General features: G+C 57.9%; 55 protein-coding genes and 1 tRNA gene (1 of these 56 cut by a window edge). 32 read left to right on the top strand and 24 right to left on the bottom strand.

Annotation, left to right across the window (positions count from 1 at the left end; all coding sequences use genetic code 11):
- Positions 1-122 carry the end of a cytochrome b N-terminal domain-containing protein gene (locus tag EST62_RS01945; RefSeq protein WP_129050421.1) on the top strand. The gene continues 1,171 nt to the left of window position 1, outside the view, so only the last 122 of its 1,293 coding nucleotides appear in the window; its start codon lies off the left edge, out of view; it ends in the stop codon at positions 120-122.
- Positions 123-253: 131 nt separating this feature from the next.
- Here the strand turns inward: EST62_RS01945 and EST62_RS01940 are convergent, their stop codons facing one another.
- Positions 254-3,709: an alpha-amylase family glycosyl hydrolase gene (locus EST62_RS01940; protein WP_129050420.1), complete on the bottom strand. Its 3,456-nt coding sequence runs from the start codon at positions 3,707-3,709 to the stop codon at positions 254-256.
- A 296-nt stretch (positions 3,710-4,005) separates the two neighbouring features.
- Between EST62_RS01940 and rfbA the strand changes: the two genes are divergently transcribed.
- From rfbA to EST62_RS01895, 9 genes are all read left to right on the top strand, one after another.
- Positions 4,006-4,887 carry a glucose-1-phosphate thymidylyltransferase RfbA gene (gene rfbA / locus EST62_RS01935; RefSeq protein ID WP_129050419.1) on the top strand — a complete coding sequence of 294 codons (882 nt, stop codon included), beginning with the start codon at positions 4,006-4,008 and terminating at the stop codon, positions 4,885-4,887.
- Between the two features lie 46 nt (positions 4,888-4,933).
- Positions 4,934-5,491: a dTDP-4-dehydrorhamnose 3,5-epimerase gene (rfbC, locus tag EST62_RS01930; protein ID WP_129050418.1), complete on the top strand. Its 558-nt coding sequence runs from the start codon at positions 4,934-4,936 to the stop codon at positions 5,489-5,491.
- A 34-nt stretch (positions 5,492-5,525) separates the two neighbouring features.
- Positions 5,526-6,398: a dTDP-4-dehydrorhamnose reductase gene (rfbD, locus tag EST62_RS01925; protein WP_129050417.1), complete on the top strand. Its 873-nt coding sequence runs from the start codon at positions 5,526-5,528 to the stop codon at positions 6,396-6,398.
- A gap of 105 nt (positions 6,399-6,503) precedes the next feature.
- Positions 6,504-7,553, top strand: a complete 1,050-nt coding sequence (gene rfbB, locus EST62_RS01920; RefSeq protein WP_129050416.1) for a dTDP-glucose 4,6-dehydratase — start codon at positions 6,504-6,506, stop codon at positions 7,551-7,553.
- Positions 7,554-7,603: 50 nt separating this feature from the next.
- Positions 7,604-9,013, top strand: a complete 1,410-nt coding sequence (locus tag EST62_RS01915) for a mannose-1-phosphate guanylyltransferase/mannose-6-phosphate isomerase (RefSeq protein WP_129050415.1) — start codon at positions 7,604-7,606, stop codon at positions 9,011-9,013.
- A 216-nt stretch (positions 9,014-9,229) separates the two neighbouring features.
- On the top strand, positions 9,230-9,448 hold the full coding sequence (locus EST62_RS01910) for a hypothetical protein (protein WP_129050414.1): 219 nt from the start codon (positions 9,230-9,232) through the stop codon (positions 9,446-9,448).
- A 187-nt stretch (positions 9,449-9,635) separates the two neighbouring features.
- Positions 9,636-12,887: an isoleucine--tRNA ligase gene (ileS, locus tag EST62_RS01905; RefSeq protein WP_129050507.1), complete on the top strand. Its 3,252-nt coding sequence runs from the start codon at positions 9,636-9,638 to the stop codon at positions 12,885-12,887.
- 74 nt (positions 12,888-12,961) lie between these two features.
- The gene (locus EST62_RS01900) at positions 12,962-13,396 is read left to right on the top strand and encodes a TraR/DksA C4-type zinc finger protein (RefSeq protein WP_167599121.1); all 435 of its coding nucleotides are present in this window, start codon (positions 12,962-12,964) and stop codon (positions 13,394-13,396) included.
- A gap of 324 nt (positions 13,397-13,720) precedes the next feature.
- Complete coding sequence (locus EST62_RS01895; protein ID WP_129050412.1) at positions 13,721-14,890, top strand: nucleotide sugar dehydrogenase; 1,170 nt, start codon at positions 13,721-13,723, stop codon at positions 14,888-14,890.
- Between the two features lie 228 nt (positions 14,891-15,118).
- Here the strand turns inward: EST62_RS01895 and purF are convergent, their stop codons facing one another.
- A complete protein-coding gene (gene purF / locus EST62_RS01890) occupies positions 15,119-16,612 on the bottom strand; it encodes an amidophosphoribosyltransferase (protein ID WP_129050411.1) in 1,494 nt (497 codons plus the stop codon).
- A gap of 74 nt (positions 16,613-16,686) precedes the next feature.
- Positions 16,687-16,854 (bottom strand): hypothetical protein, encoded by a 168-nt coding sequence (locus tag EST62_RS13360; protein ID WP_167599120.1) that lies wholly within the window; start codon positions 16,852-16,854, stop codon positions 16,687-16,689.
- A gap of 15 nt (positions 16,855-16,869) precedes the next feature.
- On the opposite strand from EST62_RS13360, the gene EST62_RS01885 reads away from it, so the two are divergent.
- Entirely contained in the window at positions 16,870-17,397 is a 528-nt protein-coding gene (locus tag EST62_RS01885; protein ID WP_129050410.1) for a hypothetical protein, read from the top strand.
- A gap of 72 nt (positions 17,398-17,469) precedes the next feature.
- Here EST62_RS01885 and EST62_RS01880 read toward each other — a convergent pair.
- Positions 17,470-17,542, bottom strand: a tRNA-Ala gene (locus EST62_RS01880).
- Positions 17,543-17,642: 100 nt separating this feature from the next.
- On the opposite strand from EST62_RS01880, the gene EST62_RS01875 reads away from it, so the two are divergent.
- Positions 17,643-18,515 (top strand): ABC transporter permease, encoded by an 873-nt coding sequence (locus tag EST62_RS01875; RefSeq protein ID WP_167599119.1) that lies wholly within the window; start codon positions 17,643-17,645, stop codon positions 18,513-18,515.
- 41 nt (positions 18,516-18,556) lie between these two features.
- Here EST62_RS01875 and nfo read toward each other — a convergent pair whose 3' ends face one another.
- The 4 genes from nfo to purN form a co-directional block, all read right to left on the bottom strand.
- On the bottom strand, positions 18,557-19,402 hold the full coding sequence (gene nfo / locus EST62_RS01870) for a deoxyribonuclease IV (protein WP_129050409.1): 846 nt from the start codon (positions 19,400-19,402) through the stop codon (positions 18,557-18,559).
- A gap of 64 nt (positions 19,403-19,466) precedes the next feature.
- The gene (locus tag EST62_RS01865) at positions 19,467-20,453 is read right to left on the bottom strand and encodes a glycosyltransferase family 2 protein (RefSeq protein ID WP_129050408.1); all 987 of its coding nucleotides are present in this window, start codon (positions 20,451-20,453) and stop codon (positions 19,467-19,469) included.
- Positions 20,454-21,116 carry a radical SAM protein gene (locus EST62_RS01860; protein WP_129050407.1) on the bottom strand — a complete coding sequence of 221 codons (663 nt, stop codon included), beginning with the start codon at positions 21,114-21,116 and terminating at the stop codon, positions 20,454-20,456.
- Positions 21,113-21,712, bottom strand: a complete 600-nt coding sequence (purN, locus tag EST62_RS01855; protein ID WP_129050406.1) for a phosphoribosylglycinamide formyltransferase — start codon at positions 21,710-21,712, stop codon at positions 21,113-21,115. Before purN ends, EST62_RS01860 begins: the two co-directional genes overlap by 4 nt.
- 156 nt (positions 21,713-21,868) lie before the next feature.
- On the opposite strand from purN, the gene purH reads away from it, so the two are divergent.
- The 6 genes from purH to EST62_RS01835 all read left to right on the top strand — a co-directional run bounded on the left by purH (position 21,869) and on the right by EST62_RS01835 (position 24,675).
- Positions 21,869-23,440, top strand: a complete 1,572-nt coding sequence (gene purH, locus EST62_RS01850) for a bifunctional phosphoribosylaminoimidazolecarboxamide formyltransferase/IMP cyclohydrolase (RefSeq protein WP_129050405.1) — start codon at positions 21,869-21,871, stop codon at positions 23,438-23,440.
- Positions 23,441-23,605: 165 nt separating this feature from the next.
- Complete coding sequence (locus EST62_RS01845) at positions 23,606-23,917, top strand: nucleotidyltransferase family protein (protein WP_209019399.1); 312 nt, start codon at positions 23,606-23,608, stop codon at positions 23,915-23,917.
- Positions 23,907-24,131, top strand: coding sequence for a DUF86 domain-containing protein (locus tag EST62_RS01840; protein ID WP_129050403.1), 225 nt, complete (start codon positions 23,907-23,909; stop codon positions 24,129-24,131). Before EST62_RS01845 ends, EST62_RS01840 begins: the two co-directional genes overlap by 11 nt.
- A gap of 4 nt (positions 24,132-24,135) precedes the next feature.
- On the top strand, positions 24,136-24,297 hold the full coding sequence (locus EST62_RS13355; protein ID WP_167599118.1) for a hypothetical protein: 162 nt from the start codon (positions 24,136-24,138) through the stop codon (positions 24,295-24,297).
- A gap of 20 nt (positions 24,298-24,317) precedes the next feature.
- On the top strand, positions 24,318-24,476 hold the full coding sequence (locus EST62_RS13350) for a hypothetical protein (protein WP_167599117.1): 159 nt from the start codon (positions 24,318-24,320) through the stop codon (positions 24,474-24,476).
- Positions 24,477-24,489: 13 nt separating this feature from the next.
- Complete coding sequence (locus tag EST62_RS01835; protein ID WP_245153395.1) at positions 24,490-24,675, top strand: hypothetical protein; 186 nt, start codon at positions 24,490-24,492, stop codon at positions 24,673-24,675.
- A gap of 152 nt (positions 24,676-24,827) precedes the next feature.
- Here the strand turns inward: EST62_RS01835 and EST62_RS01830 are convergent, their stop codons facing one another.
- The 4 genes from EST62_RS01830 to EST62_RS01815 form a co-directional block, all read right to left on the bottom strand.
- Positions 24,828-25,127, bottom strand: a complete 300-nt coding sequence (locus tag EST62_RS01830; protein ID WP_129050402.1) for a hypothetical protein — start codon at positions 25,125-25,127, stop codon at positions 24,828-24,830.
- Positions 25,128-25,297: 170 nt separating this feature from the next.
- Positions 25,298-25,765 carry a hypothetical protein gene (locus EST62_RS01825; protein ID WP_167599116.1) on the bottom strand — a complete coding sequence of 156 codons (468 nt, stop codon included), beginning with the start codon at positions 25,763-25,765 and terminating at the stop codon, positions 25,298-25,300.
- A gap of 273 nt (positions 25,766-26,038) precedes the next feature.
- On the bottom strand, positions 26,039-26,266 hold the full coding sequence (locus EST62_RS13940; protein ID WP_129050400.1) for a type II toxin-antitoxin system HicA family toxin: 228 nt from the start codon (positions 26,264-26,266) through the stop codon (positions 26,039-26,041).
- A gap of 4 nt (positions 26,267-26,270) precedes the next feature.
- On the bottom strand, positions 26,271-26,480 hold the full coding sequence (locus EST62_RS01815) for a type II toxin-antitoxin system HicB family antitoxin (RefSeq protein ID WP_129050399.1): 210 nt from the start codon (positions 26,478-26,480) through the stop codon (positions 26,271-26,273).
- Between the two features lie 302 nt (positions 26,481-26,782).
- On the opposite strand from EST62_RS01815, the gene EST62_RS01810 reads away from it, so the two are divergent.
- The 3 genes from EST62_RS01810 (at position 26,783) to EST62_RS01800 (ending at position 30,516) form a co-directional block, all read left to right on the top strand.
- Complete coding sequence (locus EST62_RS01810) at positions 26,783-29,179, top strand: endonuclease MutS2 (RefSeq protein WP_129050398.1); 2,397 nt, start codon at positions 26,783-26,785, stop codon at positions 29,177-29,179.
- Between the two features lie 259 nt (positions 29,180-29,438).
- Complete coding sequence (gene pgsA / locus EST62_RS01805; RefSeq protein WP_129050397.1) at positions 29,439-30,035, top strand: CDP-diacylglycerol--glycerol-3-phosphate 3-phosphatidyltransferase; 597 nt, start codon at positions 29,439-29,441, stop codon at positions 30,033-30,035.
- 4 nt (positions 30,036-30,039) lie between these two features.
- On the top strand, positions 30,040-30,516 hold the full coding sequence (locus EST62_RS01800; protein WP_129050396.1) for a phosphatidylglycerophosphatase A: 477 nt from the start codon (positions 30,040-30,042) through the stop codon (positions 30,514-30,516).
- Between the two features lie 150 nt (positions 30,517-30,666).
- Here EST62_RS01800 and dxs read toward each other — a convergent pair whose 3' ends face one another.
- From dxs to EST62_RS01785, 3 genes are all read right to left on the bottom strand, one after another.
- Positions 30,667-32,601: a 1-deoxy-D-xylulose-5-phosphate synthase gene (gene dxs / locus EST62_RS01795; RefSeq protein ID WP_129050395.1), complete on the bottom strand. Its 1,935-nt coding sequence runs from the start codon at positions 32,599-32,601 to the stop codon at positions 30,667-30,669.
- Between the two features lie 317 nt (positions 32,602-32,918).
- Positions 32,919-33,344 carry a secondary thiamine-phosphate synthase enzyme YjbQ gene (locus tag EST62_RS01790; protein WP_129050394.1) on the bottom strand — a complete coding sequence of 142 codons (426 nt, stop codon included), beginning with the start codon at positions 33,342-33,344 and terminating at the stop codon, positions 32,919-32,921.
- Positions 33,345-33,391: 47 nt separating this feature from the next.
- Complete coding sequence (locus tag EST62_RS01785) at positions 33,392-34,843, bottom strand: alpha-amylase family glycosyl hydrolase (RefSeq protein WP_167599115.1); 1,452 nt, start codon at positions 34,841-34,843, stop codon at positions 33,392-33,394.
- A 243-nt stretch (positions 34,844-35,086) separates the two neighbouring features.
- Here EST62_RS01785 and EST62_RS01775 point away from each other — a divergent pair, with 243 nt between their 5' ends.
- The gene (locus EST62_RS01775) at positions 35,087-35,422 is read left to right on the top strand and encodes a 4a-hydroxytetrahydrobiopterin dehydratase (RefSeq protein WP_129050393.1); all 336 of its coding nucleotides are present in this window, start codon (positions 35,087-35,089) and stop codon (positions 35,420-35,422) included.
- Between the two features lie 32 nt (positions 35,423-35,454).
- Here EST62_RS01775 and EST62_RS01770 read toward each other — a convergent pair whose 3' ends face one another.
- The gene (locus EST62_RS01770; protein ID WP_129050392.1) at positions 35,455-35,673 is read right to left on the bottom strand and encodes a type II toxin-antitoxin system HicA family toxin; all 219 of its coding nucleotides are present in this window, start codon (positions 35,671-35,673) and stop codon (positions 35,455-35,457) included.
- Entirely contained in the window at positions 35,666-35,887 is a 222-nt protein-coding gene (locus EST62_RS01765) for a type II toxin-antitoxin system HicB family antitoxin (protein WP_129050391.1), read from the bottom strand. The genes EST62_RS01770 and EST62_RS01765 overlap by 8 nt, the downstream gene beginning before the upstream one ends.
- 217 nt (positions 35,888-36,104) lie before the next feature.
- On the opposite strand from EST62_RS01765, the gene EST62_RS01760 reads away from it, so the two are divergent.
- Together EST62_RS01760 and EST62_RS01755 are read left to right on the top strand one after the other, a co-directional pair.
- Positions 36,105-37,181, top strand: a complete 1,077-nt coding sequence (locus tag EST62_RS01760) for a tetratricopeptide repeat protein (RefSeq protein WP_129050390.1) — start codon at positions 36,105-36,107, stop codon at positions 37,179-37,181.
- 147 nt (positions 37,182-37,328) lie between these two features.
- A complete protein-coding gene (locus EST62_RS01755) occupies positions 37,329-39,575 on the top strand; it encodes an ATP-dependent helicase (RefSeq protein WP_129050389.1) in 2,247 nt (748 codons plus the stop codon).
- A gap of 64 nt (positions 39,576-39,639) precedes the next feature.
- Here the strand turns inward: EST62_RS01755 and EST62_RS01750 are convergent, their stop codons facing one another.
- On the bottom strand, positions 39,640-40,380 hold the full coding sequence (locus EST62_RS01750) for a PmeII family type II restriction endonuclease (protein ID WP_129050388.1): 741 nt from the start codon (positions 40,378-40,380) through the stop codon (positions 39,640-39,642).
- Positions 40,340-41,221 (bottom strand): site-specific DNA-methyltransferase, encoded by an 882-nt coding sequence (locus EST62_RS01745; RefSeq protein WP_129050387.1) that lies wholly within the window; start codon positions 41,219-41,221, stop codon positions 40,340-40,342. The genes EST62_RS01750 and EST62_RS01745 overlap by 41 nt, the downstream gene beginning before the upstream one ends.
- A 242-nt stretch (positions 41,222-41,463) precedes the next feature.
- Here EST62_RS01745 and EST62_RS01740 point away from each other — a divergent pair, with 242 nt between their 5' ends.
- The 7 genes from EST62_RS01740 (at position 41,464) to EST62_RS01710 (ending at position 49,506) form a co-directional block, all read left to right on the top strand.
- Positions 41,464-42,513 carry a glycosyltransferase family protein gene (locus EST62_RS01740; RefSeq protein WP_129050386.1) on the top strand — a complete coding sequence of 350 codons (1,050 nt, stop codon included), beginning with the start codon at positions 41,464-41,466 and terminating at the stop codon, positions 42,511-42,513.
- Complete coding sequence (locus EST62_RS01735) at positions 42,510-43,106, top strand: nitroreductase family protein (RefSeq protein ID WP_167599114.1); 597 nt, start codon at positions 42,510-42,512, stop codon at positions 43,104-43,106. Before EST62_RS01740 ends, EST62_RS01735 begins: the two co-directional genes overlap by 4 nt.
- 7 nt (positions 43,107-43,113) lie before the next feature.
- The gene (gene aat, locus EST62_RS01730) at positions 43,114-43,698 is read left to right on the top strand and encodes a leucyl/phenylalanyl-tRNA--protein transferase (RefSeq protein WP_129050385.1); all 585 of its coding nucleotides are present in this window, start codon (positions 43,114-43,116) and stop codon (positions 43,696-43,698) included.
- A gap of 209 nt (positions 43,699-43,907) precedes the next feature.
- A complete protein-coding gene (locus EST62_RS01725; RefSeq protein ID WP_245153393.1) occupies positions 43,908-44,324 on the top strand; it encodes a hypothetical protein in 417 nt (138 codons plus the stop codon).
- A 237-nt stretch (positions 44,325-44,561) separates the two neighbouring features.
- Positions 44,562-45,863 (top strand): ArsA family ATPase, encoded by a 1,302-nt coding sequence (locus EST62_RS01720; protein ID WP_129050384.1) that lies wholly within the window; start codon positions 44,562-44,564, stop codon positions 45,861-45,863.
- A 215-nt stretch (positions 45,864-46,078) separates the two neighbouring features.
- Positions 46,079-46,960: an enoyl-ACP reductase gene (locus EST62_RS01715; protein ID WP_129050383.1), complete on the top strand. Its 882-nt coding sequence runs from the start codon at positions 46,079-46,081 to the stop codon at positions 46,958-46,960.
- 320 nt (positions 46,961-47,280) lie between these two features.
- Positions 47,281-49,506 carry an NADP-dependent isocitrate dehydrogenase gene (locus tag EST62_RS01710; RefSeq protein ID WP_129050382.1) on the top strand — a complete coding sequence of 742 codons (2,226 nt, stop codon included), beginning with the start codon at positions 47,281-47,283 and terminating at the stop codon, positions 49,504-49,506.
- 57 nt (positions 49,507-49,563) lie between these two features.
- Here the strand turns inward: EST62_RS01710 and EST62_RS01705 are convergent, their stop codons facing one another.
- Both EST62_RS01705 and EST62_RS01700 read right to left on the bottom strand, forming a co-directional pair.
- Positions 49,564-50,217: a murein L,D-transpeptidase catalytic domain family protein gene (locus EST62_RS01705; RefSeq protein WP_371414667.1), complete on the bottom strand. Its 654-nt coding sequence runs from the start codon at positions 50,215-50,217 to the stop codon at positions 49,564-49,566.
- 88 nt (positions 50,218-50,305) lie between these two features.
- A complete protein-coding gene (locus tag EST62_RS01700) occupies positions 50,306-51,214 on the bottom strand; it encodes a pirin family protein (RefSeq protein ID WP_129050381.1) in 909 nt (302 codons plus the stop codon).
- Positions 51,215-51,432: 218 nt separating this feature from the next.
- Between EST62_RS01700 and EST62_RS01695 the strand changes: the two genes are divergently transcribed.
- A complete protein-coding gene (locus EST62_RS01695; RefSeq protein WP_129050380.1) occupies positions 51,433-52,251 on the top strand; it encodes a TIGR00282 family metallophosphoesterase in 819 nt (272 codons plus the stop codon).
- Between the two features lie 170 nt (positions 52,252-52,421).
- Here EST62_RS01695 and EST62_RS01690 read toward each other — a convergent pair whose 3' ends face one another.
- From EST62_RS01690 to queG, 3 genes are all read right to left on the bottom strand, one after another.
- Positions 52,422-53,072, bottom strand: a complete 651-nt coding sequence (locus EST62_RS01690; RefSeq protein WP_167599113.1) for a PEP-CTERM sorting domain-containing protein — start codon at positions 53,070-53,072, stop codon at positions 52,422-52,424.
- A gap of 892 nt (positions 53,073-53,964) precedes the next feature.
- Positions 53,965-54,450 carry a DUF456 domain-containing protein gene (locus EST62_RS01685; protein ID WP_167599112.1) on the bottom strand — a complete coding sequence of 162 codons (486 nt, stop codon included), beginning with the start codon at positions 54,448-54,450 and terminating at the stop codon, positions 53,965-53,967.
- A 203-nt stretch (positions 54,451-54,653) separates the two neighbouring features.
- Positions 54,654-55,586, bottom strand: a complete 933-nt coding sequence (gene queG, locus EST62_RS01680) for a tRNA epoxyqueuosine(34) reductase QueG (RefSeq protein ID WP_129050377.1) — start codon at positions 55,584-55,586, stop codon at positions 54,654-54,656.
- Positions 55,587-55,720: the final 134 nt, after the last annotated feature.

Here is a 55,720-nt window from a genome sequence, read left to right as displayed (position 1 = left end):
TCGACCGTCAGGCTTCGCAGGAGAAGAAAAGCCCGATCTTCACCGTGTTCGGTATTCTGGTGCTCGCCTTCCTCCTGGTCAACACCTACAGGGTTTATGCCGAGTACTCTGCTCTGCCGTAAGCAGCCTGTTTCAATAGTCCCAAGAAAAAGCCCGGAATTTCCGGGCTTTTTCTGTTTCTGGTGGGGGATGTTTTTATAGGACTTATAAGTCCTATAGGTCTTATACGACCTATAGGATAAAAAGACAAAGTTCAACGGCTCATTTTTAGCAGCGATCCGAGTTCGTAGCCGCTGACGAAGGCGGCCATTTCGAGCTTTTCGATGGCTTCGAGCCAGGTGTCGGGAGCGGCTTTTTCCTTGGCCTGAATCAGCTCCTGCACCATGATCCATGAGGCCAGTTGGCTGAGCTGGCGTTCGCGGAACCACTCCTTGCCGTGCAGGTGCTGCACCTGCATGAAGGCGCTGAAGTGGCGGTCGCCCGATTCGCGCAGGGCGCTGATCGACTGCATGAGCTGCTCATCCGGTGTTGCATCGCTGGCGGTCTCTGTCCGCCGGGCGAGCAGGCAGGAGAAGAGATCGACCGCTTCGGCGCCGTTGACCGGCCAGTTGGCGGCCTGTTCGGCGACGGTTTTTTCAAGCGCGCCGCCAAGCATCCACTGATCGATGAGTTGCTGCTGCAAGAGGCCGTTGTCGCGCACCATCGTCTGCATGAGGTCGAGGGCGACAAGGGTTTTGGTGAGCGAGCCGAAAGGATCACCGGTTGTTGCGTCGAGGCCGAGCGAGGCTTTGACGCGCTTGATGCCATCGGCTTCCTTGAGCTGCGAGCGGTAGTCCAGAGCGCAGCGGTAGCGCTCCGCAGCCTCTGCGCCGATGTCGTCGGGCGGCGTGAGCGGCTGCTCCATGATCTCCGCGAAGCGCTCCGCGACAGCTTCGAGCAGGGTTTCGCAGGCCTTGCCGAACGCCTCTGCGTGCTTTGCCGGTTTGACGGGTTTCGTCTTGCCGTCTTCGATGAATCCGCCGATTGCCGCAGTCACGATCTGGTGAATCGGTCGCAGGCTCATCGAGAGCGCTTCGATCTCGACCGACGCGACGCCCCGTCCGTTCAGCTCTTCGCACACCCGGTCGAACGGCTTGAGCTTCGAGGGCTGGACAATGCGGAACTCCATGAACAGATTGTACTGGTAGCCGCCGAGCGAGATGTACAGCCCGTCATTTCGCATCTGCTCGCAGGAGCGGATGAACTCCAGGCCGCTCTGGTGGTCGCGGAAGATGACGAAGCTGCCGTGCTCGCCGGGCAGCGAGAGCGCGTCGCCAAGCGAGGTATGCGTGAACGAGCCGTTGTCGAGCCGAGCGGCGGAGAGTCTGATCCACCCTTCAGAGGCTTCGTAGCGGTTGTTGTAGATAAAGAGGTTCTGCTTGTCGCCGTGCCGGTTGGTGTAGGCGAAGACGTTTTCGTTGACCTGGCCGTTTGGCGCGTAGAGGTCGAAGAGCTGGAAATGGGCGACTTCGGCGAAGAGCGAGCGCTGCTTCATGACCGGGAAGATTTCGCGGTAGTGGCGCTCGACCAGCTCGTGGTCGGGCTGTTCGTCGTAGTAGGCCTTGGCGTACTCCATGCCGTACTTTTCGGTGAAGCCCTCGACCTGCCCGTGGCCGATCATCGGCAGGCCCGGCATGGTGAGCATCATCATGCAGACGCCGAAGTACTTGTCGCCCCTGCCGAACTGCGCGATGGCCGTGTCTTCGTCGGGGTTGTTCATGAAGTTGACGTAGCGCTTCAGAATCTCCGCGTCGAATTCAAGCGTCTTTTTGATGAGCTGGCGGTAGCCCGCGTTGTCCTCCTTTTTGAGCATGTGCATGAAGGCGCTGTTGTAAACGCGGTGCATGCCGAGCGTGCGGACGAAGTAGCCTTCGAGCATCCAGAACGCTTCGGCCAGCAGCAGCGTGTCGGGCACTTCGCGCGCGACGCGGTCAACCACTTCGCGCCAGAACTCCTGCGGCATGGCGGCCTCGAAGTCGGCCATGCTCATCGACCATGCGCCGCGCGACGGAATGCCTGGTGCGTGGCCATGCAGCGGGAACCACAAGCGCTGGATGTGCATCTTGGCCAGCACCATCGCCGCGTCGAAGCGGATCACCGGGAACATGCGGGCCACGTGCAGAATCTGCTGGATCACCCCTTCGCGCACCTCCGGGTCGAGGAAGTTGAGCTGCGCCGTGTCGTTCCACGGCATGGTGGTGCCGTCGTTGCCGTGATAAATATAGCGCGTGTCGCCGGTCAGGTGATCGACCCGCTTGAAGGTGACGGCGGCGTCGGAGCGGTTCCAGTAGCCATCCTCGATGTGGATGCCGTAGCGGTCGCTGGCGCTCAGGTTCGGGCCGTTGTAGCTGTAGTTCGGATAGGGCGGCTGGTTGGTCGAGAGGAACCAGTCGGGCCGCTGGCGCACCAGCTCGGAGTCGATACCGGTGTGGTTCGGCACCATGTCGCTGGCCAGCCGGATGCCGCGCTGCATGGCGCGGTTGCGCAGATCGACGTAGCCGTCGTAGCCTCCCAGCTCCAGGGCGATGTCGTAACTTTCGAGCGCGTAAGCGGAGGCCTTGGCTTCCGGATTGCCCTGCAACTGCTTGATTTTGCGCGATGCGTAGCTGCGCTCCCAGAGGCCGATCAGCCACAGCGAGGTGAAGCCGCGCCCGGCGAGCAGGTCGAGCTCCTCGTCCGGAATCTCCTGCAATCGCGTGACGCGCCGCCCGTACTGGCGCGAGAGCTGGTCGAGCCAGACGTAGGTGCTCTTAGCGATCATCACCACTTCGGGCATCCACGACGAGTCGTGCGAGTAGCGGGCCGGAGCGTTGGCCAGGTCGTCATACGAGGGAGCGTGCGCCTCCTTTTCGCCGAACGCCCCGTGCGCCTGCCCGCCCCCTTGCTGGGCCATGTGTTCAAAAAAGAGGTAGCGATCCTCATCCTCGATCAGCACGATCGCCTCGTCGAGCAGCTCCCGCCAGGGTGAGTCGGCGAGCAAGTCCTGCCAGTTCAGCTTGATGAAGCGGAGCTGGTCGAGCAGTGAATCGGGCGCGTACCGGAACGGGCGGGTGAGCAGCTCCTCAAGATCGTCCTCCCGGTTGCCGACCGGGCCAGCGCTCTGCACGGCGTGCTGCATCGCCCTGACGAGTTGCGGGTAAGCCCGGTCGCCGTGCAGCTCCTGGTCGGAAATCAGTCCCGCAAACTGTTTCAGCGCCGGATTCCGGTTGTTGAGCCAGACCAGGTACGCCTCTTCGAGCGCGTTCGAGCGGTTGGCGGGGCTTTTCAGCCACGCTTCAGGAGCGGTTTTCGAGCGGTAAATCTCACCGGCAGGGAAGCGTTTGACGAACCTGCCGAGATACTCGGCGGCATTCCAGTTCGAGGCTTCGCTGTCCAGCACCGCCAGCGCCTGGGTGCGCAGGCTCGATACCTTGTCGATCACATGGTGTTGCAGTTCGTGCAGGAGCTTCATGCCGTGGAACTGCGCGGGCAGCAACGGTTTGGCGTCGTCGCCTTCGATCAGGCGCAACCGCTGGTTGATCGTCTCGGTCTGCCGTTCGGACTGCGCCATCGCCTCGCGCCGGTCGCCGGGCAGTCGCAGCAGGTCGGGATCGTCAAGGCGATAGCGGTTCCTCGCGGCTTTGCTGATGTAAAAGTGCTCTTTCGCGGAAGTACGGATGTCGGTGCTCATAAGGCTTGCCTGTCAGGCTCGGGATGGTTCATAAGTATTGCACAAGGTACGCAATAATTGGTTCCGGCTGAAACACGGGTTTCAGGAGCGTCTGGGGCAACTAAAGGCGTTTTTGGTGGATCACAGCCTTCGTGAATCAGTCAACGGAATGAGTCCTGGTTTTACGTTAGCGACACGCAGCTCTCCCAGGTGTGCGAATAAAAAAGAAGATATTTTACCTATATTGATTAATTGGTCGGCCCGGAAAGCGGCGAATCGGAAACATCACCATTACTGACCGAAGATCATTAACCACCATGAAAGGCATCATTCTTGCCGGAGGGTCGGGCACTCGCCTCTACCCCGTCACCAGGGGCTTATCGAAGCAACTGCTTCCCGTCTATGACAAGCCGATGATCTACTATCCGCTGACAACCCTGATGCTTGCCGGTATCAGGGAGGTGCTCGTCATCACCACTCCCGAAGATCAGTCATCGTTCGTCAAACTGCTTGGTGACGGCAGTGACTGGGGCATTTCGATCTCCTTTGCCGTTCAGCCAAGCCCCGACGGTTTGGCGCAGGCGTTCATCCTTGGTCGCAATTTTATTGGCGATGACGATGTGTGCCTCGTGCTTGGCGACAATATTTTTTTCGGCTACGGCTTCAGCGGGATGCTCGAAGAGGCGGTGCGCGCCGTCGAGAATCGGAGAAAGGCGGTGGTTTTCGGCTACTATGTCAGCGATCCTGAACGGTACGGCGTGGTCGAGTTTGACCCGGAGGGGCAGGTGCTCTCCATCGTCGAGAAGCCGGAGAAGCCGAAATCGAACTACGCGGTCGTGGGCCTCTATTTTTACACCAACGATGTGGTTGACGTTGCCGCCGGGGTGAAGCCTTCGGCCCGAGGCGAACTCGAAATCACCTCGGTGAACCAGGCCTACCTCGAACGGGGCGATCTGGTTTGTTCGATCATGGGGCGTGGATTCGCCTGGCTCGATACCGGTACGCACGAATCTTTCCAGGAGGCAGGAAGCTTTATCCAGACCATCGAAAAACGGCAGGGTCTCAAGATTGCCTGCCCCGAAGAGATCGCCTGGCGAAACGGCTGGATCAGCGACGCCGAACTCGAACGCCTTGCTGCGCCTATGCTCAAGAACCAGTACGGGCAGTATCTGCTCAAACTTCTGGAGCAGGGAATCTGAACCTGTTTATTACCTGTTCATGAATTCATCAGCCGCTTTGTAACCCATGCAGATCATACAGACCCCGCTTCCCGGTGTTTTGCTGTTCGAGCCAAAAGTGTTCGGCGACGAGCGCGGATGGTTTTTCGAGTCTTTCCGGCAGGACGTGTTCGAGCGACATGCCGGAAGCTATCGTTTTGTACAGGACAACGAGTCTTTTTCGCGCTATGGGGTGGTTCGGGGGCTGCACTACCAGAAATCGCCTCACGCGCAGGGCAAGCTTGTCCGGGTGATTCGGGGCGAAGTGCTCGATGTAGCGGTCGATATCCGGCAGGAATCACCGAACTTTGGCAAACACACCGCGCAGGTGCTCAGCGAGAGTAACCACCGCATGATGTGGATTCCGCCGGGGTTTGCGCACGGGTTCGCCGTCTTGAGCGAATCGGCGGTGTTCAGCTACAAGTGTACCGACTATTACGCGCCGTCGCACGATGCGGGCGTTCGCTGGAACGATCCGTCGATCGGCATCGACTGGCGATTGCCCGCAGCCGACGTGAGTCTGTCGGACAAGGATCAACGTCAGCCGATGCTGCACGAGATCGAGCCTGTCGAACTGACGTCGTAGTCCCCTTTTTTGTCAATGTATCGATCAACCCTCGATGAACATTCTGGTAACGGGAAGTCTCGGTCAGCTCGGTTCTGACCTGCGCCATTTGCAGGACGGTTCGGATGGCCATAGCTGGTTTTTCAGCGATCTGCCCGAGCTCGACATCACCGATGCCTCGAAAGTCGAGGCGTTTTGCCGCGACCACGAGATCGGCGTGATCGTCAACTGCGCGGCCTGGACGGCGGTGGACAAGGCCGAGAGCGAGCCGGAGTCGGCCTTCCGGGTGAACCGCGACGGCGCGGCTTCACTTGCGGCAGCGGCAAAAGCGCTCGATGCGCTGCTGGTGCATGTTTCGACCGATTATGTTTTCGATGGAACCGGTCACCGTCCGTATCGCGAGGATGATCCGGTCGCGCCGTGCGGGGTTTACGGGCGTTCCAAGCTGGCGGGCGAGGAGGCGATTGGCGAGAGCGGATGCTCCCACCTGATTATCCGCACCTCGTGGCTCTACTCGGCTTACGGACACAATTTCGTGAAGACCATGCTGCGTCTCGGTCGTGAGCGGGAGCAGATCGGCGTGGTTTTCGACCAGGTCGGCACTCCAACCTGGTCGGCGGATCTGGCGGCGGCGATTGTTGCGATGCTCGACCGGATCGATCCGGTCCGGAGCTATGCCGAAACGTTTCACTACTCGAACGAGGGGGTCTGCTCGTGGTACGATTTCGCCAGAGCGATCATGGAGGCTGAAGCTCTTTCGTGCAAGGTCTCGCCCATCGAGAGCTGGGAATTTCCGACACCAGCCGCGCGTCCCCACTTCAGCGTGCTGAACAAGCGCAAGATCAGGGAGTGGTTCGACCTCGAAATTCCGCACTGGCACGACAGCCTGCTGCGGATGCTGCGGGAGGCTGGCGGCGGCTCTCAGTGAATAGGTCTTATAAGACCTATAGGTCGTATAGGACTTATAGGCTGGGAAGGATAAAAGACGATGAACCAATTCATAATTCAGCATTCATAATTCATCATTCTCTTCATGCACATTCTCATCACCGGCGGGGCGGGGTTTATCGGCTCTCATGTGGTCAGGCATTTGCTGAACCGTTATCCCGATTACACGATCACCAATCTTGACAAGCTCACCTACGCCGGCAATCTGGCCAACCTGCGCGATGTCGAGTCGAATCCAGACTACCGGTTCGTGAAGGGCGACATTGCCGATGGCGCGTTTCTGCTCGATCTGTTCCGTGAGCAGACGTTCGATGCGGTGATTCATCTGGCCGCCGAGTCGCATGTGGATCGCTCCATCGAAAGTCCGGTCGAGTTCGTGGTCTCCAACGTGCTAGGCACGGTCAACCTGCTCAACGCCGCGCGGGCGACCTGGGACGGCAAGTTCGAGGGCAAGCGCTTCTACCACGTCTCGACCGACGAGGTCTATGGTTCGCTTGGCCGGGAGGGGATGTTTTCCGAAACCACGCCCTACGATCCCCACAGCCCCTACTCGGCCTCGAAGGCGTCGTCGGACCACTTCGTCCGCGCTTTCCACGACACCTACGGCCTGCCGGTGGTTATCAGCAACTGCTCGAACAACTACGGCTCGCACCAGTTTCCCGAAAAGCTCATTCCGCTCTTCATCAACAACATCCGCCTCGAAAAACCGCTGCCGGTCTATGGCGAGGGGCTGAACGTTCGCGACTGGCTCTGGGTGGTCGATCACGCGCGCGCCATCGACGAGATTTTCCATCGCGGCACGGCGGGCGAGACCTACAACATCGGCGGGCACAACGAGTGGACCAACATCGACCTGATCCGTTTGCTCTGCCGCATCATGGATCGCAAGCTTGGCCGCGAGGCGGGCGCATCCGAAAAGCTCATCACTTACGTGACCGACCGCGCGGGCCACGATTTGCGGTACGCCATCGACGCCTCGAAGCTGCAACGCGAACTTGGCTGGGTGCCGTCCGTCACTTTTGAGGAGGGGCTGGAACTGACGGTTGACTGGTACCTCGAAAACCAGGCGTGGCTCGACGAGGTTACTTCGGGGGCTTATCAGCACTATTATGAAAAGATGTACGCCGGGCGCTGACGCCTTGCGGCGTTGTCGCAAACCATAACCATTTCATCGACTCTGCACCTATGATTATGCCTGTCATTCTCTCCGGTGGCTCTGGAACGAGGCTCTGGCCGCTTTCGAGGGCGATGTATCCGAAGCAGCTCCTGCCGCTGTTCGGCGAAAAAACCATGCTTCAGGACACGGCGCTCCGGGTCAAATCGATCGAGAGTGTCGGGCCGGTCATCTGCGTATGCAACGAAGAACACCGCTTTCTTGTGGCCGAGCAGCTCCGGCAGATCGGGGTCGTCGAAGAGGCGATCATTCTGGAGCCGGTTGGTCGTAATACAGCTCCAGCCGCCGCGGTGGCCGCGCTGATGCTTGCCGAAAAGCATCCAGGTTCGCTGATGCTCATCATGCCCGCCGACCACGTCATTCTCGACCAGAAAGCCTTTGCCGAATCGATTGAATCGGCACGGACGGCGGCCGAGTCCGGGAGTCTGGTGACTTTCGGCATCGTGCCGGACGGGCCGGAGACGGGGTACGGGTACATCAGGGCGGTTGCCGGTTCCGGGGGCGCCGCCCGTCCGGTCGCCGAATTTGTCGAGAAACCCACCCGCGAACGGGCGGAAAGCTACGTTGCGTCGGGGGACTACTTCTGGAACAGCGGCATGTTCCTGTTTCGCCCGGAGGTCTATCTCGCCGAACTGGAAGCGAACTCTCCGGAGATACTCACGGCTTGCCGGAGCGCCGTCGAAAAAGTCCGGCGCGATCTCGATTTTCTGCGGCTCGATTCCGAAGCCTTTGCGGCCTGTCCTTCCGATTCTATCGACTACGCGGTCATGGAAAAAACCTCCAATGCAGTGGTGGTGCCGATGCAGGCGGGGTGGAACGATGTCGGCGCGTGGTCGGCGCTCTGGAGCGTGCATGATCGTGATGCCGAGGGCAACGTCAAGCGGGGCGACGTGTTGACGCATGAGGTGCGGAACAGCTATATCCACGCCACCAGCCGCTTGGTGGCGGCGGTCGGCCTCGAAGATCACGTGATCGTCGAAACCGCCGATGCGGTGCTGGTTGCCTCGAAAGACCGGGTGCAGGAGGTCAAGACGATTGTCGAGCAACTGAAGTTGCAGGAGCGAGAGGAGCCGCTGATTCACCGGCGGGTCTATCGGCCCTGGGGTTCGTATGAAACCGTCGATGAGGGTGAACGTTTCAAGGTCAAGCGCATCACGGTCAAGCCAGGCGCGGCCCTCTCGTTGCAGATGCACCATCATCGCGCCGAGCACTGGGTCGTGGTGACGGGCGCCGCTGTGGTCACGGTCGATGAGCGGCAGGTGGAGCTTGCGGAGAACGAGTCGATCTACATTCCGGTCGAGGCGCGTCACCGGCTCGAAAATCGATGCCAGCAGCCGCTCGAACTGATCGAGGTGCAGTCGGGCGATTATCTCGGCGAGGATGACATCGTGAGATTCGAGGATCACTACGGGCGCTTGTGAGCGCTTGGTGGCAGGTTGGTTGCCTTTTCACTCTTTCTTCTCTTATATGACCTATAGGTCTTATAAGTCCTATAGGTCATATAAGTCTAATTCAAGAGGAATGCAGGAAGAAGAGCTTCGCCTTGCCGCTTTGAGAGCACCGATTATTGTGATACATTGACCTGTTGCGGTTTTGCGGCATTACAGACGATTTTCAATCAAAAATTCCGGTAGCATATGGCTGAAGATATGAGAAATCCCAACCAGGGACAGCAGGTCGGTGACGTCGTGAAAGGTGATTTCGCGACCATTCTCGTCGGTCTGGGCACGATGCTCGACGGAGCGCTGACGCCTCTGAGCAAGGTCGTCGCCTCGGCGCTCGATTCAATGACGGTCGTGGCCAAACAGATTCTCGACGGCATCAGCAACTCGGTCGGCGACAATAAACAGCAGTGACTCTCTGTTGCCGGCAGCCTTGCCGGGATTTTCCTGCGCACAGTATCTGAAGGCAGCCCGATTCAGCACGATCGGGCTGCCTTTCTCTTTTCCTGCCGATTCTCGTATATTCAGACTTTTTCGCGGAGATGGGTCATCCACCCTTTTTCCCGCTCACGATATTTCCAGCTTGACACTCTCAAACGCCATGCCCGACACCTATCCCGAATACCCGTCCAGCCTTTCGTACAGCGCCATGGAAGCCAGTATCCGCGAGTTCTGGATCGAACGGAATATTTTCAGGAAGAGCCTCGAAAAGGATGCGCCCAAGGGCATCTACTCCTTCTACGAAGGCCCGCCGACGGTGAACGGCAAGCCCGGCGTGCACCACCTGTTCAGCCGCACCATCAAGGATGTGGTCTGCCGCTACCACTCCATGCAGGGCTTCCAGGTGCCGCGCAAGGCAGGCTGGGACACGCACGGCCTGCCGGTCGAAATCTCGGTTGAGAAGAAGCTTGGCCTGAAGAACAAGTCGCATGTCGAGGAGTACGGCGTCGGCGAGTTCAACCGCGAGGCGCGCTCGCTGGTCTATCACCACATCGACGACAACCGCGAGGGGTGGGGTAAGCTCACCGAGCGCATGGGCTACTGGGTCGATATGGATTGCCCGTACATCACCTGCGACAACAACTACATCGAGTCGGTCTGGTGGGCGCTGAAGACCATTTTCGACAAAGGCCTCATCTACAAGGATTACAAGATCGTGCCGCAGGATCCGAAGTCCGAGACCGTGCTCAGCTCGCACGAGCTTGCGCTTGGCTACAAGGAGGTGCAGGATCCGAGCGTTTATATCAAATTCCGTTTGAAGGATTCGGACGAAAGCATCCTGGTCTGGACGACCACGCCGTGGACGCTCATCTCGAACGTCGCGCTGGCGGTCGGTCGCGATATCGACTACGTGCGCGTCCGCAACCGCGAGAGTGGCGAGGTGCTGATCCTTGCCGAATCGCGCCTGTCGGTGCTGGTCGAGAAGATCGGCGACGAATCGGCGTGGGAAATCATCGACCGCTGCAAGGGCAGCGACCTCGAAGGGCGCGACTACGAGCCGCTCTTCAACTACTTCGCGCCCGAACGCCGCTGCTGGTACGTGGCCTGCGGCGAGTTCGTCTCGACCGGCGACGGCACCGGCATTGTGCACATCGCTCCGGCGTTCGGCGCGGACGACTACGAGCTCTCGAAGCTCTACCAGCTTCCGATGCTCCAGCCGGTGGCGCGCAACGGCTGCTTCACCGCCGAGGTTCCCGACTACGCCGGGATGTTCTTCAAGGATGCCGACAAGCCGATCATGCAGCGCCTCAAGGAGGAGGGCAAGCTCTACCGCCGCGAGACGATCCAGCACACCTACCCCTTCTCGTGGCGCTACGACGTGCCGGTGATCTACTACGCCCGCGAGTCGTGGTACATCCGAACCACCGACATTGCGCCGCGCATGGTGGAGCTGAACAAGACCATCAACTGGAATCCGTCGGAGATCGGCGCAGGGCGCTTTGGCAACTGGCTCGAAGAGAACAAGGACTGGGCGCTCTCCCGCGAGCGCTTCTGGGGCACGCCGCTGCCGGTGTGGGTGGCCGAGGATTTCGCCATCGGCGACGGCCCCGCCTCCGGCAAGCTCTTCGCGGTCGGCTCGGTCGCGGAGCTGCGCGAAGGGTTCATCGAGATCGACGGCGAGGCGATGAATCTCGGCGAGGCGCTCGACAAGGGGTTCGTCGAACTCGACCTGCACAAGCCCTTCGTTGATCGCATCTGGTTCATCCGCGACGGCAAGCGCTTCAACCGCACGCCGGAGCTGATCGACGTCTGGTTCGACAGCGGCTCGATGCCCTTCGCCCAGCTTCACTACCCGTTCGAGAACAAGGAGCTGTTCGACAAAACCTTCCCGGCGGATTTCATCGCCGAGGGTGTTGACCAGACGCGCGGCTGGTTCTACACGCTGCACGCCATCGCGACGCTCATCTTCGACCGCCCGGCCTACCGGAACCTGGTCGTCAACGGCCACATCCTCGACAAAAAGGGGCAGAAGATGTCCAAGTCGAAGGGCAACGTGGTCGATCCGTTCGAATCGATGGAGCAGTACGGCGCGGACGCCATCCGCTGGTACCTGATGATTACCAGTCCGCCGTGGCGTCCCAAGCTTTTCAACGTTGCCGAAATCGAGGAGGAGCAGCGCAAGTTCTTCCGCGCCTTCATCAACAGCTACAACTTCTTCGTGCTCTACGCCAACGTCGATGGCTTCCGCAACGAAGAGGCCGCCATTCCGTTCGCCCAGCGCTCGGAGCTCGACCGCTGGGTGCTCTCCAGCCTTAATACGCTGGTCTCGGAAGTGACGCGCCGCATGGAGAGCTACGACCTGACCGGCGCGAGCCGCCTGATCGGCGACTTCACGGTTGACGACCTGTCGAACTGGTACATCCGCCGCTCGCGCAAACGCTTCTGGAAAGGTGAAATGGGGCCGGACAAGCTTTCGGCCTACCAGACCCTCGCCACGGTGCTCGAAACGCTCTCGAAGCTGATGGCTCCGTTCGCGCCCTTCATCGCCGAAAAAATCTGGCTCGACCTGAAGAGCGTCGGCGGAAACGCGAAGGCCGAATCGGTGCACCTTGCCGACTGGCCGGTGACGGACGAAGCCTGCATCGACGCGGCGCTGGAAGAGCGGATGAAGAAGGCGCAGATTATCACGTCACTCGTGCGCACCATGCGCGAGAAGGCCACCATCAAGGTGCGCCAGCCGCTCAGGCGCATTTTGCTCGCCGCCGCCGAACCCGGTTCCCGCGCCGCTTACGAGCTGGTCTCGGACATCATCCGCGAGGAGGTCAACGTCCAGAAGATCGAGTATGTCGAGGACGAGGAGGGATCGGTCATCAGCAAAAAGGCCAAGCCCAACTTCAAAACTCTCGGCCCACGTTTCGGTAAGGAGATGAAGTTGCTTGCCGAAGAGATCCGGATCATGAGCCACAAGCAGATCGCGCGGCTCGATCGTGAGGGCGAGATCGAGATCGACCTTGACGGACGCATGTTCAAAATCGAGCGTGCCGACGTTGACATCGTTCACGAAGACATCGAAGGGTGGCTCGTGGCCGCGGACGAGGAGCACCGCATCATGGTAGCGCTCGACACGGAGATCACCGAGGAGCTGGAGATGCTGGGCCTGGCTCGCGAGCTGGTGAGCCGCATCCAGACCCTCCGCAAGGAGAGCGGCCTGGAGATCACCGACCGCATCGCGCTGACGGTGGCGGGCAGCGACAAGCTGCTGGCGGCGGCCCGGAAGAGCGAGAGCTACATCATGGACGAAACGCTCGCCACGTCGGTGACGTTGCTGCCGCTCGACACTTCGCAAGCGGGCGAGGCTGAACAGGTGAACAATGAATTGTGCCGGTTGTCCCTTGAAAAATCCGGATCATGATCGTATTATAAACATCCCCGTTTTTTTACGGTTTGCCGTTGGGTTGCCGTTGGAACCTCTAAACCATGACCAGCATGTCGAAGAAAAACAGCCCTGCTCCGGTCAGCCCCGCAGAGCCTGTGGAGGAGCCGAGACTGACCAGAACCTACCTGAGCGACGACGAACTCGAACACTTCAGGCAGATTCTTCTGAAACGGCGTGATGAGGTTCTGCGCGACCTCGATATTCTCCGTTCCTCGCTCTCCGAGGAGAGCGTCGAGGACTCGATCAACTCGAACTACTCGATGCACATGGCCGATCACGGCACCGAAACCATGGATCGCGAACAGCGCTTCATGTTCATCGCCCGCGACGAAAAATATCTGCACTACATCGACCAGGCGCTCGACCGCATTCGCAACAAAACCTACGGCATCTGCACCAAATCGGGCAAGCCCATTCCCAAGAAGCGCCTTGAAGCCGTGCCGCACACCTCGGTCAGGATCGAGTTCAAGCAGGCAAAAAAATAAAGCGGAAGGCTCTCTTTCCGGGTCATTGACCAAGCGTAGAAGGGCTGCCACAAAAGGCGGCCCTTTCGCGTTGCTGGCTCGGCTCGCCAGATGAAAGCGTTGACCTGATTGTTTCACTCTCTGATTTCTTTTTCTCATCTTGACGGTTATTTTTCGTTTTCTATATTCAAAGGCTGAGCTTGAGTGGTCTGGTGAAGTGATTTTTCGCATACTGCTTGTTTCGTAACGGGTTATGCGTTTTGTCGTGAGTTTTTTCTGCTTCGTTGAGTCCGTGCCGCCAAGACGGAAATGCCCAGGGACACACAATATTTATCCGCTTTTTTTATGAAAATAGCCATCGCCGGAACCGGTTACGTCGGTTTGTCTATCGCCTGCCTTTTAGCTCAGCATCATGAAGTTGTTGCGCTCGACATTGTTCCTGAGAAGGTCGAGCTTATCAACAACCGCAAGTCGCCGATTGTCGATACCGAGATCGAGGATTTTCTGGCCCACAAATCCCTGAATCTCAGAGCCACGCTCGATAAAGAGGATGCTTATGCCGGTGCGGATTTTGTGGTGATCGCCACGCCGACTGACTATGATCCCGAGAATAATTATTTCAATACCCGCACGGTCGAGTCGGTGATCCGCGATGTCATGGCGATCAATCCGGACGCCGTGATGGTCATCAAGTCCACCATTCCCGTGGGCTATACGGCCAAGACCCGCCAGGAGATGGGGTGCGACAATCTGCTCTTTTCGCCGGAGTTCCTGCGCGAGGGCAAGGCGCTGCATGACAACCTCTATCCGTCGCGCATCATCGTCGGCGAGCGTTCCAGGCGCGCGGAGAGCTTCGCCAATCTTCTGCGCGAAGGGGCGATCAAGCAGGATATTCCGGTATTGTTCACCGACAGCACGGAGGCCGAGGCGGTTAAGCTCTTTTCCAATACCTATCTCGCGATGCGGGTGGCCTACTTCAACGAGCTCGACACCTACGCCGCGACGCACGGCCTCGATACGCGCCACATCATCGAAGGGGTGGGTCTCGATCCGCGAATCGGCTCGCACTACAACAACCCCTCGTTCGGCTATGGCGGTTACTGCCTGCCGAAAGACACCAAGCAGTTGCTTGCCAACTATCGTGAGGTGCCGCAGAACCTGATTCACGCCATCGTCGAGTCCAATACGACCCGCAAGGATTTCATCGCCGACAGCATCATCAAGCGGAGTCCGAAGGTGGTCGGCGTCTATCGGCTCATCATGAAAGCCGGGTCGGACAATTTCCGGGCGTCGAGCATTCAGGGCATCATGAAGCGCATCAAGGCCAAGGGCATCGAGGTGATCATTTATGAACCGGTGATGACCGAAGAGGTGTTTTACCACTCGCGGGTGCTCAACGATCTGGAGGCGTTCAAGCAGCAGTCGGACGTGATTATCGCCAACCGCAAGACGGCGGAACTTGAGGACGTCGCCAGCAAGGTATTCACTCGCGATCTGTTTGGCCATGATGCCTGATCGCCCTCTTCGGCAGCGGAGATGACCGTCAGGCTTTCGCGCAGCCGGGAGCGTGTTGGAGAACGATGAGGTGACTGACAAAAAAAGCAGTTCTGACTTACAGGCGATCAGGGCTGCTTTTTTTCATTCACTGATGACTCCTCCCCGTTCAAGCCAAAAACAGAAAAGCCATCCCGAACACTGCCGGGATGGCTTTGACAGGTATCTGCTGACGAGACCGGGAGCGCTTCAGTCGTTCTCCTCCTTGTCGGTCGTGACGTCGGTGATCGGGATCGGGTAGTCTCCGCCGAAGCAGGCGGTGCAGTAGCTGCACTTTTCGCCGTCGAATTCCGGTACGCTGTTCAGCAGCCCCTGCATCGAGAGGTAGCGGAGCGAGTCCACGCCGATGTACTCCCGGATTTTTTCGATGTCGCCCAGCTCGTGCTCCGCGTCGGCAAGCATGTGGGTGAGGAGCTGGCGCTTGGTCGGAAAGTCCATGCCGTAAAAGCAGGGGTTGGTGATCGGCGGCGAGCTGATGTGCAGGTGGATTTCCGCGGGATTGGCCTCGCGCACCAGTTTGATGAGCATCTTGGCCGTCGTGCCGCGCACGATCGAGTCATCGACGAGAATGATCGGACGATCCTGCATGACGCCGCGCACGATGTTGTATTTGGAGCGAACCTTGATTTCGCGGCTCTGGATGCCGGGCTGAATAAAGGTGCGCCCGACGTAGTGGTTGCGGATGAGGCCGTGCTCGAAGCGGGCCGGTTTGCCGAGCTTGTTGCTCTCGCGCACGAAGCCGAGCGCGGCGGTATTCGACGAGTCGGGTACGCTGACGACCGCCAGCTCCTTTTCGCTCTGTTTTCGCTCAACGGTAGATTCCCGCGCGAGATTCTTGCCGAGGTTCCGGCGCACCTTGTCCACCGAATGCCGGAAGATGAAGCTGTCGGGGCGGGCGAAATAGACATACTCGAAGATGCAGCGAGCCTTGCGCTCCACGGGCGGCAGGTAGAGCGAGACCGGCTTTTCGTTGTCCACGGCGAGGTGATCGATCAGGAGGATTTCCCCCGGCGCGATGTCGCGGATATATTCGGCCTTGATGATATCGAACGCGCAGGTTTCGCTCGCCACGACGTAGGCCATCTCGCCGGTCGCCGGGTCGATCTTCTTGCCGAGAGCCAGCGGGCGAACGCCGTAAGGATCGCGGGCGGCGATCATCTGGTTGTTGGCCAGAATGACGATCGAAAACGCGCCCTCGACCTGCCGCAAAGCATCGTAAATCTGGTGGAGCGGCTCCTTTTCCTTGCTTCTGGCCGCCAGATGCGGAATGATTTCGGTGTCTGACGATGCCTGGAAAATGACTCCTTGCTCGGTCAGCTCCTTGCGAAGTGCTCTCGAATTGGTGAGGTTTCCGTTATGGGCGATGGCGAGGCTGCCGGAGCGATAGGTGAGGGAGAAGGGCTGGATGTTGTTGTTGGATTTCGATGCGCCGGTGGTGGAGTAGCGGTTGTGGCCGATGGCTGCGTAGCCGCTCAGGTTCTCGAAAATTTGCTCATCTCTGAACACTTCCGAGACCAGGCCCGGTCCCTTGTGCTGTTTGAACAGCGTTTTCTTCTTGGCTTTATTGTATTCAGCTACCACGATACCGGCGGCTTCCTGCCCTCTGTGTTGGAGCGAGTAGAGACCGTAAAAGGTATCTTCGGCGGGAGTTTTTGAATTGAATACGCCGAAAACTCCGCACATATCGATCGAGTCTTGAGATTGTGTAAAATCTTCGCCTCTTAAAGGCAGGTGAAGCTAATATATCAAGTCGAGACTTAAAAACAATCAAACAGCCAAAAGCGTTCGTATCCGCTTTTTTGCTGCATCTGCCCGCTTCCGGAGAGGGGCTTGATTTTGAGGGTTTTCATCCGGAAGGAATTGAATGACCAGCGCCGCCGTTTGTTTGCATGGAAATCGATGACCGCAACAACACGCAACAACATTCAAATCAATCTTTTATGAACGCTGCAACAAAAAAGTCCGCGCCCCAGTCGGTATGGACCTGGATTATCATCACCCTGCTCTGGGGGAGCGTTTTCTTTTTCACCTCGACCTGGATGCTCGGCAAGGCTTCAGCCTGGCTCGATGCGGGTGGTTTCCGGCCCGACGGTTCCGAGCCGCTGACCGTTTATTTCATGTATGTGCCGGTGCTGATCGTCATCGCGCTCGTGGCGATGGCCGTGAAGAACCGGCTCGACCCCGGTTCGCAGAAGCAGTTGGAGCGGCAGAAAGCGGTCAGGGAGGGGAAGCGCGAGCGCTATTTCGTCTCGTTCGCGGGCGGCATTGCGAGCAGCTTTCTGTTCACCGTGCTGACGGCGTGCGCCCATCTGGCGGCGGCACCCGTCACCGGTGCGTCCGTCAGGCTGAACGTGGCGACGGTGGCTGTCGCAGGAGTACTGAATATCGCCGCCGGGCTGGGAGCTTCGTTGCTGGTGGGGATGATTTTTCTCGTTTCGGGAGTCGGGCGGAAGCCGAATCGCGACTGATCGTGGATAGTCGAAGGGCCATAAATGAAAGAAGCGCAGGGGGAGGTCTGCGCTTCTTTCGAGAGATTTTCGTGGAGCTAAGGAGACTCGAACTCCTGACCCTTTGCATGCCATGCAAATGCTCTACCAACTGAGCTATAGCCCCATCGTGATGGACTAATAATCTGAAAAAAAAGTTGGATTTGCAACTGCTTTTTTTGAATCTTCGATATAAAATTTTCAGAAGCCGAAAACACATCGATTTTATGAGTCTGTTTTACAGCATCAAGGAGGGGTTTGCCGGGATTGGCCGGGCCAAGCTTCCCGCAAGCGTGACCATTGCCACCGGGTTCTTTTCACTGCTGCTGCTCGGGCTGTTCCTGACGGTATCGTTCAGCTTTTACCAGTTGATTCACGAGGTGCGTTCGCGCGTGGAGTTGGAGGTTTTTCTCGATGACCGCCTCGGTGATCTCCAGGCCGATTCGCTCAACGCACGGATGCAGTCGATTGCCGGGGTCGCCGGAACCCGTTTCATTTCGCGCACCGAGGCCGCGTCGAGGTTTGAACGCGATTTCGGGGCGGATGTCGTGGGCATTCTCGGCACGAATCCACTCCCGCGCTCCGTCGAGGTGAGCGTTCAGCAGGGATACACTGCTCCGGACAGCATCGCACACATCGAGAAGCAGATTGCGGCGCTCGGCGGAGGACTCGACATTCGCTACAACAAGGAGTATCTGAGAGGCGTCGAACGGAACGCGCGACTGTTCACGCTCATCACCGCCGGAGTCGGTGGGGTGATCGCTCTGGCGACCATTATTCTGAACGCCTTCACCGTGCGGCTCGCCATGTACGCCCGCCGCGACAAGATCAAGACCATGCGGCTGGTCGGCGCGACCCGCAGGTTCATCAGCGCGCCATTCCTCTTCGAGGGAATCATTCAGGGGCTGGTGTCGGGCGGACTGGCCGCGCTCGGCCTCTGGCTGATTTTCGAGCAGGCGCTGTTGCGCTACGAACCGGCGATCTACCAGATTCTGCACCCTTCGACTATCGTGATCTATCCGGCGCTTGTCGCGCTCGGCATCGTGCTCGGCTTTTTCGGCAGCGCCTGGTCGGTGGCGCGGTTCCTGCGGAAGAGCTGAAGAAAAGGACTTCAAGGACTTCAGGGACGAAAGGGTGAAGGCTATTCTTTGGCGAGGCTGTAGAGCATCTTGATCTCTTCGGCCCAGCCGTCGGCGTTGGGGGTTTCGAGAATCAGTGGAATCTCCTCCAGCGCCGGGTGGCGCATGATGCTTGCGAAAGCCTCGATGCCGATCATTCCTTTGCCGAGGCACTCGTGCCGGTCAACTTTGCTGCCGAGCTTCTGCTTGGCGTCGTTCAGATGCATCCCCCGCAAATACGAAATTCCCACCACGCGGTCGAACTCCGCGAGCGTCGCGTCGAATGCTTCGGACGTGCGCAGATCGTAGCCGCTGGCGAAGAGGTGGCAGGTGTCGAGGCAGACGCCGACGCGCGATTTGTCCTCCACCAGCTCGATGATTCGCGCCAGATGCTCGAAGCGCCAGCCGAGATTACTGCCTTGCCCCGCCGTGTTTTCGATCACCGCCGTCACGCCCGCCGTGGCGTCGAGCGAGCGGTTCACCGACTCGGCGATGGTCTGGAGGCAGTCGTCCTCGCCGGTCAGATTGAGGTGGCTGCCGGGGTGGAAGTTCAGCATCGAGAGTCCAAGCGCTTCCGAGCGTTGCATTTCGGTCACAAAAGCCTTGCGCGACTTTTCGAGCTTGTCGGCTTCGGGAGCGCCGAGGTTGATGAGGTAGCTGTCGTGCGGCAGAATATGGCCGGGCAGGAATCCCGCCTCCTCGCAATTTTGCCGGAACGCCTCGATCGAGGCCGCCGTAAGCGGCGCGGAGTGCCACTGACGCTGGTTGCGGGTGAACATGGCGAACGCTTTCGCGCCGATCTTTTGTGCGTTCAGCGGGGCGTTCTCGACGCCTCCGGCGATACTGACATGGGCGCCGACCCGTTTCATACTATTCTGGTTTGGAGGTTTTCGTGAATCGAGCATACCGTAACGGCGATCCGCCGCCGGAAGTTCAGTCGCTCAGTTTGTCGATGATTTCGTCCGGGAGGTTTTCCGTCCGGCGGATCGACCAGCCGCCCTGGCGTGTCGTGCGGGTCGAAAGCAGCTCGCCGACCAGGCCGGTCGAGAAGAACTGCACACCGAGGATAATCAGCAGGATACCGAGGAACAGAATCGGGCGGTTGCCAGCCGGTTTGTCGAACATATACTTTTCGATGGTGACGTAGAGGCTGATGCAGAAGCCGAAGAAAAAGCTGCCGAGGCTCATCATGCCGAAAAAGTGCATCGGGCGTTTCAGGTAGCGGGTGATGAACATGACCGACAGGAAGTCGAACAGCCCGGCAAAAAATCGCGCTACGCCGTATTTGCTCGCGCCGTATTTGCGGGCGTGGTGCCGGACGGGAATCTCCGTCACGCGGAACCCCTTCCACTGCGCCAGCACCGGAATGTAGCGGTGCATCTCGCCGTGCAGGTCGAGCGACGAGGCCAGCTCGCGACGATAAGCTTTCAGGCCGCAGTTGAAGTCGTGCAGCGCAATGCCGCTGAACAGCCGCGTCGTCAGGTTGAAGAGCTTTGACGGCACGGTTTTGCTGACGGGATCGTTGCGCTCCTGTTTCCATCCGCTCACGAGGTCGAAGCCCTCACGGATTTTCATCACGAGCGGCGCGATCTCCGTCGGATCGTCCTGCATGTCGGCGTCGATCGTCACCACCACTTCGCCCGACGCCGCGCGGAAACCCGCCGAGAGCGCCTCGGTTTTGCCGTAATTTCGGCGGAACGAGACGAGGCGTAGTTCCGGTCTCCCGGCCATCAACTCGCCGATCAGCAAGTCGGAGCCATCGGTCGAACCGTCATCGACCATGATCACCTCGAAGCTGAACGGCGCGTCGAAGCATCGCGTCAACTCCGAACTTGCCAGCGCCGCGAACAGGCTGTCGCAGAACTCTGGCAGCGATTCCCGCTCGTTGTAGAGCGGCACGATGACGGAGAGGCTGGTCACTTACACCCCTCGCGCGTCGGGTTGCCAGATGTACTTGTGAAACTGGAGCTGCATCCGCACGGGGAGCCGGTCGCGCAGAATCCACTCGGCGAGCAGGCGCGGTTCGAGATGGCCGAAGACCGGGCCGAAGATGATCGAGCACTTGCCGGGAAGGCCGTGCCCGGCGATGTACGATTTCGCCCACTCGTAATCCTCGCGCGAGGCCACGACGATCTTGAACTCGAAGCGTTCCGGCGTGTCGAGGGCGAGGGCGAAGTTCGTGGCGCAATTCTCTGCCGCGACTCCCGACGACGGCGCTTTGATGTCGATGATCGCGTGAACGCGCGGATCGACGCGCTCGACCGGCAGAAAGCCGCCGGTTTCGAGCAGCACCACCGGATGCCGGTCGCAGAGTTCGGCGAGCAGCTCGAACGCGCCGGGCTGGAGCAGCGGCTCGCCGCCGGTCACTTCGACGCACGGCGCGTCGAACGCGAGCACGCGGCGCACGATCTGTTCGACCGTCATCGCCGTGCCCGCCTCCTCGGCGTAGGCCGTGTCGCAGTAGCGGCAACCGTGGCCGCATCCGGCAAGGCGCACGAAGGCGCACGGCCAGCCAACCCGCGACGACTCGCCCTGGATCGAATGGAAAATCTCGCTGACGCGGAGGGTCGTTTCCGTGCTCATGACTCTCCGGTGAGCAGTTTTTCGAGCGCGTCGGAGTAGAGGCGGTGTTCGCAGCGCAGCACCCGCTCGGCCAGCGTTTCGGGCGTGTCGCCCGCCAGCACCGGCACGTGGTTCTGCATGATGATGCGCCCCTTGTCGTACTCCTCGTTGACGAAGTGCACCGTCGCGCCGCTCCGGTTCTCGCCAGACGCGATCACCGCTTCGTGCACGCGCATTCCGTACATGCCGTGGCCGCCGAACTGCGGGAGCAGCGAGGGATGGATGTTCACGATCTTGTCCGGGTAGGCGGCGATCACTTCGTCCGGAATCTTGCGCAAGTAACCGGCCAAGAGGATCAGGTCGATCCGGTGCTCCCGGAGCGCACGAAGCATCGCGCGGGCGAAATCGCCTTGCGTCTTGAACTGCTTTTCGGAGAGGAGCATTGTTTCGATGCCGTACTCTCTGGCGAAATCCACCGCGCCGCACTGCGAGCGGTTCGACAGACACAGCACGATTTCGGCGGGCAGCTCGCGCTCGATGATGGCGTGGAACAGCGCCCTGAAGTTCGAGCCCGTTCCCGAACAGAAGACCGCCAGTCGTTTTTTGTTGTCACTCATACAGATCGCGTACAAAGGATTTCGTGAAGTTCCTCTAATATGCACCTGCGCTCAACGTTTTTCAAGCCGGAAACCGGGGGCGGAAATTTATCTCGCGGATTTTTGTAAATTCACGCTTCCCGAAAAGCTTCGTTACGAAAATTCAACTCTTTGCTCATGCCTGATCCTGTCATCAAACGGGCGCTCGTCTCCGTTTCCGACAAAACCGGCATCGTCGATTTCTGCCGTGAACTGGCGTCGATGGGTGTCGAAATCTTCTCCACCGGCGGTACGCTGAAATCGCTTCAACAGGCCGGTGTCGCTGCGCAATCCATCTCGAACATCACCGGTTTTCCGGAGATCATGGACGGCAGGGTCAAGACGCTTCATCCGAAAATCCACGGCGGTCTGCTTGCCGTGCGCGAGAACCCTGGGCACCAGCAGGCGGCGCGGGAGAACGGCATCGAATTCATCGACCTGGTGGCGGTGAACCTCTACCCCTTCGAGGCGACGATTGCCAGGGCGGACGTGAGCTTCGAGGAGGCGATCGAGAATATCGACATTGGCGGCCCGTCGATGCTGCGCAGCGCAGCCAAGAACAACGAGTCGGTCACGGTGATCACCGATGCCGCCGACTACGCCACCGTGCTTGACGAAATGCGCGCGAACGGCGGCGCGACCACGCGGGCGACCCGCCTGAAGCTCGCGGCCAAAGTCTATGCGCTCACCTCGCGCTACGACACGGCCATCGCGGCCTACATGGCCAAAGCTGCCGGAATCGAATCCGCTGGCGACACGATGACCGTTCGGCTCGAAAAGGAGCTGGGGATGCGCTACGGCGAGAATCCGCACCAGAGCGCCGGACTTTACAAGATGGACGACGGCAACGGTGTGCGCTCGTTTGGCGCGATTTTCGAGAAGCTGCACGGTAAAGAGTTGTCGTACAACAATATGCTCGACATCGCCGCCGCGGCGGGCATCATCGAGGAGTTCCGTGGCGAGGAGCCGTCGGTGGTGATCGTCAAGCACACCAACCCGTGCGGCGTCGCGCAGGCCCCGACGCTCTGCGAGGCCTGGCGCAAAGCCTTCTCGACCGATACGCAGGCCCCGTTTGGCGGCATCATCGCCTTCAACCGCCCGCTCGACATGGAGACGGCCAAAGCGGTTAACGAAATTTTCACCGAAATCCTCATTGCTCCGGCCTTCGAGGAGGGGGTGCTCGACCTGCTCATGAAGAAGAAGGATCGCCGCCTGGTGCTCCAGAAAAAGGCGCTGCCGAAAGCTGGCTGGGAGTTCAAGTCCACGCCGTTCGGAATGCTGGTGCAGGAGCGCGACAGCAAGATGGTCACGCCCGAAGAGCTGAAGGTGGTCACCAAACGCCAGCCGACCGGGGAGGAGCTGGCCGACCTGATGTTCGCCTGGAAGATTTGCCGGCACATCAAGTCCAACACGATTCTCTATGTCAAGAACCGCCAGACTTTCGGCGTCGGCGCAGGCCAGATGTCGCGCGTCGATTCCTCGAAGATCGCCCGCTGGAAAGCCTCGGAAGTCGGCCTTGATCTGAAGGGTTCGGTCGTCGCCTCGGACGCCTTCTTCCCCTTCGCCGACGGCCTGCTCGCCGCCGCCGAAGCCGGAGTGACTGCGGTGATTCAGCCGGGAGGCTCGATCCGCGACAACGAAGTCATCGAAGCCGCCGACGCCAACAACCTGGCGATGGTCTTCACCGGAATGCGCCACTTCAAGCACTGACGGTAGAATAAAAGGACTTAAAGGACAGCAGAGACAAAAGGGACAATTTATCACATTATTGTCCCTGATGTCCTTGCTGTCCTTTTTTGGTTTTGGTGAGGGAGTCCCGACTCTTTTTCGTTATTTTTTTTGATGTTTCAGGATCAATTGTAATGGAGAAGGGTGATGAGCGCCAGGATCGACATTCCCCAAGAAACAATGGAGCAATTCTGCCACCGTTGGAAAATCACGGAATTGGCTCTGTTCGGCTCCGTGTTGCGCGACGACTTCACGCCGCAAAGCGATGTTGACGTGCTGGTTCGGTTCGCGCCAGACGCGGGGCACGGGTTGTTCGATCTGGTGCGGATGCAGGACGAATTATCTGAAATTCTCGGTCGGCCAGTCGATCTGGTTACCCGCAATGCCGTGGAACACAGCCGAAATGAACTGAGGCGCAAATTGATTCTGGATAGCGCGGAGGTGATCTATGCGGCGTGATCGGGTGGTTGGTGAAGCCACCTCGAAACTGTCAGAGGAATTTAGTCTGGAGCATTCCGTATTGCCTTGGCGAGAAATTGTTGGAATGCGTCATCGACTTGTTCATGACTATTTCGGCATTGATCTCGAACAAGTTTGGAACACAGTTCATGAGGATTTACCCGGTATGATTGATGTTGTTGACCAGTGGGTTTCTTCAGGAGAGGGGGAGTAAATCTATGGATGAAAGATTATTTATTGCTCCAATAAAAGCTCCAAGAGAAAGTTGGAAAGAACAGTATGAGAAAGGTGATGGAACAGGACAGGCTTTGAGTGAAGAGGAGCAAGAGTGGATTGATGCCTCGCTTGTTGATGAAAATATCGTTGATTGCGTACATTGAAAAATACGAGAGTGCTGAAGATGACGAGATACAAGTACACGCCATATTTTGAGCATGAGGTTTTACGAAAGAGGCCATATCTTAAAAAGGAGTGGTGCATCCGGGTGGTGGAGAACCCGATCCGGGTCGAAAGCCAGGAGGGGAACCGCTTCCGGTTCGTGACGTCGATCAAGATGTGAAGCCTTCGGCTTCATGTGCCAAGCTGGAGCATGGCGTTCCCATGGCGCAGTGTCGGCCATCGTTTTTCTCGCGTTGAACGGCTACGATTTCAAAGCGCCGGAAGACGATCTCGTCGAAATGGTTTACGGTGTGGCGAGAAGTGAAGTTGAAAAGGCGGATGTGGCGCTGTTTATGAGGAAGTTGGGGAGAAAGAGATGATCTTGGATGAGCAAATGCTGCGAAGTGTTAAGAGTTTGATTTTTTTTCGCCGCGATCATTTGTGCAAATAATAACTTTCCAAGTGATCCTTTTATCAAGTAGCCTTTTTTGAAGCAACGGCTTGATAAAAGGATCACTCGATTGTTAAGTGCTTAGTCCTTCTTCGCCAATTCTTTTTTTTCCATATACCACAGTTCTATGCTCATATTGCCTTCACAGAAGCGTTGCATAAGTGCGGAAAGGAAATATTTTTTCGCATCAGGGCTCGCTATTCTAAGTATTTCATCGCATGTCGGAAGCGAAATGAAAATACTGTTGTTCTTTTTGCTGACATCGAAGATTCCGCAAGAGGATTCGTCGGAAACTGCGACGTGTAATGAGTGGACATCGTCGTACTCAAGGTCTCCAATGGAATCAAACCACGTTTTAAAGTTTGTTATTGCGTTTGACATAGTATTTCTCTTTTTAACCTATTTATAAGGGGATACCCGGAAAGCAAGTTGATAAAATACTTTTTTTCTCAACGCCGAGCGCAGCAAATCACCGGTTGCCGAAAGCTGCATAGCGAGAAACGAAGAGTACAGCGCATTTTCCGCCCGAGTAAATATACCTTGTAATGCGATTATTCGAATTCACTATATTGATAAAATTTCGTGTTATCAAGAAGCGAAATATAAGCTTTAAGCGGTTCACATTTTGATTTTTCTTTTACGCGCCTAAGTTGATCTGTAAACTTTCCAGACATCCATAGCCTTCCAATAATAATGTTTTCTTTTTTATTCAAAATGACTTGATCTCGTACCCACAGTTCAATGTTTTTTTTCTCGAAAAGTTTCGCTTGCTCCAACGAAATAGATGCCTCCGCTTGAAGCAATGCCTCATCTTCTGGTTTCATTAGATGTTCGGAAGTGCCATTTGTTTCGATTGAAATTTGCCCACCCCAGAATAAGTTATTTTCTCCTTCAATGAATACAAAATACTCGCTATAGAGTGTTGTGTTTCCGACTTGATTTGCGCTCACGATGACTGTCGGCCTACCGAACCCAATTAGATAGTTTCCTTCGTAGATATCAAATTTTGAATCAGACATTTCTTCCCCTATTATGCATAAAATGAAATAAATTGATCCGCATAAGACGCGGATTTTTTACTATAAACCAAGGTAATATTTTATCAGATAATCCCCATAGGCTTCTTTCAATCAGACACCACAAATCTCAGATTTTTTTGATCGCCAAAACCATCCGACCCCTCCATCCATCCCCAAACAAAATCCTTCGCCCTCACCCTTTTTCGAGATTATCTCTGATCTCGGCGGCGGTCGTGTGAACGAAGTGAAACCGTGTTATGGTGAACATAGATTTCAGGCTTTGGGGTTAAGCAGCTCCTCAACCGTTAAACCTATATCTTTAGCGATTTGGCGAAGCAGGATCGGCGATATGTCGCGACCCGCATGAAATGGAACCGTGGTACACCGGCCATCCGGGTGGCGAAACTGCTTGTGCGAGCCGCGTTGCCGAACTTCGACAAATCCAAGCGTCTCAAGCAGTGCGACAACCTCACGGGGTTTGAGAACAGGCAATTGTCCCATCTTGTTACGCCACGATGACGTTTTGGGTGCCGATGAATTCTGATTCCAGCGGTGGCTCGCCGTCTTCGAGCAGCATTTCTAGTACTTCCCGAAGATTCTGATTTAATTCATCGAGACTTTCCGCCTGTGAATGCGCTCCCGGAAATCCGGGGATAAAGCCGACATAGAGTCCTGTGTCAGGACAACGCTCAATAACAGCCGTGTAGCTTTTCATACTCGTACTCCCTCGTGATACATGAACATGGTTTTTGCATCGTCACCCTCGATTCGCAGCCGGACAATGCTCTAAAGCTGCGATACCGGTATCGCAAAGTAATAGTTCCTTCCATGAAATGTGGTGTTTCGTCCGAAAAAAGCTGAAGCTTGCTAATGAGAAGAGAGAAGAAGCCGAGCAGGCGCTCGGCGCTCCCAGACATCACCTTCCCAACAAAATCCTTCGCCGTCACCCTTTTTCGGGATTATCTTTTATCTTGGCGGCGGTAAGCGTGAACGAAGTGAAACAGTGTTATGGTGAATATGGACGAAACGACAGCAGCAGAATCACTCTCCCTGCTCAGAAAGCTTGAGTTTGACAAGGTGGCTCGTCATGCGGCGGGGTTTTGCATCTCGGCGATGGGCAGCGATCTCGTCATGGAGATGGGGCTTCCCGAGGAGTGCGAGCGGGAGCTTGTGCGGGTGCTCGAACTGAAGGATTTTCTGCTCGAAGGGCAGCCGCTGCCGTTTTCGCGTCTGCCCGATACTCGCTATCTGCTCGACAAGCTCGAAGTGCTCGACAGTTGGCTCGACGCCGCCGAGCTGCTCGATATTTTTTACCTGCTGCAAAGCGCGGCGCAACTGCGCAAGTTCATGTTCGCCAGCCGCGAGCGCTTTGCGGAGCTGAACGAATTCACCATCCGGCTCTGGCTCGAAAAGAGCATCCAGTTCGCCATTTCGCAGGCCATCGACGAGCGGGCCGTGGTGCGCGATACGGCCAGCGACGCTCTGTACGAAATTCGCAAAAGCCTCGGCGAGGCTCGCGACGGACTGCGGCGCAAGATGGAGCGCATCCTGCGGCGCTGCCAGGCCGAGGGGTGGCTGATGGAGGAGACCGTGGCGCTCAAAAACGGACGGCAGGCGCTGGCGTTCAGGGTCGAGAACAAGCACCGGCTGCACGGCTACATCCAGGACTACTCGCAGACCGGCCAGACCGTCTTCATCGAACCCGCCGAAACGCTCGAAATCAGCAACCGGATTCAGGAGCTTGAAATTGCCGAACGGCGCGAGATCGAGCGCATCCTCAAGGCGCTCTCCGCGCAGGTGCGCCAGGAGCTGGAAAACGTGCGCCACAACGAGGGAATCATGGCCGCCTTCGACTCGCTCTATGCCCGTGCGCGGCTCTCGGTCGAGACCGCCTCCACGCTGCCGCAAATCTCGGCGGGGCGGCGGCTGAAGATTGTCAAGGGCTACCATCCGTGGCTCTTCATTTCGCACGGCTTCTCGAAGGAGAAGGTCTTTCCGCTCGACATGGAGCTTGGCGAGGAGGAGCACGTGCTGGTCATTTCGGGGCCGAACGCGGGGGGCAAGTCGGTGGCGATGAAGACCGCCGGGCTGCTCGTCTGCATGTTGCGCCACGGCTATCTCGCGCCGTGCAGCGAGAGTTCGGTCTTTCCGCTCTTCAATGGCCTCTTCATCGAAATCGGCGACGAGCAGTCGATCGAGAACGATCTTTCGACCTTCAGCTCGCACCTCTCGGCGATCCGCGACATTCTCGACCACGCCGCGCCCGACAGCCTCGTGCTTATCGACGAGCTGTGCTCCGGCACCGACGTCGAGGAGGGGAGCGCCATCGCCCGCGCGGTGATCGAGGAGCTGCTCGCGCGCGGCGTCAAAACCATCGTGACGACGCACCTTGGCGAGCTGAAGCTCTACGCCCACCGGCGCGACGGCGTCGTCAACGGCGCGATGGAGTTCGACCGGCACGGCCTCGCGCCGACCTTCCGCTTCCTCAAAGGGGTGCCGGGCAACAGCTTCGCCTTCGCGATGATGCGGCGCATGGGCTTTTCCGACGAAATCGTCAGCCGCGCCTCGGGCTTCCTTACGACCGGCCACACCGGGCTTGAGGAGATGATCGATGACTTCCGGCAATCTGCGGCGCGGAACCGCGAGCTGGAGACGGAGCTGAGGCGCGAGCGGCTCGAAGCCGAATTGATTCGTTCGACGCTCACCTTGCAGCGGGCCGAGCTTCGCAAAAAGATGCAGGAGCTGAAAAGCCGCGGCCTGCGCGACCTCGACCGCCAGCTCGAACAGGCGCGCAAGGAGATTCGCGAACTGGTGCGCGAGGTGAAAGCGCATCCCGGCGACGAGGCGGCGCTGCACAAGGCGCGCACGAAGCTGGCCGCGATGAAGCAGGAGGCCGCGTCGAAGGAGGAAGCCGTCGAACGCGAGGTCGCCCCGCAGGCCGACCTGAGCATCCGCCCCGGCGACACGGTGCGCATCGGCGACACCAACACCACCGGCGAGGTGGAGTCGATTCAGGGCGACTCGGCGGTGGTGCAGTGCGGCAATTTCCGGCTTACCACGGCGTTGCGCGGTCTCGAAAAGATTTCCCGCGCCGGAGCCAGGAAGCTCCAAAAGGATGTCACGACGGGCGCAGCGGCGGGCAAGAGCTGGTCGGTGCAATCGACGCCGCTCGAATCGACGCGGCTCGATCTGCGCGGTCTGACTGGCGACGAGGCGATTGCCGAGATCGGGCGCTTCATCGACGCGCTGGCGGTGCACCGGATGCCGTCGGGCACGATCGTGCACGGCAAAGGCTCCGGTGCGCTCCGGTTGCGCACGGCGGAATTTCTCAAGCAGCATCCGCGAGTGAAATGCTTCCGCCTCGGCGAATTGTCGGAAGGCGGCGCGGGCGTGACGGTGGTGGAGCTGCGCTGAGGCGGCGCTTGCAAAAGTTGCGTCCGCGCATGGCCGCAGGCGTTGAAAATAAGCGCGGGATGCCGTATCTTTCGCCCTTGCGAACGTCCAGACAAGAAGTTGTCACTCTGTCCCGACAGTGGTCGGGAGAAGAATCATCTTCGTCACAAAAATTCTGGATTCTTCGCCCGACTGCGTCGGACTCAGAATGACAAGCGCGGGGCTAATCAGAATTGATGCCGTTCATTGCCAGAGTTATTATCAGCTTTTCATCATCGACATGACCTTCTCCAATCAGCTTACCATTCTGAGAATCCTTCTCGTCCCGGTTTTCGTGCTGCTGCTCATGCACTCCGGCGCGTGGTACAAGCTGATGGGGGTCTTCGTGTTCGCCTTCGCGTCGCTGACCGACATTTACGACGGCTACCACGCCCGGAAGTACGGGCAGATTACCCGGCTCGGCGCGTTCCTTGACCCTCTCGCCGACAAGCTGCTCATCACCACGGCGTTTCTTTTCTATGTCTGGGAGGGGTACCTCGCGCTCTGGATGGTGCTGCTGGTGGCCGCTCGCGACATTCTGGTCACGGGGCTGCGCGTCTGGGCCGAGCACATCGATCATCCCGTCGTGACCAGCCAGGAGGCCAAGTACAAAACCCTCGCCCAGAACCTCTTCGCCTACATCATCATGCTCTTCATCCTTTTGAAAGAGCAGAGCTTTTTCGGCCCGAATGCGGCGGCGCTCATGGATGAAATCCTTTATTCGCCCTGGCTCGATTACGTGATGCTCGCCATTACGCTCTTCACGGTCTGGACGGGCGTCTCCTACCTCGTCAGCAACCGGACGCTTTTTCTCCGCAACCCGGCGGGAGGGCGCTGAACTCATGCAGAAATGGCTGTCGAGAATTTTCGGAACCGCTTTCGGCATCGGCTACGTTCCGTTCGCTTCGGGCACCTTCGCCAGCGCCGCCGCTGCCTTGCTTTACCTGTATGTGCCTGCGATTCGTGAACTGCCTTTGCTCGCGTTGCTGATCGTGCTTTTGGCGGTGATTGGCGTGTGGGCAAGCGGGGCGATGGAGAAGGAGTATGGCGAAGATCCGTCGCAGGCGGTGATCGACGAGGTGGCGGGTCAGTGGATTTCGCTGCTCTTCATCCCGTTTTCGCCGCTCACGGTGCTGCTGGCCTTCATCCTCTTCCGGCTTTTCGACGTACTCAAACCGGGGCCGGTCGATTGGGCGCAACGCCTTCCCGGTGGCTGGGGCATCATGGCCGACGACGTGCTGGCGGGTATTTTCGCCAACCTCTCGCTACGCCTCGTGTTGCTCGCGTTGCCGCTGCTGCCGTTCGGCGTGGCGCTGTAGGGGCGAACCTGTGTGTTCGCCCTTTTTCGGTAATGCCGCAGCGTATCGGAAAAGGGCAACCGCAAGGGTCGCCCCTACAGAAGAGTCACCATTATGCCTCAGAACGATCAGACCGAACGATCTGATCTGGAACGATTCACCCATCTCGGTTCACCCCTTGTTCCCGTAAAACTCCAGAATTTTGCTTGCCAGTGTTCCGGCGTCGAGGCCGACTTCGCGGTAGAGTTCGGCCATGCTGCCGTGGGTGACGAAGTCGTCCGGGAGGCCGAACGACATGCACTTCACGCCGGGGTGGGCGTGGCTCAGGTAGCTCGTCACGCTGCTGCCGAAGCCGCCGATGATGCTGTTCTCCTCGATGGTGACGATGTGCGAGCATCTCTCGACGGCCATGTCGATCATCTCCGTGTCGAGCGGCTTGAGGAAGCGCATGTCGCATACCAGCGGATCGAGGCCCGCCGCTTCGAGCAGCGCGGCGGTTTCGAGCGCCCGTTGTGACATTGTGCCGATGCCGAGCAGCGCGACCGATTTGCCATCCCGCAAGATCCGTCCTTTGCCGACCGGAACCGGCGTGAACTCCTTGTGCAACGTCACGCCGCTGCCGCTGCCTCGCGGGTAGCGGATGGCGACCGGCCCCTTCACCTCGTAGAGCGCTGTGTAGAGCATGTCGCGCAGCTCCTGCTCGTCGCCCGGAGCCATGACTACGAGGTTCGGCACGGCGTTCAGGTACGACAGGTCGAACGCTCCGTGATGGGTCGGGCCATCCTCGCCGACGAGGCCCGCACGGTCGATGGCGAAAATTACGTGCAGGTTTTGCAGCGCGACGTCGTGGATGAGCTGGTCGTAAGCGCGCTGTAAAAAGGTCGAGTAGATCGCGAACACCGGTTTGAAGCCGCCGCAAGCCATTCCCGCCGCGAAGGTGACGGCATGTTGCTCGGCGATGCCCACGTCAAAGAAGCGCGACGGAATGGCTTGCTGGAACAGGTCGAGCGAGGTGCCGCTCGGCATGGCTGCCGTGATTGCCGTGATGGTGGGGTCTTTCAGCGCCAGCTCCACCAGCGCTTCGCCGAACACCTCCTGATACTTCGGCTTGGCGGGCTTGCCGGGGGCGTTGATGTTTTTGCCGGTCTCGATGTCGAAGCCGCCCGCGCTGGCGTGCCACTTGGGCTGGTTGTCCTCGGCGGGCTTGAATCCCTTGCCTTTCGTCGTGATGACGTGCAGGAGCTTCGGGTGGTGGAGTTGCCGCATTTCACGCAACGCCTTGGTGAGCTGCTCCATGTTGTGGCCGTCGATGGGGCCGAAGTAGCGGAAACCGAGCGCCTCGAAGTACGCGCCGGGCGTTAAGGCGGCCTTGATGCCGTCCTCGATGCGGAGCACCGCCTGCTTGGCCGTTTCGCCGAGATCGTTGTTCAGCAAGGAGATACTGTCCCACACGAACTTCCGCAGCCGGTTGTAGGTCTTGTTCAGGGTGAGGTTGACCAGGTAGTTTTTCAGCCCGCCGGTGCTTGGCGAGATCGCCATCTGGTTATCGTTGAGAATGACCAGAACGTCGGACTTGGTGTCGCCCAGATGGTTCATCGCCTCGAAGGCCATGCCGCCGGTGAGGCTGCCGTCGCCGATGATCGCCACCACCTTCTCCTTCCGCCCGGCCAGGTCTCGCGCCGCCGCCATGCCCGCCGCCGCCGAGATCGAGGTCGAAGCGTGGCCCGTGTCGAAGGCGTCGTGAGGACTTTCGCTGCGCTTCGGGAAGCCCGCCAGGCCGTGGTAGCGGCGGTTGGTCTCCATCTGCGCGAGCCGTCCGGTGAGGATTTTGTGCACGTAGGCCTGATGACCCACATCCCAGACGATCCGGTCGGTCGGGCTGTTATAGACGTAGTGCAGCGCCACGGTCAGCTCGACGACGCCGAGGCTCGAACCGAAATGCCCACCGTTCTGCGAAACCAGCTCGATCACCTTTTTCCGGCACTCCGCAGCCACCTGTTCGAGTTCGTGCAGACTCAGCTTCTTGAGGTCGGCGGGGGAGTGGATGGACGAAAGCAGCGGATAGGCCTGCGGCACGGTGGGCGGAGTCGAGACGAGGTCTGCCATGGCTTCAGGGGGGTGATGTTCAGGTGAAAATACTTGTGTTCTTCTAACCTCCTGTATCAGCCCACGGTTCCGGGCGGGAGTAGCTGATTATATGAGGTTATCGCTCTTCATCGAAATCGGAATCCGGATCGGGGGGGGGGCGGTTCGTGATAAATTTTTCCGCAGGGGCATCCCGACTGGTTGGGATGCCCGGCTATCAACACGGTTTCGGGTTCATCCGTAACAGGGTAACCGCAAGGGTTACCCCTGCAAAGACATTGCATCATTTCACGCATGATCGAAATGATTGTCCATATCGAACCCGATTCCGATCCCGATTATTCACCCTGGATGTGCACCAGCACCTCGCGCTTCGGGCGGGGGCCGTCGAGTTCGATGAAGAAGATCGACTGCCACTGGCCGAGCATGAGCTGGCCCTCGGAGAACGGAATCGTTTCGGAGCTGTTCATGAAAAGTCCCAGCAGGTGCGAGTGGGCGTTGTCGCGGCCATCAATCGTTTCGAGGTTGTGCAGCCAGTCGCCATCTTTGGGGATGAAGCGCTTGAGCCAGGTGGTCATGTCCTGCATGAGCCGCTCCTCGCGCTCGTTGATGTTGAGGCAGGCGGTGGTGTGGCGGCTGAGCAGCGTGACCGTGCCCTGCTGCAGGCCGGACTCTTCGAGCGCCGCGCGAACATCGGTGGTGATGTCGATGATGTCGATCGGGCGCGTGGTCTGGCAGGCGATGGTGGTGGTACGGTAGTTCATGGATGAGCGTTCGGAAATGGGATGTGATACACGCCGGTCGGGCCGCGTCAGCCAGGCTTTGCTATGAGCAGCACCCCTTCGTGGGGCGCAAGGCGGATGCTCACGGTCGAGTCGTCGAGCTGGCGTTCATGCGGATGCTCCGGGAAACGGGTCGAAAAGGCCGTGATCGTCAACAGGTCGAGGCCGACGAGCGCCGGATGGCTGAAGTGCGTGTCGATGCCGGTCGCCGAGAAGTTGGCCAGAATGAAGGCGTAAACGCCCGGAATCGTACGGCAGTAGCCGAAACAGAGCGACTGGCCGTTGGTGTTCAGTTCGAGCCACTCGGTACGGCCCTCCTGAAACACTGCTTCGCGATGGAATTCAAAAAGCTGGAGGTACAGGTGCAGGAGCGCGCGGTGCGACGGCTCTTTTGAGTGGCGGATGAGCTGCACGGGGATTTTTTTCTTCAGGCCAAGCAGTTGTCCCTGGTGCAGCAGGTTCATGCCGGGCGAGGTGAGCATCACCAAGGCCGCGACGGCGTGGTTCGGGCCGAAGCGTTCCGAGGCGCGAACCTCGTCGTGGTTTTCGATGAACCGGCACAGTTTTTTCTGGTACTCCCAGTCGGCGAGAAGGTGGCCTTTGAGCTTCGGCACATTGACCGGCGACGCGCCGAGATAGTCGTAAAACGGCTTGTCGTAGGTAAAATCGAACCCCATCTGCTGCAACTCCCACTCGCGGTTCCAGTACGATTCGGCCAGAAAGAGGAACTCCGGATGCTTCTTCCGGATCGCCTGGATCGCTTTCGGCCAGAACTCCTCGGTCATTTTTCCGGCCAGATTTTCCCACGTGGTGTTGAACACATCCTTCAGAATCAGCATGGCTACATCACATCTTACGCCATCGCACAGGTCGCTGATGTGCGAAAGATTGTGGATCATCATCTCGTGCGTGGCCGGATTGGCGTAGTTAATCTGCAAGGTGTCGCTCCATGGCGGGAAGTACGGGTCTTTGCCGTGCGCCAGGTATTTGCCTCTGGTGTACTCGAAGCAGGAGGAGGGATCATGGCACTGCTCGTGCCTCGATACCGTGACGAAAAATTCGGGATGCTCCGGCAGCCAGCGGTTGTCGAGCGCCATGTGGTTCGGCACGAAGTCGAGCATCAGCTTGATGCCCATGCCGGCAAGGCGCTTGCGGAACGCCACGAGCGCGTCGTGGCCGCCGATGGTTTCGCTGACCTCGTAGGCGGGGATGGAGTAGGGCGAACTGACGATGTCTTCGGGTTGCAGATCCTTGAGGTGATCGAGCAACTCTGGCCGGAGTCCCTGGTGCGACGCCGCAATGGCCGCGCTGAAGCGGCTTGGCCTCCACACGCCCATGAGCCAGAGATGGGTGAACTTGCCGTCGAGGAGAATCTGCAACTCCTCCCTGGGCACGTCGTTGAGGGTGACAGGATGACCAAGCCTCGCCGAAATCTCTCTCAGCCAGACTCTCGTATTGATTTCATAAACAAGTGGAAACATGCCTGTACCTGTTGAGCGGAGGCGGCCAGTGTCGAGGCCGGAAATTTTGGATGCCTAATATAGCAAGGAAATAAGAAAAGATTGGGGGCGGGTTGAGGTTTTCGGGTTTCCGGAAATGAGCCGCGTGCAACTCCGGGATGGATGGTGCTGTTGAATAACTGAACGGCAGGGCGGTACTCCGGTGATTTTTTTGGTCATTGATACCGGGCCTGTTCCATTGAACTCAAGACGGGAGAACACATTATGACACAGCTCGAAAACAAGCATTGCGTGCCTTGCGAAGGTGCGGCAGCTCCGATGGCTCCGGATGAGCTTCAGCGCCAACTCTCCTCCCTTCCGGAGTGGCGCGTGGTCGATGATTCGGGAACCCCGAAGTTGGTCAGGGTTTTCACTTTCAAGGATTTCCAGACGGCGCTCGACTTCACCGTCAAAGTTGGCCAGCTCGCCGAATCCGAGGGGCACCACCCGGCGCTGTTGACCGAATGGGGCAAAGTGACCGTTTCCTGGTGGACGCACGCCATCGGCGGCATCCATCTGAACGATGTTATCATGGCGTCGAAGACCGAAAAGCTGGATTGAGGATTGGGGGGAGGATGGTTGCGATTTTTACTTCACTCGAACTCGGAGCGCTGGACTGCGGACTGCCGGATGATGGAGAGCAGCGTACCGGTTTTGAGTTCCTTGTGATCTGGAACCGGCACGGTGATGGTGCTTCCGGGTATCTGCTTCTGCATGATAACATGGCTGCCTTTTCTTCTCACTTCAAGGAAACCATGCCGGTGCAGAATCTGGCAGACCTCCTGGCCCGACAGTACCTTCAGCTTACCCAACAGCCACCTCCACATGCGTGACATAGACTTCGTCATGAACGCGAGTCTTGATCTCTTCCGGCGATGCCGTTTCAAAGAACAGCTCCAGAGCCTCTTTCAGATTGGCTCGCGCTTCGTCCACAGTCCCGCCCTGACTCGCCACATCGACCTCCGGGCAAAGCGCCACATACCCGTCGCCTTCCTTTTCAATGATCGCGGTTAATTGCCTGGTCATAACTGTTTCTTTTTTATGGGGTTATCATCGATTTCTCAGCGTAATGGCATTGGTCGAGGCTGACTGGTTATCCGGCGAGTTGCCTTTGAGAAGCAATGTAGCAAGGAAATTGCAAAAGATTTAGGGGGGGATTTGACGGCTGTTGTTTTGATGGGTATTCGATGATACTTTGAGAGTAGCCTTTCGCCTCTGCAAACCCGACGAATTCACTCACCTCATGAACGTCGCGCTCATCGTGCTCGGGCACCTGTTCACCTTCGTGGCAGCCATCGCGGGCCTGCTGCTTGGGTTGAGCTTTACGACCGTCGAGCACCAGCGATTCCCTTTTTTGCGGAAGCTTGAAGGAAAACGGGTTTCTCTTCTTTTTACGACGGTGCTCTCGCTTGCCGTCGTTCTGGTCGTAAATATCACAAAAGATGTTCCACCCGCATTCGAGACGGCGCAAGGCCCAAAAGGAGAGGCTTTCCAGAAGGCGACGGCATCGGGTTTCGACAGGGAGCTGGAGGATGCAGCCGCAGAGCTGAAAGCAAAGGCGAAGCGCTTTTTCGATGCGGCTGAAGCGGATTTCAAGCCCGGCTCATATGAGGATGCGGCAAAGAGTTACCAGAAATCGATCGACCTGCTGCCAACGATGTCGGCCTACCTGAACGCCGGTATTTCATGGTATTACATTTCAAACTATCCGAAAGCCGAACAAGCATATCTTGCCGGGTTGCAACTGGCACGGAAAAAAGGTGATGAAGCGTTTGAAGGCAATTTTCTTGGCGGCATCGGTCTCGTTTACCAAGATCAAGGCAAGCTGGAAGCCGCGCTGCAATCGCATCAGGAGTCGCTGGAAATCGACAGGAAGATCGGCAACCCGTTGGGCGAGGCAAACGCTCTTGGCAATATCGGTATTGTGTACTGTCAACAAGGCAAGCTGGAAGCCGCGCTGCAATCGCATCAGCAGTCGCTTGAAATCGACAGGAAGATCGGCAACTCTTTGGGTGAGGCACAAACCCTCGGCAACATCGGTATTGTGTATCGTAATCAAGGGAAGCTGGAAGCCGCGCTGCAATCGTATCGGGAGTCGCTTGAAATCGACAGGAAGATCGGCAACCCGTTGGGCGAGGCAGCAGCCCTCTGCAACATCGGCGTTGTTTACGAGAAACAAGGCAAGCTGGATGATGCTTTGCGGTCTATGCAGCAGGCTCGTGAGATTTTTAAACGCATCGGTGCGCGGATTCAGCTCCAGATCGCTGAAAGAAATATCAAGCGCATCACCGAGCAACTCCAATCATCGCAAAAGCGCTAACCCATCCTCCCCGCCCTTCAAATCCCCCTCAACCCAATCCCGCATTTGTAATTCGTGCCGGGATGTGCGAAATTCTTCTGAGCTTTGTGACGGCCCTCCCATCCCCCTTCGGGAGCGCGGGTCGCTAACCTTTTATTTTGAGCAGCTTTGACAGATTTTCTCCGGGAACTCAACGACGTCCAGCGCCAGGCCGTCCTCGCTACCGAAGGCCCCGTGATGGTGCTTGCGGGCGCGGGTTCGGGCAAGACGCGAGTCATCACCTTCCGCATCGCGCACCTCATCCGCAACCAACGGGTTTCGCCGCAAAACATTCTCGCACTGACGTTTACCAACAAGGCGGCGGGCGAGATGCGCCACCGCATCGACGGCATCCTCGAACAGGGCAGCGCCTCCAGCCTCTGGATCGGCACGTTCCACTCGGTGTTCGCGCGGCTTTTGCGCAGCTACATCCATCTGATCGGCTACGACCGCAACTTCTCGATCTTCGATGCCGACGACAGCAAGAGCCTCGTCAAGCAGTGCATGAAGGAGCTGAACCTCTCGCCAGAAACGCTGCCGGTGAACCTGGTGCACTCCGCCATCAGCAAGTCGAAGAACAACTTCATCCTCCCGCCGGAGTTCCACCGCAAAGCCATCGACGACCAGTACCAGAAAATTGCGCTGGTCTATGAGCGCTACGTGCAGCGGCTGCGCGAGAACAACGCGCTCGACTTCGACGACCTGCTCATCAAGCCCATCGAACTGTTCACCGAGCATCCGCCCGTCCTCGAACAATTGCAGGAGTACTTCCGCTACCTGCTCATCGACGAGTACCAGGACACCAACCGGGTGCAGTACCTCGTGGCGAAGATGATCGCCGCCAAACACCGCAATATTTTCGTCGTGGGCGACGACGCGCAGTCGATCTACTCGTGGCGCGGGGCGGACATCTCCAATATGCTCAACTTCAACGACGATTACGGCGACGCGCAGCTCTTCAAGCTGGTCGATAACTACCGCAGCACCAAGACGATTTTGCAGGCGGCCAACAACGTCATCAGCCGCAACCAGCGCCAGATCAAAAAGGAGCTGGTGGCCAACGCCGGCACGGGCGAGCCGATCACGCTCATCGAGGCGTACAACGAGCGGCGCGAGGCCGAAAAGGTGGGCGACAGCATCCGCTCGATTCGCCTCGCCAACGGGGCCGAGTACCGCGCCTTCGCGATCTTCTACCGCACCAACGCCCAGTCGCGGGTGATCGAGGACGTGATGCGCCAGAATCGCATTCCCTACAAAATTTTCGGCAGCGTCTCGTTCTACAAGCGCAAGGAGATCAAGGACGCCGTGGCCTACATGCGGCTCGTCCTGAACGACCGCGACAGCGAGTCGCTCCTGCGGGTCATCAACTTCCCGCCGCGCAAAATCGGCGACGTGAGCATCAACAAGTTGAAGGAGTTCGCCGAGGAGCAGAATATTTCGCTCTACGACGCGGTGAAGCGTGCGGGCGAAGGTGGATTCCAGGCGCGGCTCGCCCGTGCGCTTGCGCAGTTCGCGAGCCTCATCGAGGCGATGCGCCAGCAGGCCGAAGCGAGCACGGCCTACGACGTGCTCTCGATGCTCTACGACACGACCGGCCTGCTCTCGCTGCTCAAGGAGGAGAATACGCCGGAGTCGCTCGCCCGGCACGAGAACCTGCAAGAGCTGCTCTCCATGACGCGGGACTTCGCCGACCACAACCCTTCGTCGGCCTCGCTCGGCGACTTCCTCTCGACCATCTCGCTCGCCTCGGACTACGACGAAACGCAGGAGTCGGACAATTACGTCTCGCTCATGACGGTACATGCCGCCAAAGGGCTGGAGTTTCCGGTAGTGTTCGTCACCGGCATGGAGGAGAAGCTCTTTCCGCTCAACAGCTACGAGCCGAGCGAGGTGGAGGAGGAGCGGCGGCTCTTTTACGTGGCGATCACCCGCGCCCGCGAAAAGCTCTTCCTCTCGTGGGCGCAGAGCCGCTACATGTACGGCCAGCCGCAGATGTGTTTGCGCTCGACCTTCATCAACGAAATCGACCCCGACATCATCGTCACCGAAGGGGGCCGCAAGCTCTCCGAAAGCCCGCAGAAAGTTGCCGCAACAGCCATGGCCGGACGTCCGGTCTTCGGCTCATCGCTCAGGCCGCAGCCAGGCCGCCCGTCAGCCAACGTGCCGACCGTCAAGCCCGCCGGAGCGGCGCGCCCCACCGGAGCGGCCAAAAGCGCGTACCGCGTCGGCACGAAAGTGCAACACGCCATCTTCGGCCCCGGCGTGGTGCTCGAAGTGCAAGGCGCTGGCGCGAAGCAGAAGGTGAAGATCAACTTCCGCAACGCCGGAGAAAAAACGCTGATGGTGCAGTACGCCAATCTGAAAGTGGTGGGGTGAAGACAGCAGCTAACGCGCCGAAGCTTCGGCGCTGTTCATTTCTTGTCCACCGCGTCCACTCAGGCTATGTTCGGCCTGCTGCTGAATTGAAGCGCACGAGCTTTGCCCAGTCTATCGCTCCGTGTTCGCTGCAATACTCATTGCCAAACTCCAGTGTAAACCGGTTGAGCATCTGCGCGTAGGACTCTTGGAACGCTTCATTTTTTTCACGCGCATTGTGGCCGAGTGGCTCGATGATTTCCGTGTAGAGTTCGGTATCCCCTGAGATGAACGCCCAGAAATCCTGCCCGCAATATTTGAAATAGTCGCCTTTGTCCGGATTTCTGTCTCGCCCGTAACAGCAGCCATTCACTGCGATTACCTGTATTCCGGAATTGCTGGTGCGTAGCGTTTTTTTCGCAGATCGGAAATTGTCGGTCATTTTTTTAATCTGGCCGCTGTTGCCCCAGTTCGGGCCGGATTTGATACTCACGATGTAGCGGCAGCCATCCCGGTCGAATTCGAGATCGATGCCAGGAATGCCCGATTTCCAGCCGCCGAAAACTTTTTCATTGATGAAGATGGCCAAGCCTTCGAGCCAGTCTCCGAAAACGGTCTCTTCGTTCGAGGAGATGTGAGCATCGACCAGTCCCCGCACAATCTGTTCGGCAGTTTGCATGTACTTGGCCTTGAACAGGTACGGGTTTTTCCGTTTCAGCACCGTCGAGAGGCGCAAGCTGTCGAGGCTGGCGATTCTTTTCTGGTGAAAAACGCCAATGTTGTTTTCAACGTAAGTCGATACGTCGCTGAGGTTCAGTTGGGGCATAACTGTCCTTTTTTTCAAGCAGATAGAGTTCTACCGGCCTGAGTTCCTGTTCAACCATCTCGCAATACTCCGGCATGATTTCGATGCCGATGGAGTGGCGTTTCATCCGCTGGGCGACGGCGTTGGTGGTTCCTGAACCCATGAAGGGGTCGAGCACTGTGTCGCCCTCTTTGGTGAAGAGTTTGATGAACCACTCCGGCAATCCCTCCGGGAAGGCTGCGCTGTGGTTTTTGTTGTTGCACTCGGTGGCCAGGTGCAGCACGTTGGCGGGGTAAGCCATGTCGCGCCGGAGCCAGTTGGAGATGTTCTTTCCGAAACCACTGCCGACTTTCGATTCGTCGCGGGTCTTGTCCGTTTCGCTGAGATTCTTGAGGCGCGTTTTCGACCAGTCGCCCATCGGCACCATCACCGCCTCCTGGTACATCGAGAAGTGCCGCTCCTTGTTGAACTGGATGAGCCGCTCCCACGAATCCCGGAAGCGGTTGGGCCATTTGCCGGGGTAGCAGTTTTTCTTGTGCCAGATGAACTCCTCGGTCCAGAGCCACCCCTGCTGACGCCGCATTTCGAGGATCAACTCCATCACGTAGGTGCTGCGCTCGCCGTTGACCACCTTCTCCTTGATGTTGAGCACAAAGGTTCCGCTGGGCTTGAGCACCCGTTTCAGCTCTGCGGCTATCGGCAGGAACCACTCGACGTACTGGTCGGGATGGATGCCGCCGTAGGTTTTTTTTCGCTGGTCGGCATAGGGCGGCGAGGTGAAGACCAGATCCACCGATTCATCTGGCAGCGTTTTCAGAACTTTCTTGCAGTCGCCGAGAAGAATGTCGGTCTTGATTTCCATCGAAAAAAAACGTGAAAAAGATTGCTTTCGGGCATCGCGGGCTTTCGGGCCGCGCCTTTGTAAACTAACACTTTTCCCCGCTTCTCTCGCACCGGCGACCGATCTTTGCTGCAACTGCGTTACGGCATTGCCGAGCTGTTCTATATTTCCGTAATAATTGTAATATTAAGACCTTGACATCCGCCTCCGGGGCTATGGCAGGCAACGGGATGTTCGGTGGAAGGTATTAAACAACGCAGTGCATGAAGATCCTTTTCGGCGTTCAGGGAACAGGGAACGGCCACATCAGCAGAAGCAGGGAGCTGGTCAGGAAGCTCAAGGAGGATGGGCACGAGGTCGAGGTGATTATCAGCGGCAGGAAGGAGGAGGAGCTGCGCGAGATCGAGGTGTTCGCGCCTTACACGGTGCTCAAGGGGTTCACCCTGGTGACGCGCCGGGGAAAAATGAATTATATCGAGACCATGTTCCAGCTCGATTTCGTCAGTCTCTGGGCTGATGTTCTTTCGCTCGATACCTCCTGTGTCGATCTGGTGATCACCGACTTCGAGCCGGTCACTTCAATGGCCGCGCGGCTCAAGGGAATCGTAAGCATTGGGTTCGGTCATCAGTACGCCTTTCCGTTTCACATTCCCATTGCGCGGGGCAGCCTGTTCGAGCGCTATACCCTGCTCAACTTCGCTCCGGCCCGTTACAACGCCGGGTTGCATTGGGATCACTTCAACCAGCCGATCTTTCCGCCGGTCATTCCCGAAACGCTCTATCGCGCCGCCCGGCCAGCGGAGGATCCGCGGAAGATTCTGGTTTATCTGCCTTTCGAGGAGGTTGAAGATATTTCGGCATTCCTGACGCCTTTCGACGCTTACCGCTTTTTCATTTACGGCAAGGTGACGGAGGATCGTGACGAGGGGCATCTGTCGTTTCGCGGTTACTCGCGGGAGGGGTTCCTGCGCGACCTTATGGAGTGCTCCGGCGTGGTCTGCAATGCGGGCTTCGAGCTGCCGGGCGAGGCGCTGCACCTCGGCAAGAAGATGCTGCTCAGGCCGCTCGACGGGCAGATCGAGCAGGAGTCCAACGCGCTGGCGATGGTGCAGCTTGGTCACGGCATGTCGATGCACACGCTCGATGGCGATGTGCTCAGGGAGTGGCTCGATATGCCGCCGGGTAAGCCGCTCAACTACTCCAGGACGGTCGATTACATCGCCGAGTGGATCGCTTCGGGCCGGTGGAGCGACCTGCGCGTTTTCACCGATGCCGCCTGGAAGGATCACTGTCGCGAGGAGTCGAAAGCATGAAGTTCAGGGAGCTGGTGACCCGGAGCCGCAGCATCCGGCGTTTCGACGAGGGCGTCGCGGTGAGCGACGGAACGCTCCGCGAGCTGGCGGAGTTGGCGTGTTACACGCCGTCGGCGGCCAACCGGCAGTCGTTGCGCTTTCTGCCGGTCACGGGCGGCGAGATGCTCGACAAGGTTTTCCCGTGCCTGAAGTGGGCCGGGTATCTGGCGGAGTGGCCGGGGCCGGAGCCGGGCGAGCGTCCGGTCGCCGGTCTCGTCGTGCTGTGCCGCAATGAGGATGCGGCGGACGCGGCTTGCGACAGCGGTATCGCGGCGCAGACCATTCTGCTTGGCGCGGCTGAAAAGGAGCTGGGCGGCTGCATCGTCGCCGCCATCGACCGCGAGCGGCTCGCGGGCGAGCTTGGCATTCCCGACGCCTGGACGGTGCTGCTGGTGCTCGCGCTCGGCAAGCCCGCCGAGACGGTGGTGATCGACCAGATCAAGCCGGGCGGCAGCGTCCGCTACTGGCGCGACAAGCACGGCATCCACCACGTGCCGAAGCGGCGGGTCGATGAATTGCTCGTAACGGCGGAGCAACTTGGTGAACGCAGGTAAGCGGAGCATGATAAAAGTCGAGGATATTCTGCGCGCCTACCGGCACGGCTTTTTTCCGATGGCCGACTCCCGCGAGGGGACGGTGAGCTGGTGCCAGCCCTACCAGCGAGCCGTGGTGCCGCTCGACCTTTTCCGCCCGTCGCGGAGTCTCCGCCACGCCATCGGCGAAGAGCGTTTCACCATCAAGATCGACTCGGCCTTCGAGCGGGTGATCCGCTCCTGCTCGCTGCCGCGCGCGACCGAACAGGAGACCTGGCTCTCCGAGGAGATCATCGAGGTGTTCCTCAAGCTGTATCGTCTCGGCCTGGCGCACAGCGTCGAGAGCTGGGAGAACGGTAAGCTTGCCGGAGGGCTGTACGGCATCGCGATGGGCGGGGCCTTTTTCGGCGAGTCGATGTTTTTTGTTCGTCCCAACGCCTCGAAAGTCGCGTTCGCCTGGCTGGCGGCCCATCTCCGGCGGAAGGGCTATCTCCTGCTCGACGCCCAGATCATGAACCCCCATCTCGAACGCCTCGGCGCGATTGAAATTCCCCACGACGACTACATGGCCCGTCTCGAACTGGCGCTTGGGAAAAAGATTTCATTTCTCTGAAAAACAAAGCGGAAAAGAGCTACTTTTTTCTTTTGCAGAAAACGGAGGGGTATTCGGGCCTGATTTTCTCTTCTCGACAACTTCCCGAAGCGCAGCCGCCACTCAACATTCGATCACGCGGTGTTTTACAACGCGCGCCAGGGCGAATCGGTGCTTTTGAACCGGATGGGACGTAAGGGTTTATTAACCAAAAACAAAGGCAGACCGCAATGAAACAGAGATTTGTTCCAGCTCTCGTTATCGTGCTTGCGATGAGTGTTTTTTTCAGTAGCGCATCGTTTGCTGCGGATTCATCACCAGCAGTTTCGAAAAAGGCGGTAACCAGTCCGGCATCCGCGAAGATGGTTGCCAAGGAGGTTGCAAAACCGGGTGGCTGGTCGAAGTTTGAAATGCTGTTATCCCCGGATCGGGCAGTATTCAAGGAGACCATGGCTGGTCTTGCCGGGGTGGGTTATGAACCTCTCGTTGTCAGAAAACAGGTGGTTGCAGGCATGAACTACGAATTTTTCTGCAATGCAAGAGTGGTCTATCCCGGCACGGACTGGTATCCGGCGATGGTGCTGATTTACAAACCGTTGAATGGCAATGCCGTCATAAGGAAGATCAGCAAGATCGGGGTGCATTGAGCGGTGAATCGAAAAATACGCTCCTTCCTGAAGCAAGACACAGGAGGCTGTCTCGTTGTGATCTTCGAGACAGCCTCTTTTTTTTGAAACGAACCTTTCTGTCTCGTCTTGCTATTGCTTATCTTTTTATAGAATAATGACTTGACGATCTTTTGAAAATGTTGCGCTAAAAGTGCTAACTTCACCTTTCGTTTTAATCGGGATCATTTTTCGGGTCGTATCAAAGGAGTGTGCCGCATGTCGTCGAGAGATTTATCTGAAAAACAGTCTCAGCCGAGGATTATCATCTATTCCGGCAAGGGGGGAACGGGCAAAACCACCATCTCCTCCTCCACGGCGGTCGCCCTCGCGCGGCAGGGCAAGCGTGTGCTCATCATGTCCTCCGACCCGGCCCACTCGCTCTCCGATGTGTTCGACGTGCAGATTGGTCGCAACGAGCCGCTGAAGATCGAGCAGAATCTCTATGGTCTCGAAGTCGATACGATTTACGAGCTGAAAAAGAACATGTCGGGCTTCCAGAAGTTCGTCTCCTCGTCGTACAAGAATCAGGGCATCGACAGCGGCATGGCCTCGGAGCTGACCACGCAGCCCGGTCTCGACGAAATCTTCGCGCTCTCGCGCCTGCTTGACGAGTCGCAGTCCGGACGCTGGGACGCCATTGTGCTCGACACCTCGCCGACCGGCAACACCCTGCGTCTGCTCGCCTACCCCGAAATCATCATCGGCGGCAACATGGGCAAGCAGTTCTTCAAGCTCTACAAGAGCATGTCGTCCCTGGCCCGTCCGCTCTCCGGCAACAACATTCCCGACGACGACTTCTTCAACGAGGTCAACGTGCTGCTCAAGCAGATGGAGGACATCAACGAGTTCATCCTCAGCCCGGAGGTCACCTTCCGGCTGGTGCTGAACCCGGAGAAGCTCTCGATTCTCGAAACCAAGCGCGCCTACACCTTCGTGCACCTCTACGGCATCAACATCGACGGCATTTTCATCAACAAGATTCTGCCGACCTCGCGCACCGTGGGCGAGTATTTCGAGTTCTGGGCCGACCTGCACAGTAAATACCTGATGGAGATCGACAACTCCTTCTACCCAACGCCGGTCTTCCGATGCCACCTCCAGCGCACCGAGCCGATTGGCGCCGACGCGCTCTACAGTATCAGCCAGATCGTTTTCGGCCAGGAGGCTCCCGACAAGACCTTTTATTCGGGCAAGAACTTCTGGATCGAGAGCAAGAAGAACCAGGCGACCTCCGATCTTCGCGAAGTGCTCTGCATCAGAATTCCGTTTCTCAAGGATGCCGAGGATGTTTCGGTTGAGCGCATGGGCACCGACATCATCGTCACCGTCGATCGCGCCCAGCGCAACATCACGTTGCCGAGGGCGCTCTACAGCCTCGACATGGATCGCTTTGTCAGGGAGGATAACCTGCTGCGGGTGATCTTCAAGGAGGTCAAGGTCGATAAGGAGGAGATGGAGCTGAACGTCAACAAGAACGTGCTCGACAAGCTGCGCTCGATGCGCCGCCTGAAAATCTGACGTTGACGCGGCGCCACTCGCGTTGCCGATGCCGGTGAAGCGAGTGGCGTGACCGAAGTCAGCGCGTCGCGTTTGCCGCACCGCATTTCCAGCAGGGTATAAAATTTACCGGTAACTGTTTAACAATTCACCGGAAACTTGTATCTTGACTGCTTTGAACGATCATCAAAGGGGTATCCGCTACCCTTATTTTCTGAATAGAATCAGATTGTATCATGCCCGAGAAAGCGCACTATGGTCTTTTGAAAGGGAAGAAAGGAATTGTTTTCGGCCCGCTCGATGAAAGCAGCATTGGCTGGCAGATCGCGCTTCATGCCTACCGGGAAGGTGCGGAAATCGCGCTTTCAAATGTTGCGACGGCCATTCGCTTCGGCAATCTCCAGGAGCTGTCCGAGCTTTGCGGTAACGCCCCGATTCTCGTCTGCGATGCGTCCCGGAACGAGGATGTCGAGAACACCTTCAGGGAACTCAAGGAGAAGATGGGTCCGGTTGACTTCATCGTGCACTCGATCGGCATGTCCCAGAATATCCGCAAGCAGGTTCCATACGAGGAGCTGAACTACGAGTGGTTCATGAGGACGCTCGATGTTTCGGGCATTTCGTTTCACAGGCTGGTGGCTTACGCGCTCAAGAACGAGGCCATCAACGACGGCGGCAGCATTCTCGCGCTTTCATACATCGCTTCGCAGCGCAACTACTGGACCTACTCCGACATGGGCGACGCCAAGTCGCTGCTTGAATCGATCGCCCGCAGCTTCGGCCCGAGGCTGGCGACGCGCGGCATCCGGATCAATACCATTTCGCAGAGTCCGACCTACACGAAAGCCGGCAGCGGCATTCCCGGTTTCGAGAAAATGTACGATTACGGCGAACTGATGTCTCCGCTCGGCAATGCGAGCGCCGAGGAGTGCGCCGAATACACCATGACGCTTCTGAGCGATCTGACGCGCAAGGTGACCATGCAGAACCTGTTTCATGACGGCGGCTACAGCTCCATGGGCGCGACTATCCCCATGATAAAGCTCGCTCATGAAGTGCTTCATGACAAGGAGCTTGCCGAGAGGGTTGGTCTCGACGAGCGTCATCCGTCCAGGTGATCTTTGAGGGAGCGCCGGTTTCCGCCGGTCTTCCGTTTTCCATCATTTCTTCCATACTCATTCAGTCAACCAGGCCTTGTTGACCAGGGCCTTAAGGCAGGCTACCCCCTTTCCGGGGCGAACTGCCCCGAATGGAAGCAGGCTTTTTTTCAGGCACGACGAGTGCATTTATAGAGCGAAGTTGTCAATCCCGGCTTCTTTTCCGGGAGCATACACGGCAGTTTTTGTACTGACAGGGGGTAGTGCGACTCCTGATCGGGGGTTCAGGTTTTTTTTACCGTAGCAGTCATTTAATAACCACATACCTTTAAAGCAACGATATGGCAAGCAAATCGACCATCATCTACACCAAGATCGACGAGGCGCCGGCACTGGCGACCTACTCGCTGCTTCCGATCATCCAGGCCTTTACCCGTGGAACCGGCGTCGAGGTCGAGACCAGGGACATCTCCCTGGCTGGCAGGATCATCGCCAACTTCCCGGAGAATCTGACCGAAGGCCAGAGGATTCCCGACTACCTCGCCCAGCTTGGCGAACTCGCGCTCACCCCGGAAGCCAACATCATCAAGTTGCCGAACATCAGCGCTTCGATTCCGCAGTTGAAAGCCGCCATCAAGGAGCTTCAGGGGCATGGCTACAACGTGCCGGACTATCCCGAAGCTCCGTCGAATGACGAAGAGAAAGCGATTCAGGCCCGCTACGCCAAGGTGCTTGGCAGCGCCGTCAACCCGGTGCTTCGCGAGGGCAACTCCGACCGTCGCGCTCCGCTCTCGGTCAAGGCCTATGCCCAGAAGCATCCGCACCGCATGGCTGCCTGGAGCGTTGACTCCAAAGCCCACGTTTCGCACATGAACGATGGTGACTTCTACGGCAGCGAGCAGTCCGTGACCGTGCCCGCAGCCACTACCGTCCGCATCGAATATGTCGATGGCGCCAACGAGGTGAGTGTGCTCAAAGAAAAAACCGCGCTGCTCGCTGGCGAGGTGATCGACACGTCGGTTATGAACGTGCGCAAGCTCCGCGAGTTCTTCGCCGCCCAGATCGAAGAGGCCAAATCGCAGGGCGTACTGCTGTCGCTGCACCTGAAGGCCACCATGATGAAGATCTCCGATCCGGTGATGTTCGGCCACGCCGTGTCGGTGTTCTACAAGGATGCGCTCGACAAACATGCCGCTCTGCTTGCCGAGCTTGGCGTGAACCTGAACAACGGCCTTGGCGACCTCTATGCCAAAATCCAGACCCTGCCCGAAGAGAAGCGCTCGGAGATCGAGGCCGACATCATGGCCGTCTATAAAACCCGTCCGGAGCTGGCGATGGTCGATTCCGACAAGGGCATCACCAACCTGCACGTACCGAACGACATTATCATCGACGCCTCCATGCCGGTCGTCGTGCGCGATGGCGGCAAGATGTGGGGGCCGGATGGCCAGCTTCACGACTGCAAGGCCGTGATTCCCGACCGTTGCTACGCTACCATGTACGGCGAAATCGTGGACGACTGCCGCAAGAACGGCGCATTCAATCCTTCGGCCATCGGCAGCGTGCCGAACGTCGGCCTCATGGCCCAGAAGGCTGAAGAGTACGGCTCGCACGACAAGACCTTCATGGCCCCCGGCGACGGCGTGATCCGCGTGGTCGATGCAAGCGGCGAGGTGCTCATGTCGCAGAAGGTCGAGACCGGCGATATTTTCCGCATGTGCCAGGCCAAGGACGCTCCGATCCGCGACTGGGTCGGCCTGGCCGTTCGCCGCGCCAGAGCTACCGGCGCGCCGGCCATCTTCTGGCTCGACAGCAACCGCGCTCACGACAGCCAGATCATCTCGAAGGTCGAAGAGTACCTCAAGCAGCTCGACACCACCGGCCTCGACATCAGGATCATGGCTCCGGTCGAAGCGATGCGCTTCACCCTTGGCCGCTTCCGCGCCGGAGAGGACACCATTTCGGTGACCGGCAACGTGCTTCGCGACTACCTGACCGACCTGTTCCCGATCATCGAGCTCGGCACCAGCGCCAAGATGCTCTCCATCGTTCCGCTGCTCAACGGTGGCGGCCTGTTCGAAACCGGCGCGGGCGGTTCGGCCCCCAAGCACGTGCAGCAGTTCCAGAAAGAGGGCTACCTCCGCTGGGATTCGCTCGGCGAGTTTTCGGCTCTGGCCGCTTCGCTGGAGCACCTTTCGCAGAGCTTTGGCAACCCGAAGGCGCAGGTGCTGGCCGACACGCTCGACCAGGCGATCGGCAAGTTCCTCGACAACCAGAAGTCGCCCGCCCGCAAAGTCGGCCAGATCGACAACCGCGGCAGCCACTTCTACCTCGCCCTCTACTGGGCCGAAGCGCTGACTGGTCAGGACGCCGACGCCGAGATGAAAGCCCGTTTCGCCGGTGTCGCCAGTGCGCTCGCCGAGAAAGAGGAGCTGATCAACGCCGAGCTGATCGCCGCGCAGGGTAGCCCGATCGACATGGGCGGCTACTACCAGCCCGACGACGAAAAGACCACTCGCGCCATGCGCCCCAGCGGCACGCTCAACGCGATCATCAACGCCATGTGATTTGTCGCCAGACAGCACATCGTAACACACGAAGCCCGGTTCATCGCCGGGCTTTTTTTATTTCCGGGAGTTATCGTCCGGTGTTGCCCACGCATAGATGAACCCGCCGTCGGCCAGCTTTTCGACCACCTCGACGATGTCGCTTTTCGAGACGACAAAGCAGCCGTTGCTTCTGCCGATCATCGGGCCATAGCCGGTCACGATGTTCAGCAGGATGAAGGGAATCGAGACGTACCCGGCCTTGTGCAGCACGATGTCGCGCTTGGCGGCGTTGCCGTTGCGGAGCGAATCGAGGCCGTCGAGCCGGAGCGCGAGGCCGTGATCGCCGGAGTATCGCTTGCCGACGCGGAACAGCCCGAGGCTGCTCATGTTCGACTCCGGGACGTCGGAGAATCGCCGGGCGAAAAGCTCGCCGGAGTTTTTGCCGTGGGCGACCCGATAGAACGATTGGCGACCGGTTTTCAGGTCGATGATCGCCATGCGCTTTACGTACGAAGGTTGGCTGTAGTCGATGACCGCAAGCGCCCGGGGTGGTGCGCTTGCGTGGTTCCGGCGAAGGTATTCCCGCATGGCGGCAAACGCCTCTTTTGTCGCCTCAACTGAAACATACCCGGAATCGAGCAAGAGAGCGATCATTCCGAGGTTCAGCAGGAGAAACAGAAGCAGAGGCAGTACGCCTGCCGTGCGGGCCGCTCTCTTATCAGGATTCACGAATGTGGATATGGAGTTGATGGATCTCCCGGTGTGGAGTGCCGTTCAAAATAGCCCGCCTCGTCGATTCGACAAAACGCCGTTCCGCTCAGGGCTCTTTGATGAATGTACCGTTCTGGAACTCCTCGAAGGCGATGCGCAACTCTTCGCGGGTGTTCATGACGATCGGGCCATACCATGCGACTGGTTCGTTGAGCGGTTTGCCCGAGATGAACAGAAACCGGACCGGATCGGTTTCCGTGCTTACCGTCACGCTGTCTCCATCGCTGAACAGAATGAGGGTTTCATTATCTTGATATCGTTCAGGCTCCATGTCGAAATAGTTGACCCCTTCCGTATCATGGGAGAACGGTTCGTCGGCATGGCAGAAGATTCCCTTGCCCCCGATGACGTAGGCGAGCGCCGTGCGCCCCCGCGTGACCGGATGGGTGAAGGAGGTCGATGGCGGAACGGTGATATCGAGATATTCCGGGTCGATCGCGATGTCGTCAACCGGGCCGACCGTCTCTCCGATCCTGCCGCTGAAGACCGAGATCGAGACGCCACTGTCGAGCTTCAGCTTCGGCACCTGTGAATCGGTAATGTCGCGATACCGCGGCTTGGTCATCTTCTGTGATGCGGGCAGGTTCGCCCAGAGCTGGAATCCGCCCATTCTTTTGTGCCGGTCGCCCTCCGGCATCTCCTGATGGATGATGCCGCTGCCAGCGGTCATCCACTGCAATCCGCCCGGCCGGATCACGCCCCGGTTGCCCAGGCTGTCGCCGTGCTCCACCTGGCCTTCGAGCATGTAGGTGATGGTTTCGATACCGCGATGCGGGTGCCAGGGGAACCCCTTGCGATAGTCCTCAGGGTCTTCTGAACGGAAATCGTCAAGCAGCAGGAACGGGTCGAACAGCGGAACCTGGCTGAAGCCGAAGGCTCGTTTGAGCCGCACCCCGGCGCCTTCGATGACCGGCTTGCTTCTGAACACCTTGCTGATGGTTCTCTGAATAGTCATGGTATTCGCTCCTGTTCTGGATTTGCGAAGCTGCGCGGAGAGATAAGGAACGATCAGCCGTGGCCATTAAGTTCATATCCGGCAACCCCGGCGAGCATCTTCGGGGTAGCGATGAATTTTCGACGGATGATCGAAATAGGACTGTTCAAAATGGCGGTTAATGTGTAATTTCACGCCAACAAATGAATGAAAACAACAGATTTACCAAGGGAACCCGTATGTCAGCAAAAACCGCCAATATTCTCTTCATCGGCGACGTCGTCGGAAACTCCGGCCTGCAAATCGTCAGCCGGATGCTCAAGGGATTCATCTCGAAATATGAGGTCGATTTCGTTATCTGCAACGGCGAGAACGCCCACAACGGCAAGGGGATGAGTCTCGAAGCGCTGAACCAGATGCTCGAAGCGGGGGTCGATGTGGTGACGGGCGGCAATCACACCTGGAACAACTTCAATTTCTTCGAGACGCTCAAAACGCACGAGCGCGTGCTTCGGCCCCAGAACTACCCGAAGGGCACCTACGGCAAGGGTCACGGCGTCTATAAACTGCCGCGCGGCCTCGGCAACATCACCGTCCTTAACCTGCAAGGGCGCACCTTCATGTACCCGATCGACTGCCCGTTCCGCACGGCGGACTGGGTCATCAAGCAGACCAAAGAGCAGTCGTCGCTGGTTGTGGTCGATTTCCATGCCGAAGCGACTGCCGAAAAGCTCGCGCTGGCGTGGTACCTCGATGGCCGGGTGTCGGCAGTGATCGGTACGCACACCCACGTACAGACCGCCGACGAACGCATCTTCCCGAAAGGCACGGCCTACCTGACCGATGTCGGCATGACCGGCCCGCACCTGTCGGTGATCGGAATGCAGGTCAAATCAGCCGTTGACCGGATGCTCTACCAGACCCCGCATAAATACGAATGCGCCACCGACGACGTGCATCTCTCAGCCGTCCTGCTCACGCTGGATGTGGAGACCGGCAAGGCCGTGGGGATCGAGAGGATTTTCTATCCGGAGTTCGAGACCTCAGCGCGGGGGTGAGCGCTTTTGCCTGAGTGCTCCGGCTCGCGAAAGAATACCCCTTGCCCCGAAATTGTATATCAATCATCTATATTTTTATACAAAAACAAACACCCCCGCAGCTTTTTTTCTGCGGGGGTGTTGAGGAATTGCTCCAGGCAACTTCTTTTTCGGGCGGTTTTTTCTTGCCGTTATGCTACGGTATCGGCCACTCTGCGCACACGTCGCAGATAGCCTGTCATCAGCAACGAACCAACGCCAATAAGCGCCAGAGACTGGGGTTCGGGAACCGCACCGGTACTGCCAGCTTCGCTGACAGAGCCGGTGAATGAATAGTCATTGATGCTTAATTTACCGCCAGGATTACCGGCGTTATAGCCATAAATACGAAACTCCACAGGATCGGTCAGGTTCTGAAACTCTGAGCTGTTGAGCGCTATGGAATAATCTGTCGCGGTTGTGCTTGTGGGTATAACTGAACCGACGGATTGAAATGTGTTTCCCCCGACACTGTATTCGATCACGAGGGATTTTGGGCCATTTTTGTCTATCTCGGCATTGAAGTCAAAGCTGGCGAGGTCAATCTCGTAACCAGTGTTCGCATCAAAGGTGAAGGAGATATAATCGCTGCTATCAATTGACGTTGCTGAAGTCCAGTGATGGGCGCTGTAAATTCCCGAGGCATTATCTATTTTCAAGCCACTCCCAAAAGTGACATTTGATGCCGAAATATTTTGGTCATTGGTAATATCAGTTGCGCTGAGTACGACCAATGCAGCATCTGCTTTTGTCGCTCCCAAAGCGGCTAACAGGCAGCCGATGAGTAATGCTTTGACTTTCAAAATGATTTCCTCTCCCCGGAAGTTTTGTGATTATTTTTTGCGTAGTTAATATATATAATTATACTTTAATTTAGTGTTACTCGCATATAATAATTATTTATTTTTTGAATTCAAATAGCTGTTTGTACATCATATCCTGTTTATAAGCAGCTATTTAATACGTATTATTTATCGCTCCTATAAAGAAGGCTGGTCTCTGGCAACGGGTAAAATGAACCGTAAGCATCTGTCGCAGATCATGACCATCGAGATGATCGAGACCGGCACTTAGCTGCTGCCCTGTAGAACTATGCGCAGGCTGGGTTTTTTCGGTTGTTTTGTCCGGATTTACCGGGGCTGGAGACGTTTCTTTTCAGACTCTTTTGGCGGGCGGGGCAGCCGTGGATCATCCAGCCTGATGCAGTGGTATGTGCATCCAGGCCGATTTTTTCGTCGCTCGATATATATTGTTTTTATATGTACTGACGCTTGGCGGTATATGGATGGGGGATTAACGGACGGGTACTATCAGCGGGGGTAAAGGAGGACTCGACAATTGGTATGTCCAGGTTTGCCGGCGTGAACCTGCAACAAAAAAGCGGGCACTTCAAGAAGCCGAAGCTTGCGGTTGTAACCCGGTTTTCAGCGTTTTGAACACAGCCCCGGTTACGGCATTGTCAGTTAGCAATTGCCTTTGCCCGCTCACGCTCTGGATTATTGGCGATTTCTCTGATGCTTTTGTCGCCGTTCAGACTCAGCTCGATAGCATCGATCTTGAACTGTCTGCTCTGCTGACGGCGTGATGGTTGTTGCGCTATACTCGTTTTCTCCTTTTTCGATAAGGTATGGCTTCTCGACCTGTCCATGAAAAGATAGCAAGTTCAGATTGGCGGTTTTTCGTTATCTGTTTCTCTCACACAAACCGCGCCAGCAGAAAAACTCCAACCATAACAAAAGCAACGGCTATTCGGGCGGCGATGCCGATCGCCATGCCGATCCAGACTCCGAAGCCGGCGGTGCTGGCGGATTGGAGGTCTTTCTGGGCGTAGAGTTCGCCGAGGACGGCTCCGATGAAGGGGCCGATGATGATGCCGGGCAGGCCAAAAACGAGACCGACGACGGTGCCGATTGCTGCGCCGATGATGCCGTATTTGCCTGCGCCAAAACGCTTTGCGCCGAGGAGTCCGGCGAGGAAATCGATGATGTATGCCGCCACGGTGAGTACGCCGAGAATGGTGAGCGTTCCCCAGCCGATGTAGGCGAAGCCTTCCGCCCAGGCGGCGAAGACGAGGCCCGCGAAGATCAGCAACACTCCCGGCAGGGCGGGCAAGAGGAGGCCTGCGAAGCCGGTGATGAGCAGGAGGGCGGAGACGATCCAGAGGAGGGTGGTGGTTTCCATAATTGTATTATTCACTTCGGCCATTAAAATTCTTAAATAATTGCCCCGGACTTTAGTCCGGGGTTTATGGATAAAGCAAAATAAATAGGGGCTTTAGCCCAATCTCTTTTTTTAGAGAAGATTGCGATTTTTTGTTGCCGGATTAATAACAAGGACTTCAGGGACATAAAGGACTGCAAGGTCAACAGGGATAAAAACGGTATTCATGGTTTGTTCGTTTTTCCCAACACTGCTTTTGCATTTCGCTTGAGCCGGCGGAGGCCGAGGCGGAGGGCGGGGGTTTCGGCAAAGAGTTTGCGGAATTGTGAATTGGTGAGTTCGAGGGCTTTTTCGGCGGACAGGGTGGCGAGTTCCTCTTTTTGCTCGAAGCCGGGGAAAGCTGTCACTTTATTGGCGTTGTGCGGGCAGGCGTCGAGGCAGTGGTCGCAGCCGTAGAGCCAGCCTTCCGGCATCGCGGCTTCTTCGTCCGTGAACTCCCGTTTCAGCTCTATCGTCAAATATGAAATGCAGCGCCGGGCGTCGAGTTTGCCGGGGGCGGCGAGCGCTCCGGTGGGGCAGGCATCGAGGCAGGCGGTGCAGTCGCCGCAGGGGTTCCAGTCGAGCGGCTGGTCGGGGTCGAGTTCGAGGTCGAGCAGCAGTTCGCCGAGGAAGATGCGTGAGCCGTGGCCGGGCACGATGACGAGCGAATTCTTGCCGGTGCACCCGATTCCGGCGGCTTCGGCCCAGCCCGTTTCGAGCACGGGCAAGCTGTCCACGCAGACTCGTCCGTTGACTGGATGGTCGCAGATCAAGCGGATGAAATCGAGCAGCTCGTTGAGCAATTCGCCAACGATGCGGTGGTAGTCAGGAATGACGGCGTAACCGGAGATCGCGCCGGGCTTTGCGGGCGCTGGCCACGGCAGGGCGACGGAGAGGACGCTCTTGACGCCCGCCAAAAGCAGCTCCGGGTTGGCGCGCACTTCGAGGCCGGTTTCGAGGTAGCCCATCTCGCCGTGCCGCCCCTCGTCGATCATCGCGCGGTACTCCTCTATTGCCCCGGCAAGCGGCCCGGCGGCGGCGAATCCGGCGGCGCAGAAGCCGAGATCGAGGGCTTTCTGCCGGATCGCTTCTTTTATGGTTGGTCGCGTTTCAGACATCTCGAATCAGTATCGGTTGCGATAACTTTCTTTTCTTCTTAAATCTCTATGGGATATATTCCCCGAAGCTCTGCTTCGTTAAAGATAAAAGTGTAATAATTGAGCACATATATTCATAAAAGTCATAATGTATC

The organism is Chlorobaculum sp. 24CR (assembly GCF_004118635.1).
In the GTDB taxonomy this organism is placed as follows: Bacteria; Bacteroidota; Chlorobiia; order Chlorobiales; family Chlorobiaceae; genus Chlorobaculum.
Note: the sequence above shows the minus strand (reverse complement) of the source record. Positions and strands in the feature narration are given on the sequence as shown.

Bases quoted from the DNA above. Each gene is read 5' to 3' on its own strand.
- EST62_RS01940 (WP_129050420.1), bottom strand. From the start codon at position 3,709: ATGAGCACCGACATCCGTACTTCCGCGAAAGAGCACTTTTACATCAGC.
- rfbA (WP_129050419.1), top strand. From the start codon at position 4,006: ATGAAAGGCATCATTCTTGCCGGAGGGTCGGGCACTCGCCTCTACCCC.
- rfbC (WP_129050418.1), top strand. From the start codon at position 4,934: ATGCAGATCATACAGACCCCGCTTCCCGGTGTTTTGCTGTTCGAGCCA.
- rfbD (WP_129050417.1), top strand. From the start codon at position 5,526: ATGAACATTCTGGTAACGGGAAGTCTCGGTCAGCTCGGTTCTGACCTG.
- rfbB (WP_129050416.1), top strand. From the start codon at position 6,504: ATGCACATTCTCATCACCGGCGGGGCGGGGTTTATCGGCTCTCATGTG.
- EST62_RS01915 (WP_129050415.1), top strand. From the start codon at position 7,604: ATGATTATGCCTGTCATTCTCTCCGGTGGCTCTGGAACGAGGCTCTGG.
- EST62_RS01910 (WP_129050414.1), top strand. From the start codon at position 9,230: ATGGCTGAAGATATGAGAAATCCCAACCAGGGACAGCAGGTCGGTGAC.
- ileS (WP_129050507.1), top strand. From the start codon at position 9,636: ATGCCCGACACCTATCCCGAATACCCGTCCAGCCTTTCGTACAGCGCC.
- EST62_RS01900 (WP_167599121.1), top strand. From the start codon at position 12,962: ATGTCGAAGAAAAACAGCCCTGCTCCGGTCAGCCCCGCAGAGCCTGTG.
- EST62_RS01895 (WP_129050412.1), top strand. From the start codon at position 13,721: ATGAAAATAGCCATCGCCGGAACCGGTTACGTCGGTTTGTCTATCGCC.
- purF (WP_129050411.1), bottom strand. From the start codon at position 16,612: ATGTGCGGAGTTTTCGGCGTATTCAATTCAAAAACTCCCGCCGAAGAT.
- EST62_RS13360 (WP_167599120.1), bottom strand. From the start codon at position 16,854: ATGTTGTTGCGTGTTGTTGCGGTCATCGATTTCCATGCAAACAAACGG.
- EST62_RS01885 (WP_129050410.1), top strand. From the start codon at position 16,870: ATGAACGCTGCAACAAAAAAGTCCGCGCCCCAGTCGGTATGGACCTGG.
- EST62_RS01875 (WP_167599119.1), top strand. From the start codon at position 17,643: ATGAGTCTGTTTTACAGCATCAAGGAGGGGTTTGCCGGGATTGGCCGG.
- nfo (WP_129050409.1), bottom strand. From the start codon at position 19,402: ATGAAACGGGTCGGCGCCCATGTCAGTATCGCCGGAGGCGTCGAGAAC.
- EST62_RS01860 (WP_129050407.1), bottom strand. From the start codon at position 21,116: ATGAGCACGGAAACGACCCTCCGCGTCAGCGAGATTTTCCATTCGATC.
- purN (WP_129050406.1), bottom strand. From the start codon at position 21,712: ATGAGTGACAACAAAAAACGACTGGCGGTCTTCTGTTCGGGAACGGGC.
- purH (WP_129050405.1), top strand. From the start codon at position 21,869: ATGCCTGATCCTGTCATCAAACGGGCGCTCGTCTCCGTTTCCGACAAA.
- EST62_RS01845 (WP_209019399.1), top strand. From the start codon at position 23,606: ATGAGCGCCAGGATCGACATTCCCCAAGAAACAATGGAGCAATTCTGC.
- EST62_RS01840 (WP_129050403.1), top strand. From the start codon at position 23,907: ATGCGGCGTGATCGGGTGGTTGGTGAAGCCACCTCGAAACTGTCAGAG.
- EST62_RS13355 (WP_167599118.1), top strand. From the start codon at position 24,136: ATGGATGAAAGATTATTTATTGCTCCAATAAAAGCTCCAAGAGAAAGT.
- EST62_RS13350 (WP_167599117.1), top strand. From the start codon at position 24,318: ATGACGAGATACAAGTACACGCCATATTTTGAGCATGAGGTTTTACGA.
- EST62_RS01835 (WP_245153395.1), top strand. From the start codon at position 24,490: ATGTGCCAAGCTGGAGCATGGCGTTCCCATGGCGCAGTGTCGGCCATC.
- EST62_RS01830 (WP_129050402.1), bottom strand. From the start codon at position 25,127: ATGTCAAACGCAATAACAAACTTTAAAACGTGGTTTGATTCCATTGGA.
- EST62_RS01825 (WP_167599116.1), bottom strand. From the start codon at position 25,765: ATGTCTGATTCAAAATTTGATATCTACGAAGGAAACTATCTAATTGGG.
- EST62_RS13940 (WP_129050400.1), bottom strand. From the start codon at position 26,266: ATGGGACAATTGCCTGTTCTCAAACCCCGTGAGGTTGTCGCACTGCTT.
- EST62_RS01815 (WP_129050399.1), bottom strand. From the start codon at position 26,480: ATGAAAAGCTACACGGCTGTTATTGAGCGTTGTCCTGACACAGGACTC.
- EST62_RS01810 (WP_129050398.1), top strand. From the start codon at position 26,783: ATGGACGAAACGACAGCAGCAGAATCACTCTCCCTGCTCAGAAAGCTT.
- pgsA (WP_129050397.1), top strand. From the start codon at position 29,439: ATGACCTTCTCCAATCAGCTTACCATTCTGAGAATCCTTCTCGTCCCG.
- EST62_RS01800 (WP_129050396.1), top strand. From the start codon at position 30,040: ATGCAGAAATGGCTGTCGAGAATTTTCGGAACCGCTTTCGGCATCGGC.
- dxs (WP_129050395.1), bottom strand. From the start codon at position 32,601: ATGGCAGACCTCGTCTCGACTCCGCCCACCGTGCCGCAGGCCTATCCG.
- EST62_RS01790 (WP_129050394.1), bottom strand. From the start codon at position 33,344: ATGAACTACCGTACCACCACCATCGCCTGCCAGACCACGCGCCCGATC.
- EST62_RS01785 (WP_167599115.1), bottom strand. From the start codon at position 34,843: ATGTTTCCACTTGTTTATGAAATCAATACGAGAGTCTGGCTGAGAGAG.
- EST62_RS01775 (WP_129050393.1), top strand. From the start codon at position 35,087: ATGACACAGCTCGAAAACAAGCATTGCGTGCCTTGCGAAGGTGCGGCA.
- EST62_RS01765 (WP_129050391.1), bottom strand. From the start codon at position 35,887: ATGACCAGGCAATTAACCGCGATCATTGAAAAGGAAGGCGACGGGTAT.
- EST62_RS01760 (WP_129050390.1), top strand. From the start codon at position 36,105: ATGAACGTCGCGCTCATCGTGCTCGGGCACCTGTTCACCTTCGTGGCA.
- EST62_RS01750 (WP_129050388.1), bottom strand. From the start codon at position 40,380: ATGCCCCAACTGAACCTCAGCGACGTATCGACTTACGTTGAAAACAAC.
- EST62_RS01745 (WP_129050387.1), bottom strand. From the start codon at position 41,221: ATGGAAATCAAGACCGACATTCTTCTCGGCGACTGCAAGAAAGTTCTG.
- EST62_RS01740 (WP_129050386.1), top strand. From the start codon at position 41,464: ATGAAGATCCTTTTCGGCGTTCAGGGAACAGGGAACGGCCACATCAGC.
- EST62_RS01735 (WP_167599114.1), top strand. From the start codon at position 42,510: ATGAAGTTCAGGGAGCTGGTGACCCGGAGCCGCAGCATCCGGCGTTTC.
- aat (WP_129050385.1), top strand. From the start codon at position 43,114: ATGATAAAAGTCGAGGATATTCTGCGCGCCTACCGGCACGGCTTTTTT.
- EST62_RS01725 (WP_245153393.1), top strand. From the start codon at position 43,908: ATGAAACAGAGATTTGTTCCAGCTCTCGTTATCGTGCTTGCGATGAGT.
- EST62_RS01720 (WP_129050384.1), top strand. From the start codon at position 44,562: ATGTCGTCGAGAGATTTATCTGAAAAACAGTCTCAGCCGAGGATTATC.
- EST62_RS01715 (WP_129050383.1), top strand. From the start codon at position 46,079: ATGCCCGAGAAAGCGCACTATGGTCTTTTGAAAGGGAAGAAAGGAATT.
- EST62_RS01710 (WP_129050382.1), top strand. From the start codon at position 47,281: ATGGCAAGCAAATCGACCATCATCTACACCAAGATCGACGAGGCGCCG.
- EST62_RS01700 (WP_129050381.1), bottom strand. From the start codon at position 51,214: ATGACTATTCAGAGAACCATCAGCAAGGTGTTCAGAAGCAAGCCGGTC.
- EST62_RS01695 (WP_129050380.1), top strand. From the start codon at position 51,433: ATGTCAGCAAAAACCGCCAATATTCTCTTCATCGGCGACGTCGTCGGA.
- EST62_RS01685 (WP_167599112.1), bottom strand. From the start codon at position 54,450: ATGGAAACCACCACCCTCCTCTGGATCGTCTCCGCCCTCCTGCTCATC.
- queG (WP_129050377.1), bottom strand. From the start codon at position 55,586: ATGTCTGAAACGCGACCAACCATAAAAGAAGCGATCCGGCAGAAAGCC.